Source organism: Pseudomonas sp. RIT-PI-r, from assembly GCF_001297015.1.
Lineage (GTDB): Bacteria > Pseudomonadota > Gammaproteobacteria > Pseudomonadales > Pseudomonadaceae > Aquipseudomonas.
Genome location: NZ_LIGE01000018.1, coordinates 284,395 through 342,065, shown reverse-complemented (window position 1 = coordinate 342,065; position 57,671 = coordinate 284,395). Strand labels below are relative to the sequence as shown.

Annotated in this window: 45 protein-coding genes and 1 tRNA gene (2 of these 46 only partly in view); 39 read left to right on the top strand and 7 right to left on the bottom strand. The window is 60.6% G+C overall.

Annotated elements, in window-relative coordinates:
* Positions 1 to 6,810: the 5' end (the start) of an immunoglobulin-like domain-containing protein gene (locus AK821_RS07360; protein WP_064389071.1), read on the bottom strand. The gene continues 10,629 nt to the left of window position 1, outside the view; only the first 6,810 of its 17,439 coding nucleotides appear in the window; it begins with the start codon at positions 6,808 to 6,810; its stop codon lies beyond the left edge, outside the window.
* A 358-nt stretch (positions 6,811 to 7,168) separates the two neighbouring features.
* Between AK821_RS07360 and AK821_RS07355 the strand changes: the two genes are divergently transcribed.
* From AK821_RS07355 to AK821_RS07305, 11 genes are all read left to right on the top strand, one after another.
* Complete coding sequence (locus AK821_RS07355; RefSeq protein WP_064389070.1) at positions 7,169 to 8,521, top strand: TolC family outer membrane protein; 1,353 nt, start codon at positions 7,169 to 7,171, stop codon at positions 8,519 to 8,521.
* A 34-nt stretch (positions 8,522 to 8,555) separates the two neighbouring features.
* The gene (locus tag AK821_RS07350; RefSeq protein ID WP_064389069.1) at positions 8,556 to 10,712 is read left to right on the top strand and encodes a type I secretion system permease/ATPase; all 2,157 of its coding nucleotides are present in this window, start codon (positions 8,556 to 8,558) and stop codon (positions 10,710 to 10,712) included.
* Positions 10,702 to 12,069, top strand: coding sequence for an HlyD family type I secretion periplasmic adaptor subunit (locus tag AK821_RS07345; protein WP_007918311.1), 1,368 nt, complete (start codon positions 10,702 to 10,704; stop codon positions 12,067 to 12,069). The genes AK821_RS07350 and AK821_RS07345 overlap by 11 nt, the downstream gene beginning before the upstream one ends.
* 361 nt (positions 12,070 to 12,430) lie before the next feature.
* On the top strand, positions 12,431 to 13,327 hold the full coding sequence (locus AK821_RS07340; RefSeq protein WP_064389068.1) for a TauD/TfdA dioxygenase family protein: 897 nt from the start codon (positions 12,431 to 12,433) through the stop codon (positions 13,325 to 13,327).
* Positions 13,328 to 13,349: 22 nt separating this feature from the next.
* Positions 13,350 to 14,210, top strand: a complete 861-nt coding sequence (locus AK821_RS07335) for an ABC transporter ATP-binding protein (protein WP_064389067.1) — start codon at positions 13,350 to 13,352, stop codon at positions 14,208 to 14,210.
* Between the two features lie 20 nt (positions 14,211 to 14,230).
* Positions 14,231 to 15,097: an ABC transporter permease gene (locus tag AK821_RS07330; protein WP_064389066.1), complete on the top strand. Its 867-nt coding sequence runs from the start codon at positions 14,231 to 14,233 to the stop codon at positions 15,095 to 15,097.
* A 201-nt stretch (positions 15,098 to 15,298) separates the two neighbouring features.
* Positions 15,299 to 16,216, top strand: coding sequence for a LysR family transcriptional regulator (locus AK821_RS07325; RefSeq protein WP_025113444.1), 918 nt, complete (start codon positions 15,299 to 15,301; stop codon positions 16,214 to 16,216).
* A 225-nt stretch (positions 16,217 to 16,441) separates the two neighbouring features.
* Positions 16,442 to 17,980 (top strand): MFS transporter, encoded by a 1,539-nt coding sequence (locus AK821_RS07320; RefSeq protein ID WP_064389065.1) that lies wholly within the window; start codon positions 16,442 to 16,444, stop codon positions 17,978 to 17,980.
* Between the two features lie 26 nt (positions 17,981 to 18,006).
* Positions 18,007 to 19,077: an HlyD family secretion protein gene (locus tag AK821_RS07315; protein WP_064389090.1), complete on the top strand. Its 1,071-nt coding sequence runs from the start codon at positions 18,007 to 18,009 to the stop codon at positions 19,075 to 19,077.
* On the top strand, positions 19,074 to 20,681 hold the full coding sequence (locus tag AK821_RS07310) for an efflux transporter outer membrane subunit (RefSeq protein ID WP_236708296.1): 1,608 nt from the start codon (positions 19,074 to 19,076) through the stop codon (positions 20,679 to 20,681). The genes AK821_RS07315 and AK821_RS07310 overlap by 4 nt, the downstream gene beginning before the upstream one ends.
* A gap of 55 nt (positions 20,682 to 20,736) precedes the next feature.
* A complete protein-coding gene (locus AK821_RS07305) occupies positions 20,737 to 22,317 on the top strand; it encodes a glycosyltransferase family 39 protein (protein WP_064389064.1) in 1,581 nt (526 codons plus the stop codon).
* A gap of 45 nt (positions 22,318 to 22,362) precedes the next feature.
* Here AK821_RS07305 and AK821_RS07300 read toward each other — a convergent pair whose 3' ends face one another.
* Both AK821_RS07300 and AK821_RS07295 read right to left on the bottom strand, forming a co-directional pair.
* A complete protein-coding gene (locus tag AK821_RS07300; protein ID WP_003220464.1) occupies positions 22,363 to 23,121 on the bottom strand; it encodes a slipin family protein in 759 nt (252 codons plus the stop codon).
* A 2-nt stretch (positions 23,122 to 23,123) separates the two neighbouring features.
* Positions 23,124 to 23,675, bottom strand: a complete 552-nt coding sequence (locus tag AK821_RS07295) for an NfeD family protein (protein ID WP_064389063.1) — start codon at positions 23,673 to 23,675, stop codon at positions 23,124 to 23,126.
* Positions 23,676 to 23,829: 154 nt separating this feature from the next.
* Between AK821_RS07295 and AK821_RS07290 the strand changes: the two genes are divergently transcribed.
* The 15 genes from AK821_RS07290 to pgaD all read left to right on the top strand — a co-directional run bounded on the left by AK821_RS07290 (position 23,830) and on the right by pgaD (position 39,613).
* Positions 23,830 to 24,291 carry an aminoacyl-tRNA deacylase gene (locus tag AK821_RS07290; RefSeq protein WP_064389062.1) on the top strand — a complete coding sequence of 154 codons (462 nt, stop codon included), beginning with the start codon at positions 23,830 to 23,832 and terminating at the stop codon, positions 24,289 to 24,291.
* Positions 24,292 to 24,419: 128 nt separating this feature from the next.
* Positions 24,420 to 24,665, top strand: a complete 246-nt coding sequence (locus AK821_RS07285) for a DUF2789 domain-containing protein (protein WP_064389061.1) — start codon at positions 24,420 to 24,422, stop codon at positions 24,663 to 24,665.
* Between the two features lie 94 nt (positions 24,666 to 24,759).
* Complete coding sequence (locus tag AK821_RS07280; RefSeq protein WP_064389060.1) at positions 24,760 to 25,005, top strand: type II toxin-antitoxin system Phd/YefM family antitoxin; 246 nt, start codon at positions 24,760 to 24,762, stop codon at positions 25,003 to 25,005.
* Entirely contained in the window at positions 24,995 to 25,276 is a 282-nt protein-coding gene (locus AK821_RS07275; protein WP_064389059.1) for a type II toxin-antitoxin system RelE family toxin, read from the top strand. Before AK821_RS07280 ends, AK821_RS07275 begins: the two co-directional genes overlap by 11 nt.
* A gap of 143 nt (positions 25,277 to 25,419) precedes the next feature.
* Complete coding sequence (locus tag AK821_RS07270) at positions 25,420 to 25,848, top strand: MarR family winged helix-turn-helix transcriptional regulator (RefSeq protein WP_177330940.1); 429 nt, start codon at positions 25,420 to 25,422, stop codon at positions 25,846 to 25,848.
* A complete protein-coding gene (locus AK821_RS07265; RefSeq protein ID WP_064389058.1) occupies positions 25,845 to 27,908 on the top strand; it encodes an FUSC family protein in 2,064 nt (687 codons plus the stop codon). The genes AK821_RS07270 and AK821_RS07265 overlap by 4 nt, the downstream gene beginning before the upstream one ends.
* Positions 27,905 to 28,114 (top strand): DUF1656 domain-containing protein, encoded by a 210-nt coding sequence (locus tag AK821_RS07260; RefSeq protein WP_047601052.1) that lies wholly within the window; start codon positions 27,905 to 27,907, stop codon positions 28,112 to 28,114. The genes AK821_RS07265 and AK821_RS07260 overlap by 4 nt, the downstream gene beginning before the upstream one ends.
* Positions 28,111 to 29,013, top strand: a complete 903-nt coding sequence (locus AK821_RS07255) for an efflux RND transporter periplasmic adaptor subunit (RefSeq protein ID WP_064389057.1) — start codon at positions 28,111 to 28,113, stop codon at positions 29,011 to 29,013. The genes AK821_RS07260 and AK821_RS07255 overlap by 4 nt, the downstream gene beginning before the upstream one ends.
* Positions 29,010 to 30,452 carry an efflux transporter outer membrane subunit gene (locus tag AK821_RS07250; protein WP_064389056.1) on the top strand — a complete coding sequence of 481 codons (1,443 nt, stop codon included), beginning with the start codon at positions 29,010 to 29,012 and terminating at the stop codon, positions 30,450 to 30,452. Before AK821_RS07255 ends, AK821_RS07250 begins: the two co-directional genes overlap by 4 nt.
* 93 nt (positions 30,453 to 30,545) lie before the next feature.
* On the top strand, positions 30,546 to 31,181 hold the full coding sequence (locus AK821_RS07245) for a hypothetical protein (protein WP_064389055.1): 636 nt from the start codon (positions 30,546 to 30,548) through the stop codon (positions 31,179 to 31,181).
* Positions 31,182 to 31,474: 293 nt separating this feature from the next.
* On the top strand, positions 31,475 to 32,980 hold the full coding sequence (locus AK821_RS07240; protein ID WP_064389054.1) for a YdgA family protein: 1,506 nt from the start codon (positions 31,475 to 31,477) through the stop codon (positions 32,978 to 32,980).
* Between the two features lie 258 nt (positions 32,981 to 33,238).
* The gene (gene pgaA / locus AK821_RS07235) at positions 33,239 to 35,719 is read left to right on the top strand and encodes a poly-beta-1,6 N-acetyl-D-glucosamine export porin PgaA (protein WP_064389053.1); all 2,481 of its coding nucleotides are present in this window, start codon (positions 33,239 to 33,241) and stop codon (positions 35,717 to 35,719) included.
* 12 nt (positions 35,720 to 35,731) lie between these two features.
* Positions 35,732 to 37,729, top strand: coding sequence for a poly-beta-1,6-N-acetyl-D-glucosamine N-deacetylase PgaB (gene pgaB, locus AK821_RS07230; protein WP_064389052.1), 1,998 nt, complete (start codon positions 35,732 to 35,734; stop codon positions 37,727 to 37,729).
* Position 37,730: 1 nt separating this feature from the next.
* A complete protein-coding gene (pgaC, locus tag AK821_RS07225; RefSeq protein ID WP_064389051.1) occupies positions 37,731 to 39,086 on the top strand; it encodes a poly-beta-1,6-N-acetyl-D-glucosamine synthase in 1,356 nt (451 codons plus the stop codon).
* Entirely contained in the window at positions 39,083 to 39,613 is a 531-nt protein-coding gene (gene pgaD / locus AK821_RS07220; protein WP_064389050.1) for a poly-beta-1,6-N-acetyl-D-glucosamine biosynthesis protein PgaD, read from the top strand. Before pgaC ends, pgaD begins: the two co-directional genes overlap by 4 nt.
* Before the next feature lie 110 nt (positions 39,614 to 39,723).
* Here pgaD and AK821_RS07215 read toward each other — a convergent pair whose 3' ends face one another.
* Entirely contained in the window at positions 39,724 to 41,247 is a 1,524-nt protein-coding gene (locus tag AK821_RS07215) for an apoptosis inducing factor family protein (RefSeq protein WP_064389049.1), read from the bottom strand.
* A gap of 139 nt (positions 41,248 to 41,386) precedes the next feature.
* On the opposite strand from AK821_RS07215, the gene AK821_RS07210 reads away from it, so the two are divergent.
* From AK821_RS07210 to AK821_RS07190, 5 genes are all read left to right on the top strand, one after another.
* Entirely contained in the window at positions 41,387 to 41,947 is a 561-nt protein-coding gene (locus AK821_RS07210; protein WP_064389048.1) for a YbhB/YbcL family Raf kinase inhibitor-like protein, read from the top strand.
* 87 nt (positions 41,948 to 42,034) lie between these two features.
* Positions 42,035 to 43,714, top strand: a complete 1,680-nt coding sequence (locus AK821_RS07205) for a vWA domain-containing protein (protein WP_064389047.1) — start codon at positions 42,035 to 42,037, stop codon at positions 43,712 to 43,714.
* Positions 43,715 to 43,744: 30 nt separating this feature from the next.
* On the top strand, positions 43,745 to 44,326 hold the full coding sequence (locus tag AK821_RS07200) for an RNA polymerase sigma factor (protein WP_236708298.1): 582 nt from the start codon (positions 43,745 to 43,747) through the stop codon (positions 44,324 to 44,326).
* Positions 44,323 to 44,913 carry a hypothetical protein gene (locus AK821_RS07195; protein WP_064389045.1) on the top strand — a complete coding sequence of 197 codons (591 nt, stop codon included), beginning with the start codon at positions 44,323 to 44,325 and terminating at the stop codon, positions 44,911 to 44,913. Before AK821_RS07200 ends, AK821_RS07195 begins: the two co-directional genes overlap by 4 nt.
* 20 nt (positions 44,914 to 44,933) lie before the next feature.
* Complete coding sequence (locus tag AK821_RS07190) at positions 44,934 to 45,203, top strand: hypothetical protein (protein WP_224790812.1); 270 nt, start codon at positions 44,934 to 44,936, stop codon at positions 45,201 to 45,203.
* A 77-nt stretch (positions 45,204 to 45,280) separates the two neighbouring features.
* Here the strand turns inward: AK821_RS07190 and AK821_RS07185 are convergent.
* Positions 45,281 to 45,357: transfer RNA gene (locus AK821_RS07185), tRNA-Arg, on the bottom strand.
* A 442-nt stretch (positions 45,358 to 45,799) separates the two neighbouring features.
* Here AK821_RS07185 and gabD point away from each other — a divergent pair.
* The 3 genes from gabD (at position 45,800) to AK821_RS07170 (ending at position 50,053) form a co-directional block, all read left to right on the top strand.
* Positions 45,800 to 47,242: an NADP-dependent succinate-semialdehyde dehydrogenase gene (gene gabD / locus AK821_RS07180; protein WP_064389043.1), complete on the top strand. Its 1,443-nt coding sequence runs from the start codon at positions 45,800 to 45,802 to the stop codon at positions 47,240 to 47,242.
* Positions 47,243 to 47,427: 185 nt separating this feature from the next.
* Complete coding sequence (gene gabT / locus AK821_RS07175) at positions 47,428 to 48,705, top strand: 4-aminobutyrate--2-oxoglutarate transaminase (protein ID WP_008080000.1); 1,278 nt, start codon at positions 47,428 to 47,430, stop codon at positions 48,703 to 48,705.
* Positions 48,706 to 48,841: 136 nt separating this feature from the next.
* The gene (locus tag AK821_RS07170) at positions 48,842 to 50,053 is read left to right on the top strand and encodes an HDOD domain-containing protein (RefSeq protein WP_064389042.1); all 1,212 of its coding nucleotides are present in this window, start codon (positions 48,842 to 48,844) and stop codon (positions 50,051 to 50,053) included.
* Between the two features lie 142 nt (positions 50,054 to 50,195).
* On the opposite strand, the gene AK821_RS07165 is transcribed toward AK821_RS07170, so the two are convergent.
* Entirely contained in the window at positions 50,196 to 51,185 is a 990-nt protein-coding gene (locus AK821_RS07165) for a GGDEF domain-containing protein (protein WP_064389041.1), read from the bottom strand.
* A 144-nt stretch (positions 51,186 to 51,329) separates the two neighbouring features.
* The gene (desA, locus tag AK821_RS07160; protein WP_064389040.1) at positions 51,330 to 52,514 is read right to left on the bottom strand and encodes a delta-9 fatty acid desaturase DesA; all 1,185 of its coding nucleotides are present in this window, start codon (positions 52,512 to 52,514) and stop codon (positions 51,330 to 51,332) included.
* Positions 52,515 to 52,660: 146 nt separating this feature from the next.
* Between desA and dibA the strand changes: the two genes are divergently transcribed.
* The 5 genes from dibA to cysW form a co-directional block, all read left to right on the top strand.
* Positions 52,661 to 54,580, top strand: a complete 1,920-nt coding sequence (dibA, locus tag AK821_RS07155) for a phosphodiesterase DibA (protein WP_064389039.1) — start codon at positions 52,661 to 52,663, stop codon at positions 54,578 to 54,580.
* A 236-nt stretch (positions 54,581 to 54,816) separates the two neighbouring features.
* A complete protein-coding gene (oscA, locus tag AK821_RS07150) occupies positions 54,817 to 54,999 on the top strand; it encodes a sulfur starvation response protein OscA (protein ID WP_007917682.1) in 183 nt (60 codons plus the stop codon).
* A 147-nt stretch (positions 55,000 to 55,146) separates the two neighbouring features.
* Positions 55,147 to 56,160 (top strand): sulfate ABC transporter substrate-binding protein, encoded by a 1,014-nt coding sequence (locus AK821_RS07145; protein ID WP_038367242.1) that lies wholly within the window; start codon positions 55,147 to 55,149, stop codon positions 56,158 to 56,160.
* A gap of 155 nt (positions 56,161 to 56,315) precedes the next feature.
* The gene (cysT, locus tag AK821_RS07140; protein ID WP_064389038.1) at positions 56,316 to 57,134 is read left to right on the top strand and encodes a sulfate ABC transporter permease subunit CysT; all 819 of its coding nucleotides are present in this window, start codon (positions 56,316 to 56,318) and stop codon (positions 57,132 to 57,134) included.
* Between the two features lie 13 nt (positions 57,135 to 57,147).
* Positions 57,148 to 57,671, top strand: partial view of a sulfate ABC transporter permease subunit CysW gene (gene cysW, locus AK821_RS07135; protein ID WP_038367233.1) — the 5' portion only. 349 nt of this gene lie beyond the right edge of the window; the window shows 524 of its 873 coding nt (coding positions 1-524); the start codon lies at positions 57,148 to 57,150; the stop codon falls past the right edge of the window.

The window sequence follows — 57,671 nt, the reverse complement described above, 5'->3', positions numbered from 1 at the left end:
GTCGGTCACGGTGGTGCTGACCGGAGTTTTATCGGCGACGAGGTTTTCGTAATTACCGCCGGAAACGCCAGTGATCGCATTGGTCAGCGGGGTGTGGCCGTTCAATGCGTCGTTCGGCGCAGTGGTGGTGACGGTACCGGTGGTTTTACCGACTTCGATGGTGATGTTCTGACCGTTGGCCAGGGTCACGACAACTGGCGAGCCGGTGACTGGTGCGCCGACGGTGGCGGTGTAAGTGACGGTGCCACCTTCAGCCGCAGATTCGGTGGCGGTCAGTTTGACCGTCGAGGTATCGATGGTATCGGTGACGTCGGTTACGGCCGGCACGGTGCTCGGCACCAGATTTTCGAAGTTGCCGCCCGTAGCGTCCTTGATGGTTACTTCGACTTTACCGGCGTCTTTGTAGACGTCATCGGCAGGCGCCGCGACGGTCACGGTGCCGGTGGTTTTGCCGGCCTCGATGGTGATTACCGAGCCGTTGCTCAGGGTCACGGTCACCGGCGTACCGGCCGGGTTGGTCAGGGTCGCCGTGTAGATGATCGAACCGCCCTCGGCGACCGAATTGGTGGCGCTGAGCGACAGGTCAGTGGTGTCGACGGTGTCGGTGACGGTGGTGGAAACCGGAGTTTTGTCGGCCACCAGGTTTTCGTAGTTGCCGCCGCTGACACCAGTGATCGAATTACCCAGCGAAGCCTGACCGGTCAGCGCATCGTTCGGCGCAGTGAATGTCACGGTGCCAGTGGTTTTGCCGACTTCGATGGTGATGCTCTGGCCGTTGGCCAAGGTCACGACGACTGGCGAACCGGTGACCGGCGCGCCAACCGTGGCGGTGTAAGTGACGGTGCCGCCTTCAGCCACAGTGGTGTCGGCCGTCAGTTTCACGGTCGAGGTGTCGATGGTGTCAGTGACGTCGGTCACGGCTGGCGTGGTGCTCGGAACGAGGTTCTCGAAGTTGCCGCCAGTGGCATCCTTGATGGTCACTTCGACTTTGCCGGCGTCCTTGTAGACGTCATCGGCAGGCGCTGCGACGGTCACGGTACCGGTAGTTTTACCAGCGTCGATGGTGATCACCGAGCCGTTGCTCAACGTCACGGTGACTGGCGTGCCAGCCGGATTGGTCAGCGTTGCGGTGTAAACAATCGAACCACCTTCCGCCACGGTGCCAGTCGCACTCAGCGACAGGTTGGTGGTGTCGACGGTGTCGGTCACCGAGGTCACGGCCGGGGTTTTATCGGCCACGAGATTTTCGTAGTTGCCGCCGCTGGTGCCGTCGATTTTCACGCTCAGCGTGTTGCCGCCGGCCAGTGCATCGTTCGGTGCGGTGAAGTTGACGCTGCCGCTGCTGGCGCCGACCGGGATGGTGATGGTCTGGCCGTTGGATAGGGTCACGACAACCGGCGCGCCGGTGACTGGAGCGGTCACGGCGGCGGTGTAAACCACCACGCCGCCTTCAGTGGTGCTGGCGGTGGCAGTAAGCGACACGGTGCTGTTGTCGATGGTATCGGTCACGTCGGTGACGGCCGGGGTCTTGTCGACCACCAGGTTCTCGAAGTTGCCGCCGGTGGTCTTGGTGATGCTCGCATCGACCTTGCCGGCGTCCTTGTAGACGTCATCGGCAGGCGCTGCGACGGTCGCGGTGCCGGTGGTCGCGCCTTTGGCGATGTTGATTACTGCACCGTTGCTCAGGGTCACGGTCATCGCCGTGCCTGCCGGGTTGGTCAGGCTCGCGGTGTAAATGATCGAGCCGCCCTCGGCGACCGAAGCGGTGGCGCTCAGGCTGATATTGGTGGTATCGACCGTATCGGTGACAGTTGTAACCACTGCCGAACGGTTGGCATCGACCTGTTCGAAGTTGCCGCCGCTATGGCTGGCAATCGCGGTTTGTACTTTGCCGCCATCGACGTACGGGGTATTGGCAGGTGCGGCGAAGTTCACCGAGCCGCTGGTGGCGCCGGCGGCGATGTTGATCACCGCGCCGTTGGCCAGGGTCACGGTCATGGCGGTGCCAGCCGGATTGCTCAGGGTCGCGGTGTAGGTGATCTGGCCACCTTCGCTGACGGTGTCGCTGGCGCTCAGGGTCAGCGTGGTTTTGTCGACGGTGTCGTTGACGGTGGTGCTGACCGGGGTCTTGCTGACGTCGAGTTTCTCGAAGTTGCCGCCAGTCGCATCGGTCATGGTCACGGTGAGCTTGCTGACATCTTTGTAGACGTCATCGCTCGGCGCGGCGATGGTCACCGAGCCGCTGGTTTTGCCAGCCTCGATGGTGATGGTCTGGCCGTTGCTCAGGTTGACGGTGACCGGCGTTTGCGCGGCGTTGGTCAGGGTCGCGGTGTACGTGATCGACGTGCCTTCGAGCACATAGCTTTCAGCGCTGAGAGTCAGGTGCGTAGTGTTGATGGTGTCGGCGACGTTGGTCACCGCTGGCGTCGGATTGGCCACCAGGTTTTCGAAATTGCCGCCGTCGGTGCCCTTGATGGTCACTTCGACTTTGCCGGCGTCTTTGTAGACGTCATCGGCAGGCGCAGGAACGGTCACGGTGCCGGTGGTCTTGCCGGCGTCGATGGTGATGGTCGAACCGTTACTCAGGGTCACGGTCACTGGCGTGCCGGCCGGGTTGGTCAGCGTCGCGGTGTAGACGATCGACCCACCTTCGTTGACGTTGCCGGTGGCGGTCAGCGAAACGGTGGTGGTGTCGACGGTGTCGGTCACGGTGGTGCTGACCGGGGTTTTGTCGGCGACCAGATTTTCGTAGTTGCCACCGGAAACGTTAGTGATCGAGTTGGTCAGCGGAGCGTGGCCGGCCAGTACGTCGTTTGGTGCAGTGGTGGTCACGGTGCCGGTGGTTTTACCGACTTCGATGGTGATGTTCTGGCCGTTGGCCAACGTCACGACGACAGGCGAACCGGTGACTGGCGCGCCGACGGTGGCGGTGTAAGTGACGGTGCCACCCTCAGCGGCGGTTTCGGTCGCGGGCAGCTTTACCGTCGAGGGGTCGAGGGGGTCAGTGACGGCGGTGACGGCTGGCGCGGGGCTCGGCACCAGGTTCTCGAAGGCGCCGCCGGTGGCGTTTTTGATGGTGACTTCGACTTTGCCGGCGTCCTTGTAGACGTCATCGGCAGGGGCAGCGACGGTCACGGTGCCGGTGGTTTTACCGGCTTCAATGGTGATGGCCGAACCGTTCGACAGGGTCACGGTTACCGGGGTGCCGGCCGGGTTGGTCAGGGTTGCGGTGTAAACGATCGAGCCGCCTTCAGCCACGGTGCCGGTGGCGCTGAGCGTCAGGGTGGTGGTGTCGGTAGTGTCAGTCACGGTGGTGCTGACCGGTGTTTTGTCGGCGACGAGATTCTCGTAATTGCCGCCGGTCACATTGGTGATCGAGTTGGTCAGCGGCGCGTGGCCGTTCAGCGCGTCGTTTGGCGCGTTAGTGGTCACGGTGCCGGTGGTTTTACCCACTTCGATGGTGATGTTCTGGCCGTTGGCCAAGGTCACGACCACTGGCGAACCGGTGACTGGCGCGCCGACGGTGGCGGTGTAAGTGACGGTGCCACCCTCAGCGGCGGTTTCGGTCGCGGTCAGTTTTACCGTCGAGGTGTCGAGGGTATCAGTGACGTCGGTGACGGCTGGCACGGTGCTCGGCACCAGATTCTCGAAGTTGCCGCCAGTGGCGTCCTTGATGGTGACTTCAACTTTGCCGGCGTCTTTGTAGACGTCATCGGCAGGCGCCGCAACGGTCACGGTCCCCGTGGTTTTGCCGGCTTCGATGGTGATGACCGAACCGTTCGACAGGGTCACGGTGACTGGCGAGCCAGCGGCGTTGGTCAGGGTCGCGGTGTAAGTAATCTGGCCGCCTTCAGCCACTGTGCCGGTCGCACTCAGTGTCAGGTCGGTGGTGTCAGTGGTGTCAGTAACAGTGGTACTGACCGGGGTTTTGTCGGCGACGAGATCTTCGTAATTGCCGCCGCTCACGCCCGTGATCGCGTTGGTGATCGGCGCGTGGCCGGTCAACGCATCATTCGGTGCTGTGGTGGTCACAGTGCCGGTGGTTTTACCCACTTCGATGGTGATGTTCTGACCATTGGCCAGGGTCACGACCACAGGCGAACCGGTCACCGGAGCGCCAACGGTGGCGGTGTAGGTGACGGTGCCACCTTCAGCCGCACTTTCGGTAGCCGTCAGTTTGACGGTGGTGGTGTCGACGGTATCGGTTACATCGGTGACGGCTGGAACGGTGCTCGGAACGAGGTTCTCGAAGTTACCGCCAGTGGCGTCCTTGATGGTCACTTCGACTTTGCCAGCGTCTTTGTAGACGTCATCGGCAGGCGCCGCAACGGTCACGGTGCCAGTGGTTTTGCCGGCTTCGATAGTGATCACCGAACCGTTCGACAGGGTTACGGTGACAGGCGAACCTGCGGCGTTGGTCAGGGTCGCGGTGTAAGTGATCTGGCCGCCTTCAGCCACAGAGCCGGTCGCGCTCAGCGACAGGTTGGTGGTGTCAGCAACATCGGTAACAGTGGTTGAAACCGGAGTCTTGTCGGCCACCAGATCTTCGTAATTACCACCCGTAACACCGGTGATCGAGTTGGTCAGCGGCGCATTGCCGGTCAACGCGTCATTCGGCGCGGTGGTGGTCACGGTGCCGGTGGTTTTACCGACTTCGATGGTGATGCTCTGGCCGTTGGCCAGGGTTACCACGACAGGCGAACCGGTGACCGGCGCACCGACGGTGGCGGTGTAAGTGACGGTGCCACCTTCAGCGACCGAGGTATCAGCCGTCAGTTTCACGGTCGAGGTGTCGAGGGTGTCGGTCACTTCGGTCACGGCCGGGACAGTGCTCGGCAGCAGATTCTCGAAGTTGCCGCCCGTCGCATCCTTGATCGTGACTTCAACTTTGCCGGCGTCTTTATAGACGTCATCGGCTGGCGCCGGAACGGTCACAGTGCCAGTGGTCCTGCCCGCCTCGATGGTGATCACCGAGCCATTGCTCAGGGTCACGGTCACCGGTGTACCGGCAGGATTGGTCAGGGTCGCGGTGTAAACGATCGAACCACCTTCAGCCACGGTGCCGGTTGCCGTCAGCGACAGGTTGGTATCGTCGATCGAATCGGTGATGGTGGTGGTCGCTGGCGTGGTGTTCGGCACCAGGTTTTCGAAGTTGCCGCCGGTAGCGCCGGTAATCGTGGTGCTGACCGTGCTGCCATTGTTGTAGACGTCGTTGGCCGCGGTCGGCACGTTGACGGAGCCAGTGGTTTTGCCGGCTTCAATGGTGATGGTCGAGCCGTTCGACAGGGTGATCGTCACCGGGGTCTGCGCGGCGTTGGTCAGGGTCGCGGTGTAGGTGATCTGGCCACCTTCGACGACAGTACCGGTAGCGGTCAGGCTCACACTGGTGGTGTCGATCGAATCGGTAACGGTGGTGGTCGCTGGCGTCGTGTTCGGTACCGGGTTCTCAAAGTTGCGGCCGCTGGCGCCGGTGATCGTGGTGCTGACGGTGCCGCCATTGTTGTAGACGTCGTTGGCAGCGGTCGGCACGTTGACGGTGCCGGTGGTCTGGCCCGCGCCGATGGTGATGGTCGAGCCGTTCGACAGGGTGACAGTCACCGGCGTTTGCGCCGGGTTGGTCAGGGTCGCGGTGTAAGCGATCGGGCCACCTTCGGCGACGGTGCCGGTGGCTGTCAGGGTCAGGTTGGTAGCGTCGATCGAATCGGTGATGGTGGTGGCCGCTGGCGTCGGGTTCGGCACCAGGTTTTCGAAGTTGCCGCCAGTCGCACCGGTAATCGTCGTGGTGACGGTGCTGCCATTGTTGTAGACGTCGTTGGCCGGGGTCGGCACGTTGACGGTGCCGGTGGTTTGGCCCGCGCCGATGGTGATGGTCGAGCCGTTCGACAGGGTGACGGTGACCGGGGTTTGCGCCGGGTTGGTCAGCGTTGCGGTGTAAGTGATCTGGCCGCCTTCGGTGACACTCGGCCCCGCCGTCAGGGTGACGGTGGTGGTGTCGATGGTGTCAGTGACCTGGGTCGTGGCCGGGGTGGTCGGCGGCGTCACGGTGATGCCGTTGCCGCCGGTGGTGCCGGTGACGGTCACGTCGATCTGGCTCGGGTCGTTATAAACCGTGTCGTTCGGTGCCAGCGGCACGTTGACGGTGCCGGTGGTGGAACCGGCAGGAATCACGATCACCGCGCCATTGGACAGAGTGATGGTCAGGTCGGTCAGCGGCGCCTGGGTCAGGGTCGCGGTGTAGACCAGCACGCCACCGGCTTCAGTGATGCTCGGCGTAGCGCTAAGGCTCAGGGTCGAATCACGCAGGGCGTTGGTGGTGGTGTCGGTGGTCTGGCCGCCGGTGATGTTTTGCGCGGCTTGACCGGCAGCATTGATGCCTGCAGTCGGGAAGCCAATGGTCGGGTCAACGCGGCCAGCGGTGGCGTCGAGCATCACGAAACTGTGACCGCCACCAGCGGCCCCGCCAGTGCCTGCGGCGCTCGGGCCGGCAGCGGTGGACTCAAGCGCGGTAGTCGGGTCGACACCGGCAGCGATGGCTTGCTGCAGTTCTGCTACAGAAGGGGCGGCCTGCGCGGTGGCCTCAGCCAAGTCAGTGCTGGAGTCGGGGGTGTTGGCGCTCCACTGAGTTTCACGGCCCAGATCGAGGGTGCGGCCATCTGCCAATTCAAGCGACACGGCGCCGGAGAGGCCGGTGTCGATCTGGTCGCCGACAAACAGGCGATCGCCTTCAACGAGTACGCGACGCACGCCCTCTGGGGACACCACGAATACCTGACCGACAATGCTTTTGACGATGGCAACAACACTGCTCATTGAAGACTCTCCGGGGTGTCACGTTCAGTTGACTTCCATGGACCTGAGGGCATGGGCGCCGATTCAGTCTGGACGTACTTTAAAAATTTGCGAAACAAGTTTGACGCATGCTTTCGTCAATATTTTGGCTAGATTCTTTCGCTATTAACTTTATGCCAAACTATTGACCTTCTGGGTGCCATCCTAAACAATCGCCCCACTAATGTCACATTGATATTTCCGCGGCGACCTGTCCTTCAGCGTGTGATCCAGTTCCTGTTTTGAACTTTCCGACATACGGTCAATCTGGTTGCCATCATCCGACGCAGCGCCACGTTTTGCTGTGATTCAAGACAAGAAGTTCTGGGAAATTCCTGTCATGCGTTCGCCCCTGTTTCTGGCTGTACCCTTCGCTCTCGCCGCCTCTTTTGTACAAGCACAATCCTTACCAGAAGCCATGCAGCAGGCATTGGATGTCCATCCGGAAATCCAGGCAGGGGTCAACAGTCGTTTGGCCGCGGATTATCAATTAAGAGCGGCGAAAGGTGGATACCTGCCCAAGGTCGATCTGCTCGGCGGTTATGGCCGTGAAGGCACCGACAGCGTCACCACCCGCGCCGCCGGTAACAGCAATCACTGGGAGACCCTGAACCGTAGCGAGTCAAGTTTACGTCTCTCGCAAATGGTCTTTGACGGTTTTGCGACGTCCAGCGAAGTCGGGCGTCAACAAGCCACCGTTAATTCCCGCGCTTATTCCTTGCTGGGTACGTCCGAGCGCACGGCGCTGACCGTCGCTCAGGTTTACCTGGACGTGCTGACCCGTCGCGAGTTCGTGCGTCTGGCCGAAGAAAATCTCAAGAGCCACCAGCGCATCTACGACCAGATCCAGCTGCGTACCCAACGCGGCGTCGGCAGCGGCGCCGACCTCGATCAGGCCGAAGCGCGGATGGCCCAGGCGCGCAACAACCTGATCACCGAGCAGACCAACCTCGCTGACTCGGAAACCAACTTTCTCAGCGCCGTCGGCCAGATGCCCGATCAACTCGAGCGTCCGGCGCCGTTCATGGCAATGATGCCGGCCAACCTCAACGAAGCGCGTCAGCAGATGCTGGAAAACAGCCCGATCCTGCGTTCGGCCGAGTCCGATATCGCCGCCGCCGAGAAACAGTACGAAACCGCCAAGTCGACCTTCTACCCACGTTTCGACGCCGAACTGGGCCGCACCGCTGACAACGATCTCGATGGCCAGAACGGTCACAATAACGAATGGCAGGCGATGCTGCGCATGCGCTTCAACCTCTATTCCGGTGGCAGCAACAAGGCCGATCTGGAATCCAAGTCGTACCTGTCGAACCAGGCGCTGGACATCCGTAACAACGCCCTGCGTCAGTTGAACGAAGAACTCGGTCTGGCCTGGAACGCTTTGAACAATGCCAACGCGCAGGTGCCGATTGCACAGCAATACGTCGACCACAGCACCTCGGTGCGCACCGCCTACCAGCGTCAGTTCAGCCTCGGCGAACGCACCCTGCTCGATTTGCTCGACAGCGAAAACGAGTTGTTCACCGCCTCGCGGCGTCTGGCGGAAATCAAAAACATTCAGTTATTTACTCAGTACCGAATCAAGGCGACCATGGGCGAGTTGCTCAGAAGCCAGGGAGTGGTCGCACCGTTGGCATCCGTTGTGCAGAACGACGTGAAGCCCAAGGTCCAGCTGCCTGGGATGAATTGAGTTATCCCTTTTCAACTGTCAAAGAGTGTCGAGCGTGGAATCAGAAGTCAGTCGAGTTCAACTCAGTCATGATCCACGCGCGTTGCACGACGATCCGTTACTGGATGGCCTGCTCGCCCTTTGCATGCTGCACCAGAAACCCGCCAGCGCGGCGATGCTGACCACCGGCCTGCCGCTGCCCAAACAACGCCTGAGTGTCGAGTTGCTGCCCCGCGCGGCGGCTCGTGCCGGCCTGCAAGGTCGGGTGCTGCAGCGCAAACTGGAAGAAATTCCGGCGATCGCCATGCCGGCGTTGCTACTGCTCAAGGATGGCCGCAGCGCTGTCCTGCTCGGCTGGCAGGGCGACAACGAAGCGCGGGTGCTGCTCAGCGAAAGCGATGGCGGCGAGTCGATTGTCAGCCGCGAACTGCTCGCCGACGATTACACCGGCAAAGTCTTCTTCGCTCAGCCGCAACACAAATTCGACGTTAACCACGGCACACTGATTCCGCGCGCACGCTCGTGGTTCCGCGACACCCTCAAGCGTTCGCGCTGGCTGTATGCCGATGCGATTGCCGCGAGTTTCCTGATCAACATCATCGCCATGGCCGCGCCACTGTTCGTGATGAACGTCTACGACCGCGTGGTGCCGAACCAGGCCGAGGCGACCCTGTGGGTGCTGGCCCTCGGTATTACCGGCGCTTACCTTTTCGACCTGATCCTCAAGAGCCTGCGCAGTTTGTGCCTGGATCTTGCCGGGAAGAAAACCGACCTGATCATCTCGGCGACGTTGTTCGAACGCATCGTCGGCATGTCGATGAAATACCGCCCGGCACGGGTCGGCAGTTTCGCGCAGAACATCCATGAGTTTCAGAGCCTGCGCGACTTCCTCGCCTCGCTGACCCTGACCAGCCTGATCGACCTGCCGTTCACTATCCTCATCTTTATAGTCATCGCCATTCTCGGCGGGCATCTGGTGTGGATTCCGGTGCTGGCGTTCCCGATTGCCCTGCTGATCGGTTACGCCTTGCAGAAGCCGCTGGTGGCCACCATGGAACGCACCATGGCCCTCGGTGCCGAGCGCCAGTCGAGCCTGATCGAAACCCTCGCCGGCCTCGACGCGGTGAAGGTCAATAACGCCGAAAGCGAACGCCAGTATCAGTGGGAACAGACCATCGGCACCCTCAGTCGCCTCGAACTGCGGGTGAAAATGCTCTCCGGCCTGGCGATGAACATCACCCTGCTGATCCAGCAACTGGCCGGGGTGATCATGATTGTCTTCGGCGTGTACCAGATCATCGCCGGCAACCTGAGCATGGGCGGTCTCATCGCTTGCTACATGCTCAGCGGCCGCGCACTCAGCCCGCTGGCGTCGCTGTCGGGTCTGCTGACGCGTTACCAGCAGGCACGGGTGACCATGACCTCGGTCGATCAGATGATGGAGCTGCCGCAAGAGCGCAATTTTGAAGAGCGCCCACTCAGCCGCAAGGTGTTGCAGGGTGCGATCGAATGCCGCCAGCTCAACTTCACCTACCCGGAACAACAGAACCCGGCGCTGAAGAACATCAATCTGGTGATCCGTCCCGGCGAGAAGATCGGCATCATCGGCCGCAGCGGCTCGGGCAAAAGCTCCCTCGCCAAACTGCTGGTCGGCCTGTATCAGCCGGACGACGGCGCGTTGCTGGTGGACGGTGTGGATATCCGCCAGATCGACGTCAGCGAGCTGCGCTACAACATCGGTTACGTGCCGCAAGACATTCAACTGCTGGCTGGCACCCTGCGTGACAACCTCGTCTCCGGCGCGCGCTATGTAGAAGACGAACTTGTTCTGCAAGCCGCCGAGCTCGCGGGTGTCCACGAATTCGCCCGACTGCACCCGCAAGGCTATGAGCTGCAAGTCGGCGAGCGCGGGCAGAACCTCTCCGGCGGTCAACGACAGAACGTCGCGCTGGCCCGGGCGCTGTTGCTCAATCCGCCGATTCTGCTGATGGACGAGCCGACCAGTGCGATGGACAACACCGGCGAAGAACGCCTCAAACAACGCCTCGCGGCGGTGATTGAAAACAAGACCGTGATACTGGTCACGCACCGGGCTTCACTGTTGTCGCTGGTGGATCGTTTGCTGGTGATCGACCGTGGTCAGATTCTCGCCGATGGCCCGAAAGCCGCCGTGATGGAAGCGTTGAAGAAGGGGCAGATCAGTGTTGCTTAAGTCGGGTTTCAAGGATTCGATCCGTCGCTACTTCAAAGGCTCGGCATCGCTGCAGGGCCAGCCGCTGCCGGAGGTCAACAAGGCGCTGATCGAAGACGCCCCGCGCGTCGTGCGCCTGACCATCTGGGCGATCATCGGCTTCTTTATCTTCCTGCTGCTGTGGGCCAACTTCGCCGTGATCGACGAAGTGACAAAGGGCGACGGCAAGGCGATTCCGTCGTCGAAGATCCAGAAAATCCAGAACCTTGAGGGCGGGATCATCTCTGAGCTGTTCGTCAAGGAAGGCCAGATCGTTGAGGCTGGCGCACCGCTGATTCGCCTCGACGACACGCGATTTGCTTCCAACGTTGGCGAAACCGAGGCCGATCGCCTGTCGATGCTGCTACGTGTCGAGCGATTGAGCGCTGAAGTCGACGACCGTCCGCTGAATTTCCCCGAAGACGTGCTCAAAGCCGTGCCCGGTCAGGCGAAAAGTGAAGAATCGCTGTACATCAGCCGCCGTCAGCAATTGCACGACGAGATTGGCGGGTTGCAGGAGCAGTTGATCCAGCGTCAGCAAGAGCTGCGCGAATTCGCCTCCAAGCAAGCGCAGTATCGTCAGCAGCTCGGCTTGCAGCGTCAGGAAATCAACATGTCCGAGCCGCTGGTGGCGCAGGGCGCGGTGTCCCCGGTGGAAGTCTTGCGGTTGAAGCGTGCCGAAGTGGAAACACGCGGTCAGCTCGACGCTACTACGCTGGCCATCCCGCGTGCCGAATCGGCGATCAAGGAAGTGCAGCGCAAGATCGACGAGACACGCGGCAAATTCCGCAGCGAAGCGCTGACTCAGCTTAACGAAGCACGCACCGACCTGAACAAGGCCAGTGCTACCGGCAAGGCGCTGGAAGACCGCGTCAGCCGCACGCTGGTGACATCGCCGGTGCGCGGTATCGTCAACAAGTTGCTGGTCAACACCATCGGCGGCGTAATCCAGCCAGGCAGCGACATGGTCGAAATCGTACCGTTGGATGACACCTTGCTGGTCGAAGCGAAGATCCGCCCGCAGGACATTGCCTTCCTGCATCCGGGACAGGAAGCGATCGTCAAATTCACCGCGTATGACTACACCATCTACGGCGGGCTGAAGGCCAAGCTTGAGCAGATCGGTGCCGACACCATCACCGACGAAGACAAGAAAACCACGTACTACATCATCAAGGTGCGTACTGAACGCAGCCACTTGGGTACCGATGAAAAACCGTTGCTGATCATTCCGGGGATGGTGGCGTCGGTGGACATCATTACCGGCAAGAAGTCGGTGTTGAGTTATCTGCTCAAGCCGATCATCCGCGCGCGGGCCGAGGCGTTGCACGAGCGCTAGATCTTCAGCGCTGCTAACGGCCTCTTCGCGAGCAGGCTCGCTCCTACAGTAACCGCATTTCTCCAGATGGAATGCGATCCCTGTAGGAGTGAGCCTGCTCGCGATGGCGGCAGCCCAAACACCACATCTCCGTCAGTAAGTGACAAAAACCGTCACTCACCACTCAGTCCATTCCTCACCATTCGCCATATCGTTATTCATTAACGGTATTTAATTTCCGATTCTTATAGCTATAAAGTCATCCCCCTGCGTACCTGCCGACCAATCGGCGCGCCGCACGAGCTGAACCAACACGCAATCCAGCGTGAGTGTCTGATCGACGAGCGCGCCCGTGAGCGTGCCGTGCGTGGGAGATGGAAAGATGTCCGCAGCTACTGCTTCCCCAAGCGCCGCGACTGCCGCGCCGCAATCCTTTGAAATCCGTCCTTTCAGTGGTGCCGTCGGCGCCGAGATCATTGGCCTCGACCTCACCCGGCTGATCAATGATCAAGACTTCGCGCGCATCCATCGCGCGCACCTGGATCACCACGTCGTGGTGTTCCGCGACCAGCAAATCACCCCCCAACAGCAGATCGACTTCAGCCGCCGCTTCGGCGTGTTGCAGATCCATGTGCTCAAGCAATTCCTGTTGGCCAACCACCCGGAAATCCTCATCGTTTCCAACATCGTCGAAAACGGCCAGAACATCGGCCTCGGCGATGCCGGCAAGTTCTGGCACTCCGACCTCTCTTATAAAGAGCTGCCAAGCCTTGGCTCGATGCTCCACGCGCAAGAACTGCCGTCCGAGGGCGGCGACACGCTGTTCGCCGATATGCACAAAGCCTGGGACAACTTGCCCGAAGCGTTGCGCAAAGCGGTCGAAGGCCGCAGTGCCGCGCACTCCTACACGGCGCGTTACAGCGAAACCAAATTCGAAGGCAACTGGCGCCCGACCCTGACCCCGGAGCAATTGGCTCAAGTCGCCGAAGTGGTGCATCCGGTGGTGCGTACGCACCCGGAGAACGGACGCAAGGCGCTGTTCGTCAGCGAAGGTTTCACCACGCGCATCGTCGGCCTGCCGGAAGACGAGAGCCAGCAACTGCTGAGCGAGCTCTATGCCCACAGCGTGCTGCCGCAAAACATCTACCGCCATCAGTGGCAGCCCCACGACCTGGTGTTCTGGGACAACCGCTCGCTGATCCATCTCGCCGCCGGCTGCCCCGCGCACCTGCGCCGCAAGCTGTATCGCACGACCATTCAGGGCGACGCGCCTTTCTGATTCGCCGGAGATTGATCAAAAAATGAACGCTCCCTTGCCAGGCCACGCGGCCAGCAACCCGATCGCCCGCAGCGACGCGTTGCTGGCGGTCGCTCACGTCAGCCTCGAATACCGCCCGCCGCAACGCGTGGTGCGTGCCACTCACCAAGTCAGTTTTGAAATCGACCCGGCCGATCGCTACGTGCTGCCCGGCCCGTCCGGCTGCGGCAAATCCACCTTGCTCAAAGCGGTGGCCGGGTTCATTCAACCGTGCGAAGGCGAGATCCGTCTGCAAGGCCTGCGCGTTGATGCGCCGGGGCCGGACCGCATCGTGGTGTTTCAGGAATTCGACCAACTGCCACCGTGGAAAACCGTCAAACAGAACGTGATGTTTCCGCTGCTGGCATCGCGCACGCTGAAGAAAAAAGAAGCCGAAGAGCGCGCGTTGCACTATCTGGAAAAAGTTGGCCTGGCGGCGTTCGCCGATGCCTATCCGCACACCTTGTCCGGCGGCATGAAGGCGCGCGTGGCGATTGCCCGAGCGTTGGCCATGCAGCCGAAAATCCTGCTGATGGACGAGCCATTCGCCGCCCTTGATGCACTGACCCGCCGCAAGATGCAGGAAGAATTGCTGCTGCTCTGGGAAGAGGTGCGTTTCACCCTGTTGTTCGTCACCCACTCGATTGAAGAGGCGCTGGTGGTCGGCAATCGCATCCTGCTGTTGTCGCCACATCCGGGGCGGGTGTGCGCCGAAGTGCACAGCCATCAATACGATTTGCACAGCCTCGGTGGCGTGGCGTTTCAGGAATCGGCGCGGCGCATTCATCGTCTGCTGTTCGACGAAGGCCAGTCGCCGGAAACCGAGCGTGACCACGACTTCAACGACATTCGCATCGCCTATTGAGCGGCCAGGAGGACTACCCGATGAGCTATTCATCATCTGGGCGTGAAGAGTTTGAAATTGTTCTGGAGCCGCTGACCGAAGTGCCGGTCGAGCGAGAGCTGTCGCTCGGCACGCGACTGTGGCAGCAGGGCTGGCTGCGTAAAAGTCTGATCCTGATTGTGCTTGCGGTCGTTTGGGAGGTGGTCGCGCGGATTCAGAACAACGACCTGATGCTGCCGAGTTTTCTGCAGACCAGCCATGCGCTGTTCGATGGCTTGCTCAGCGGTGAACTGCTGGCCAAGGTGTGGATATCGCTGGTGGTGCTGATCAAGGGTTACCTGATCGGCATCGTGTTGGCGTTTGCCCTGACCACGCTCGCGGTGTCGACGCAGTTGGGCCGCGATCTGCTGAGCACTTTGACCTCGATGTTCAATCCGTTGCCGGCGATTGCCCTGCTGCCCTTGGCGTTGCTGTGGTTTGGCCTGGGGCAGAACAGCCTGATTTTTGTGCTGGTGCATTCGGTGTTGTGGGCCTTGGCACTGAACACTTACGCGGGGTTTCTCGGGGTCTCGGAAACCTTGCGCATGGCCGGGCGCAATTACGGTTTGAAGGGTTTGCGGCTGGTGCTGTTCATCCTGATCCCGGCGGCGCTGCCGTCGATTCTGGCCGGGCTGAAGATTGGCTGGGCGTTTGCCTGGCGCACGTTGATTGCGGCGGAACTGGTGTTTGGCGCGACCAGTGGCAAGGGTGGGTTGGGCTGGTACATCTTTCAGAACCGTAATGAGCTGTACACCGACAAGGTGTTTGCCGGGTTGGCGGTGGTGATTCTGATTGGCTTGCTGGTGGAGAATCTGGTGTTCGATACGCTGGAGCGGGTGACCGTGAAGCGGTGGGGGATGCAGCGGTAATTTTTGGCGTGGCGGCTGGCCCCTTCGCGAGCAGGCTCACTCCTACAAGGGATCTGTGTAGGACACAAAATCTGTAGGCACTGAAGATCTAATGTAGGAGTGAGCCTGCTCGCGATAGCGTCAGTCATGCCACCGCAATACTTGAAGGATGTTTGCTAGCATTGCGCCCAGATCAATCCTGATCAGCCATGAGTGCTCACGATGCAACTCCCGGACATGAACCTTTTGGTCGCCCTCGACGCTTTGCTCGACGAGGGCAGTGTGGTCGGCGCTGCGCGGCGGATGAACCTCAGTCCGGCAGCCATGAGCCGCACCCTGACGCGAATCCGCGAAGCCATCGGCGACCCGATCCTCGTGCGTGCCGGCCGAGGTCTGGTGCCAACGCCCAAAGCGCTGGAACTGCGCGAACAGGTGCGCGATGTGGTCGAGCAGGCCGCGCTGTTGTTCCGCTCCGCCGACACTGTGGAGCTGGGCACGCTGCGTCGGCGCTTCAGCATCCGCGCCAACGACTTTTTCATCGGGGTGTACGGCGGTAAGCTGTTCGACACCCTCGATCAACTCGCGCCGCACTGCGAATTGCGCTTTGTCCCGGAAGGCGATGGCGATGATGAAGCCCTGCGAGAAGGGCGCATCGATCTGAGCGTCAGCAACACCCGGCCCGTCACCCCGGAAGTCAAAGTGCAGAACCTGTTTTCTACACACTTCGTTGGCTTGGTGCGTGAAGACCATCCCTTGCTTGACGGCGAAATCACTGCCGAGCGCTACGCCGGGTTTTCCCATATCAGCATGTCGCGTCGTGGCATCGCCCGTGGCCCGATTGATACGGCGCTGAATGCCTTGGGGCTGGAGCGCCGCGTCGCGGTGATTGCGCCGAGTTTTCATGCGGCGATGTTTGCGCTGCCGGATTCCGACCTGATCCTGCCAGTGCCCAAGGAAGCGTTGCTGAGCGTGCGTCGGCTCGGTTTGAAACTGCGTTCGTTCGACCTGCCGATTCCGTTGCCGACACTGATGCTGACCCAGGCCTGGCACCCGCGTTTCGACAAGGATCCGGCACATCGCTGGCTGCGCGAAACCCTCAAGGCCTGCTGCGACGAGACGTGGCTGGCGGCCCAGCCTTAATCCCCGAGAAAACACAAAACCCTGTGGGAGCGAGCCTGCCCGCGAAAGCGCTGGATCAGTCACTCATGATATTGACTGACCCGACGCCTTCGCGAGCAGGCTCGCTCCCACAAGGGATGTTCATTGTTGTGTCTGGCGCACTTATAACCTGCCAATAAGTCAATTTTCGTCATTGCCAAGCCCGACTAAGATGCTCCGGTATTTTTCCCTCCGGAGTGTGAATTCATGACATCCCTGACGGCAGCAGCGCCCATCGCTGCGGCCAGCCCGGCGAAGGCGGCCACGCCACCGGTGTTCGGGGCGCGGATCATCATTGGCCTGGTCGGCGTGCTGCTGGCGGTGCTGGTGTCGGGCCTCAACGAGATGGTCACCAAGGTGGCCCTGGCCGACATCCGTGGCGCGCTGAGCATCGGTTACGACGAAGGCACCTGGCTGGTCGCCAGTTACACCGCCACCTCGGTTGCGGCCATGGCCTTCGCGCCGTGGTGTTCGGTGACCTTCTCGCTGCGCCGCTTCACCCTCTGCGCGATCGGTCTGTTCACTCTGCTCGGCGTGCTGTGCCCGTTCGCCCCCAATTACGAAAGCCTGCTGCTGATGCGCATCCTGCAAGGCCTCGCCGGCGGTGCGTTGCCGCCGATGCTGATGACCGTCGCCCTGCGCTTTTTGCCGGCCAACATCAAACTCTATGGTCTGGCCGGTTATGCACTGACGGCAACGTTCGGCCCCGGTCTCGGCACGCCGCTGGCCGGTTTATGGACCGAATACGTCGGCTGGCAATGGACGTTCTGGCAGATCATCGTGCCGTGCCTGATCGCCATGGCGATGGTCGCGTGGGGCATTCCGCAGGACCCGCTGCGTTTGGAACGCCTCAAATCGTTCAACTGGAAAGGTCTGCTGCTGGGCTTTCCGGCGATCTGCATGTTGGTGATCGGTTTGCTGCAAGGCAATCGGCTGGACTGGTTCGAATCGAGCCTGATCTGTGGATTGCTCGGCGCCGGCTCGCTGCTGCTGGTGGCGTTTCTGATCAACGAATGGTCGCAGCCGATTCCGTTTTTCAAATTGCAGATGCTCGGTATCCGCAACCTTTCGTTCGCACTGATGACCCTGGCTGGCGTTTTGGTGGTGTTGTTGGCGGTGGTGCTGATTCCGTCGAGCTATCTGGCCCAGGTGCAAGGTTATCGCCCGGTGCAGACCGCGCCGATCATGCTCATCGCCGCATTGCCGCAACTGATTGCGCTGCCGTTGGTGGCCGCGCTGTGCAACCTGCGCTGGGTCGATTGCCGCTGGGTACTCGGCATCGGTTTGAGCATGTTGGCGCTGTCCTGCCTGGGCGGATCGCAGCTGACCTCGCAGTGGATTCGCGACGACTTCTATGTTCTGCAATGGCTGCAGATTTTTGGTCAGCCGATGGCGGTGCTGCCGCTGTTGATGCTCTCGACCGGCAGCATCACACCGCTGGACGGTCCCTTCGCATCGGCATGGTTCAACACCGTGAAAGGCCTGTCGGCCGTGGTCGCCACCGGGGTGATCGAGGCGCTTACCACGTCGCGCCTGCATTTCCACTCAAGCATGTTGGTCGACAGCCTCGGCAATTCGCCGCTGGCCGATCGTAGCGATCCGGGCCTCGCCCATCGCCTGCACGAACAGGCCGTGGTGCTGACTTCTTCCGATCTCTACGTGTGCATGGCTGGCGTCGCAGTGGCGTTGATCCTGCTGATTTTCTGGCTGCCGACGCGGATTTATCCGCCGCGCGCACCGACCTGATGGCTGTACTGAAACAGAAGGTTTTTATGACGACTCAAGCAAAGCAAAAACTCGCGGTGGCTGTAGCGGCCGCGCTGGCTGTCGGCGTGCTGGTGTACCTGGCGCTGCCCGGTATGTTTGGCAAACGTACCCAGCAAAATACCAACGACGCATTCGTCTCCGCCGACTACACCCTGGTGGTGCCGCGTGTGGCCGGTTTCATCAAGGAAGTGCTGGTGGAAGACAACCAGCAGGTCAAAGCCGGGCAGTTGCTGGCGTTGATCGATGATCGTGATCTGCGTGCTTCGGCAGAAGCCGCGGATGCACAAACTCTGGTGGCGCGGGCGCAACTGCAAAACGCCAAGGCAACGCTGGAGCGGCAGACCTCGGTGATCGCTCAGGCGCAAGCCTCGGTGGTGTCGGCCAAGGCGGAAATGGCCTTCGCCCAGCAAGAACTGAATCGCTACAACCATTTGGCCGGCGTCGGTGCCGGGACTGTGCAGAACGCGCAACAGGCGCGCACGCGCATCGATCAGGCCACGGCTCATCTCGACACGACCACGGCGAAACTGGCGGCGGAGCGCAAGCAAGTCGATATCCTCAGCGCCCAGCGTGACGCTGCCGAAGGCAGTTTGAAGCACGCACAAGCGGCGCTGGAAATCGCCAGTTTCGAGCTCTCCTACACCCGCATCACCGCGCCGCAGGACGGCATGATCGGCGAGCGGGCCGTGCGCGTCGGCGCCTATGTGACGCCGGGCAGCAAGCTGCTGGCGGTGGTGCCATTGAAGCAGGCCTATGTGGTGGCGAATTTCCAGGAGACCCAACTGACCGACGTGCAGCCAGGGCAAGAGGTGCAAGTACGCGTCGACAGCCTGGGTGGTGAAGCGCTGACCGGTCGTGTCGAGAGCATTGCGCCGGCCACGGGAGTGACCTTCGCAGCAGTCAAACCGGATAACGCCACCGGCAACTTCACCAAGGTGGTGCAGCGGATTCCGGTGAAGATCATGCTCGAACCGGGTCAGCCGTTGGCCGAGCGCTTGCGCGTGGGCATGTCGGTGGAGGCGAGTATTGATACCGCCAGTTCGGCGACGTCGGTGCGTGAGGTGACTCAGCGATGAGCCGTGTTGATCGAACCGACGCCTTCGCGAGCAGGCTCGCTCCCACAGGGAGAATGCATTCCAACAGGTGGGAGCGAGCCTGCTCGCGAAGAGGCCAGTGGCAGCAAATCACTCTGAGTGCCTTGCTCACAATGAGTCTCGCCGCCTGCACCGTCGGCCCGGACTTCCAGAAACCCGAAGCCACACAAATCACCGACTGGGCCAAACCCGCCAAGTCCGCCCCCAGCCAAGCGGTCAGCGAACCCCTCAACGAACGCTGGTGGGAGGTCTTCCACGACGCGCAACTCTCCGCGCTCACTCAGCGTGCGGTGCAGAGCAACCTCGACTTGCAACTGGCCAGCAGCCGTCTGCAACAAAGCCGCGCCGCCCGCCAGGTCATCACTGCTGAGCGCTATCCAAACACCGCGGCCACCGGCAGTTACTCGCGCGAACGCAACAGTGGCAAAGGCCTGAACGACCCATCCGGCCACAACGGTGATTCCGCCTTCAACCTGTGGGACGCCGGTTTCTCCGCCTCATGGGAACTGGATTTCTGGGGTCGCGTGCGCCGCGAAACCGAAGCTGCCGACGCCAACCTCGAAGTCGCTGAAAACGACCGTCGCGGTGTGTTGCTGGCGGTATTGGCAGACACCGCGCAGAACTACATCCAGTTGCGCGGCGTACAGAACACTCGCGCGGTCACCGAAGAAAACCTCGACGTCGCCCGGCACAGCCTGAAACTCTCGCAACTGCGCCTGGCCGATGGCGTTGCCACTGACCTGGACGTCGCCGAAGCCGCCGCGCAAGTCGCCGCCATCGAATCGCGTCTGCCGGCGCTGGAACAACGCCAGTCGCAACTGATCAACGCGATCAGCCTGCTGATGGGCGAACCGCCACAGGCCCTCGCCAAAGAGTTATCCACAGACGCCGCCGTGCCGCAGTCGCCGCTGCAAGTCGCCATCGGCCTGCCGTCGCAACTGGCCGAACGCCGCCCGGACATCCGCCAGGCCGAAGCGCGCCTGCACGCCGCTACTGCCAATATCGGCGTGGCCAAAGGCGATTTCTATCCGCGCATTACCCTGTCCGGCAACCTCGGTTCGCAAGCCATGCAACTCAGCGATTTCGGTTCGTGGGGGTCGCGTGCCTTCGGCATCGGCCCGCAGTTCAGTTTGCCGCTGTTCGACGGTGGACGCCTGCGCTGCGTGCTGCAACTGCGCGAAGCCCAGCAGCAGGAAGCGGCCATCGCCTACCAGCAGACCGTGTTGCGCGCCTGGCATGAAATCGACGATCAGTTGACCGCTTACAACGCCAGCCAGCGCCGCCGCGACAGCCTTGCAGAAGCCGTACGTCAGAACCAGATCGCCTTGCGCACCGCGCAACAGCAATACGTCGAAGGCGTGGTCGATTTCGTCAACGTTCTTACTGTGCAAGGCGCGTTGCTGGCGACGCAGGAACAGTGGGTCGAGAGTTCGACCGGGGTTTCGCTGGCGATGGTCGGTTTGTACAAGGCATTGGGCGGGGGGTGGGAGTCGGTGTATCCGCAAGAGAAAATCGTCGCCGGGTTGCCGGGTGTCGTGAAAGCGCCTGCCGACATCGACGGTTCTGCTGTGGCTGACCTAAAGTGATTGGCAGGTTGGCGCGTCATACTCTCGTGGCGCTGCGGTGCGGCAAGAGGAAGCGATGGCGGTCAATCGAGTCACGCCGATGGGCGACACGCAAGACCCGTTTGCCGCGCCCGGCTCCTGGTTCGGTAGTCTGCGCTGGGTGCGCTGGGTAAAAAATCACTGGCTGTGGCCGATTCTCGCGCTGGCCGCGTTCGTGCGTTTTTATGACCTGACGGCGGCGGCGATCTGGGGCGATGAAGGCTCCAGCCTGCTGCTGGCGCGCTATTCGCTGAGTGAAATCTGGCAGCACGCCGCATTCGATGTGCATCCGCCGCTGTACTTCATGCTGCTGCATGGCTGGGTCGAACTGTTCGGGGACGGCATTCTCGCGGTGCGCACACTCAGTGCGCTGGCCGGCATTGCGGCGGTCGGGCTGGGTGTGTGGCTGGTGGATTGCCTGGCCACTCGACGCGCCGCGTTTATCGCCGGATTGTTGCTCGCACTGCTACCGACGGCGGTGCGCTACAGCCAGGAAGTGCGCATGTACGCGCTGCTCGGAGCGCTTCTGATTGCCGCAAGCCTGGCGCTGGTCTACTGGATCCGGCGCCCGCAACGCCATCGCTTTCTGTTGTACTACGCGCTGTTGATGAGCGCGGCGTTCTACACCCACTACTTCGCCGTGCTCGCGGCGCTGTGTCACTGGCTCTATCTGATCGCGATCCGCATACAGCGCGGTTACCGCTTTCGGCATATCCAGCGCTGGAACTGGTGGCTGGCGAACGTGGCCATCGTCGTACTGTACCTGCCTTGGCTGCCCAATCTGCTCGACTTGATGCAGCACATGGAACAGCTCAAGGCCGGCGGCGATGTCGGTTGGGAACCTGCTGTTACATTGAGTTCGCTGCCGTCGATGATCTGGTCGTGGCTGATTCAGGACGATGGCGAGACGCTGCCGCTGCTGATTTTCGCCGCGTTGCCCTTGGCATTGCTGGCGCTGACGGTTGTCGCGGTGATGCGTGATCGCAGTGTGTCGCGCGGCAGTATTCTGTTGGCGTTGTACACCGGACTGCCGCTATTGCTGGTGTATCTGGTGTCTTTCATCACCCCGGTCTTCATCGAGCGCTACCTGACGGCGTACGCCCTCGGTTTGCCGATGCTGGCGGCGCTGGCCATTGATCGTTTGTACAGCCGCGCCCGACTGGTTGCACTGGCGCTGCTGGTGGCGCTGATCGGTGTGGAACTGGTGGGTGTGAACAACAATGCAACGGTCGACAGCAACGACCAAATGGACCGAGTGGTGAGTTACGTCAACCGGCATTTTCTGCCGGGTGATCGCATCGTCACCAGCGACATGCTCTGGTACTTGAGCTACGTCTACTACGACCGCAGCGGCGCGCAGGTGCGCCTTTACACGCCACCGACGGCGGATGGCCAACCGACGCAGCCGAATGAGTACGGCTTCGGCACACTGGTAACGCGCGATGTCTATCTGGACAGCCTCGCTGAGTTGCCGGGAAATGGCCGGGTGTGGCTGGTCGGCAGCTTCGACGGCCCGGAAGAATTCTCACCCTTGCCCGCGACCTGGCAGGTCAGCGCCGAAGTCCATGCGGGCGGACTCAAGGCGCGCTTGTTCACCCCCACCCCTCCCGCAGGCTAACGCCAACCCCTGTAGGAGTTGCCGCAGGCTGCGATCTTTTGACCTTCAGGATTTCCCCGACAAATCCGCCATGCCCTTGAGCAATTCAATCGGCAACGGAAAGACAATCGTCGAACTCTTGTCGCCGGCGATCGAACTCAAGGTCTGCATATAGCGCAACTGCATCGCCCCGGGCTGACGGCCGAGCATTTCCGCGGCTTGCATGAGTTTTTCCGACGCCTGCAACTCGCCCTCGGCGTGGATCACCTTGGCCCGCCGCTCGCGCTCGGCTTCAGCCTGTTTGGCGATGGCTCGCACCATCGACTCGTTGAGGTCGACATGCTTGATCTCGACGTTGGCGACTTTGATGCCCCAGGCGTCTGTCTGCGCGTCGAGCACTTGCTGAATGTCGATGTTCAACTGCTCACGTTCAGCCAGCAGTTCATCCAGTTCGTGTTTGCCGAGCACTGCACGCAAGGTGGTTTGGGCCAGTTGACTGGTGGCCGAGAGAAAATCCTCGACCTGAATAATCGCCTTCTGTGGATCAAGTACGCGGAAATACAGCACGGCGTTGACCTTGACCGAGACGTTGTCGCGGGTGATTACGTCCTGCGGCGGCACGTCGAGCACCACGGTGCGCAGGTCGACCCGAACCATTTGCTGCACCACTGGAATCAACAGGATCAGCCCGGGGCCTTTGACCTGCCAAAAGCGGCCGAGCTGGAACACCACGCCGCGCTCGTATTCACGCAGGATGCGAAACGTCGAGCCGGCGAGGGCAATGACCAGTAACAGCAGCGCAACAAAACCGATTTGCAGACCCATGATCACTCTCCGAGTGGCGCCGCGTCAGTCGCGGCCACTTGCAGCAACAATCCCTTGCGCGCCACCACGCGTACCGGTTGCCCGGTGCGCAGCGGCGTGGCACTGAGCACTTGCCAGCGTTCACCTTGCAGTTGCACCCAGCCGTTACGCGCATCGCCCGGTTGCACTGTGGTGATCGCGGTCACGCTGCCGAGCAGGCCGGCGTCGCCACTGACGGCGTGACGCGGCCGGGTTTTCAGGGCGCGAATTACCAGCGCGAGCAACAGCAGGGCGCTGATCAGACCGAGACCGATCATCATTGGCGCCGGCAACTCGGCGTTACTCAGAATCAGCGCGCCGATGACGAACATGATGATGCCGCCCAGACCGATAACGCCGTAGTTGGGCAGCGCCGCTTCGGCGATCAGAAAGACGATGCCCAAGGTAATCAGCCACAAACCGGCCGGACTCATCGGCGGCAACGGGGTGTCGGCGGCGAGGGCTGAGCCGCTGATCAGCAGGAGTAAGACAAACGCACAACATCGGCTGTTCACGTGACCCTCCGCGAGCGTCATGGGCTGGTTCTTTCAGTCTAGTTGAGGGTTGTCCTGTATGAATTTTGATCAATGTGCAGATATGTCCGGTGAGCGGATTTCCCTGCGCCAAACACCCGCCGAACTAGACTCAAAGACACGGCAATCACCGTTCAGCGCAACACCGAGGTGCATCATGCGTATGGCAAGAAAGGTGCAGAGCAGCCTGAACCGGGCGCACTGCGAATACGACATCGTCGCCCACCGACACTCGTCCAGCAGCCTGGAAACCGCACGGGTCGCCGGGGTGCCCGCCGAGCGGGTAGCCAAATCGATCATCCTCGACGACCACCACGGGCACTACCTGATGGCCGTGCTGCCGGCCAGCCGTCACCTTGACCTGAGCAAGGTGCGCCTCAGTGGCGAATGGCAACTGACCCGCGAAAGCAATCTGGCGCACATCTTCGACGACTGCGAGCGCGGCGCGGTGCCGCCGCTGGGCGATTCCTACGGGCTCGACATGGTCATCGACCCGCTGCTGACGCGGCAGAAGGATATTTACCTGGAGGCGGGCAACCACAATTATCTGCTGCACATGAGCATGCCCGAGTTTCTGAAGATGGTGCCGCATGCCGAGGTGCGGGAGTTGAGTGATTAGGTTTTGTGGCGCAGGCACTGACGCCTTCGCGAGCAGGCTCGCTCCCACAGGTTGATCGCATTCCCCTGTGGGAGCGAGCCTGCTCGCGAATAATCTTCCAAACACCCCATTCATCAAGGAATTGCTCAATGGAAAGCCCAACGCACAGCTTGCCATCCCTGTTCAAACAACTCGGCCTTCCGGATGATCCGGTCAACATCGACAAATTCCTCACCACCCATTCCCCGCTCAAGCCAGAGCTGCACCTGGCGGATGCGTTTTTCTGGACGAAGAGCCAGTCGCAGTTCTTGCGTGACGAGATTCTGGATGACGCCGATTGGGCGGAGGTGGTGGATCAGTTGGATGTGTTGTTGCGCAAGGGGCGTGAGAGCTGACTGAAAGCCAACCTCTTGTCATTCAATTGAGTGGAACGGTTGTTGAGGATCAAAAAATAGACCAAAATCACGACCTCAATTGAGGTCTTTTATTATGCAAAACGTTCTGGCCGATATGGCTGTCAGTGTCTCAGAATTAAAGAAAAACCCTTCCGCTGTGCTGAGCGGTGCGCATGGCGGTGCCGTGGCTGTTCTTAACCACAATCGCGTTATGGGCTATATGGTGCCAGCGGATGTGTACGAAGCAATGATGGAGCGACTTGATGATTTGGAGCTTGCTGAAATCGTTCGCGCCCGCAGCCATGAGACGCCAATTTCGGTGAGCCTGGATGACCTATAAGCTCGAATTTTTGCCATCCGCTCACAAAGAGTGGAACAAGTTGGGTCATACACTACGAGAACAATTCAAAAAGAAGCTGGGTGAGAGATTGAAGCTGCCCAGAGTCTCCGCTGACGCACTTCATGGAATGCCTGATTGCTACAAAATCAAATTGAAGGCTTCAGGCTATCGTCTGGTTTATCAGGTCATTGACGAGAGGGTCGTCGTTTCAGTCGTAGCGGTCGGTAAACGTGAGCGCAGTAGCGTTTATGAGAATGCAAAAAAGCGCTGATTTATCTCTCAGCGGCGGCTCTCTTCGCCCCAGTAGGCAATTTGTTTCAAAACTTGACTGAAATTCCCCTCCAATGCGATATTGATAGTTAGCAAACTAACAGTGTGCATTTCCTCGTGCCGAACGAACTCGACGCTCTCCAGATGAACATCAGCAGTGCCATGGTGGTGGCCGCCAGGCATTGGCGGAAGATCTGCCAGACCACGCTGGTCAACTATGGAATCTCCGAAGCCTGCGCCGTGCCGTTGTTGATGATCGGCCGCTTGGGTGAGGGCGTGCGCCAGGTGCAGGTGGCGCAGGCGGCCGGGATGGAGAGTCCGTCGCTGGTGCGTCTGCTCGATCAGTTGTGTCATTCCGGCTACGTCTGCCGCACCGAAGATGTCCAGGATCGCCGCGCCAAGTGCCTGAGCCTGACTGACACCGGTCGTGAACTGGTGCAAGCGGTCGAGATCGAACTGGTGCGTCTGCGTCATGAAGTGCTTGAGGGCATCGACCAGAGCGATCTGGAGGCTACGCTTCGGGTACTCAGAGCTTTTGAGGCGGCCCATCCGCCTGTGGTGATCAATTCTTGAACGGTTTTTTCTCCGGCATTCCGCCGGCCCGCGACTGGTTCTACGGGGTCCGTACGTTTGCAGCGTCGATGATCGCGCTGTACATCGCTTTGCTTATGCAAATGCCGCGTCCGTATTGGGCGATGGCCACGGTGTATATCGTCTCCAGCCCGTTTCTCGGGCCGACCAGTTCCAAGGCCCTATACCGCGCCATCGGGACTTTTCTCGGTGCCGCGGCGGCGGTTTTTTTCGTGCCGATGTTCGTGCAGAGCCCGTATGTGCTGGTGGTGGTCATCGCGCTGTGGACGGGGATTTTGCTGTTCCTGTCCCTGCAACTGCGCACGGCCAACAACTACGCATTGATGCTCGCCGGTTACACCTTGCCGCTGATTGCCTTGCCGGTGGTGGATAACCCGCTGGCGGTGTGGGACGTGGCGGAAGCGCGGACCGAAGAGATTTTCCTCGGCATCGCCGTGGCTGCGGTGGTCGGCGCGATGTTCTGGCCACGCCGTCTGGCGCCGGTGTTCAACGACGCGGTGAGCAAGTGGTTCGCCGACGCAACGACCTACAGCCTGAAATTCCTCAGCCGCGACGTGCAGCCCGAAGAGGTCACCGCGCTGCGCATGGCCATGGTTGCCAACTTCAACAGCCTCGAATTGATGATCGGCCAGTTGCCCCACGAAGGCGCGCGACCGCAAACCGTGCGCAACACCAAAGAATTGCGCGGGCGGATGATTCATCTATTACCGGTGATCGATGCGCTGGAAGATTCGCTCTACGCCCTAGAGCGGCGCACACCAGAGCTGGTGGAAAAATTCGCACCGCTGCTGGCCGCCACCCGCGAATGGCTCGCTCATCAGGACGCCGATCTCGACCGTTGGCAAGCGCTGAAAGATCAGCTCGAAGCCCTGCAACCGAGCGTCGAGGCGCTTGAGGATCGCAAACAACTGCTGTTCTCCAACTCGATTTATCGCCTCGGCGAATTCATCGATTTATGGCAGGACTGTCGCAGTCTGCAGGACGCGATTCTTTGCGAACGCCAGGACAGCTGGCGCGCGGTGTATCGCCACTGGCGCCTGGGTCGTCTGACGCCGTTCATTGATCGTGGGCTGATGCTCTACTCGGTGGCCTCGACCGTTCTGGCGATCATCACCGCCTCGGTGCTGTGGATTCTGCTCGGCTGGCCGGACGGCGGCAGTGCGGTGATTCTCGCCGCGGTGGCGTGCAGTTTCTTTGCCTCGATGGACGACCCGGCACCGCAGATTTACCGGTTCTTTTTCTGGACCGGCATGTCGGTGCTGTTCGCCAGCCTTTATCTGTTTCTGATTCTGCCCAACCTGCATGACTTCCCGATGCTGGTGCTGGCGTTCTCCATTCCGTTCATCTGCGTCGGCACGCTGACGGTACAGCCGCGGTTCTTCCTCGGCATGCTGCTGACGCTGGTAAACACCTCCTCGTTCATCAGTATCCAAGGGGCTTATGACGCGGACTTTTTTGCCTTCGTGAACTCCAACCTGGCGGGTCCGTTAGGGCTGTTGTTCGCGTTTATCTGGACGCTGGTTGCACGCCCGTTCGGCGCCGAACTGGCGGCCAAACGCCTGACCCGCTTCAGTTGGAAAGACATCGTCCACATGACCGAGCCGGCCAACCTTGCGGAACACCGCAAATTGGGCGTGCAGTTGCTCGATCGACTGATGCAGCACCTGCCGCGTCTGGCCCTCACCGGCCAAGACACCGGCATCGCCATGCGCGAAGTGCGGGTGGGCCTGAACCTGCTCGATTTGCTCGCCTACACCCCACGGGTGACCGGCGCGCCGAACGCGCTGTTGCAGCAAGTGGTCAGTGAGGTCGGCGAGTATTTCCGCGCCTGCCTTAAGGCTGGCGAACGCTTGCCGGCGCCAGCGCCGTTGCTGATGACCCTTGATCGCACCCGCCGTGCGCTCAATGGCCACGGCGACGATGAAACCCGTCTGAACCTGTTGCACGCCTTGAGCGGTTTGCGTCTGGCGTTGTTGCCCGGCGTCGAATTCGTCTCCAGTGCCGACGCCGAAGAACCGCTGCCCGATGGAGCGCCCCTATGATCGGTGATCTGGACATCAGCGGCATTTTCCTGCCGACCCTGCTGGTGTTGATGGGCATCACTTATGTGCTGTTTTTGTTGGTGCATGGCGTGCTCACGCGCGTGCACTTTTACCGTCTGGTCTGGCACCGGGCATTGTTCAACGTGGCCCTCTACGCGGTACTGCTGTACGGCGTGGACTCACTCAGTCGATACCTGATGACATGAAAAAACCGTTTTTGACCATCGGTCGCGTGGTACTGACCCTGCTGATCGTGACTTTTGCCGTTGTCCTCGTCTGGCGCATGGTGATGTATTACATGTTTGCGCCGTGGACCCGTGACGGCCACATTCGCGCCGACATCATCCAGATTGCTCCGGACGTGTCCGGACTGATCCAGCAGGTTGAAGTGAAAGACAACCAGTTGATCAAGCGCGGCCAGGTGCTGTTCAGCATCGACCAGGATCGCTTCAAACTGGCCCTGCGTCAGGCCAAAGCGGCTGTTGCCGACCGCGAAGAAACCCTCGCCCAGGCCCAGCGCGAAGCCAAGCGTAACCGGGGCCTCGGCAACCTGGTGCCGGCCGAACAGCTGGAAGAAAGCCAATCCAAGGTCGCGCGTGCGCAATCGGCACTGGCCGAAGCCATGGTCACCGTGGACAGCGCCCAGCTCAACCTCGACCGCTCGGTGATCCGTAGCCCGGTGGACGGTTACGTCAACGACCGTGCGCCGCGTCCGCAGGAGTTCGTCACCGCCGGGCGTCCGGTGTTGTCGGTGGTCGACAGCAATTCCTTCCACATCGACGGCTATTTCGAAGAGACCAAACTCGACGGCATTCATGTCGGTCAGTCGGTGGATATCCGTGTGATCGGCGACCGTGCGAAATTGCGCGGGCATGTCGAAAGCATCGTCGCCGGCATCGAAGACCGCGACCGCACCAGCGGCAGCAACCTGCTGCCGAACGTCAACCCGGCGTTCAGCTGGGTGCGGCTGGCGCAGCGGATCCCGGTGCGGATTGCCTTTGATGATGTGCCGGAAGATTTCCGCATGATCGCCGGGCGTACCGCTACGGTGTCGATCATTGAAGACTCAAAAGTCGACGATAAAAAGCAGGAGCCCGCGCAATGAGCAGGGCCCTGATGATCGCCGGGTTGGGCGTGATGTTGTCGGCGTGTCAGATGGTTGGCCCGGACTATTACGTGCCGGAAGACGCGGCAGTGCAACGCAAGGATTTTCAGGGCGAACTGGCCGTTGCCGGCAAACCTGTGGTGTCGGCGCCAGTACCGGCGGATTGGTGGCGGCTATATAAAGACCCGCGTCTGGATCAACTGGTGCAGCAAGCCATGGCTTCCAACACCGATCTGCGCGTCGCCGCTGCCAATTTGCAGCGCGCCCGTGCGCAGGTCGATGAGGCCGAAGCCGCCGGTGGCTGGAGCGGCGGGGTGAAAATGGGTGCCCAGCGATTGCAGGAATCCGGTCAGGCATTCTTGCTGCCGGAAAAAGTCCCGGTGGCCAACATCGGTGACATCGGCATCAGCGCTTCGTACCAATTCGATCTGTGGGGCACGTTGCAGCGCGGCATCGAAGGCGCGAAGGCCAACGCCGACGCGACCCAAGCCGCCGCCGATACCGCGCGCATCACCTTGGTCGCGGACGTGGTTCGCGCCTACACCCAAGTCTGCGCGGCCAACGAAGAACGCGAAATCGCCCAGCATTCCCTCGACCTGCAATCGCAAGGCACCACGTTGATCCAGCGTTTGCGTGACGCTGGTCGTGGCGATGAAACCCAGGTCACCCGTTCGCAAACCCAATTCAAATCCCTGCGCGCCGAGATGCCGCGTTATGAAGCGGCGCGTCAGGCCGGGTTGTTCCGTCTGTCGATGTTGCTGGCGAAACCGGTCGACCAATTGCCGGCCGGCACCGCGACTTGCGCTGAACTGCCGAAAATCGCTCAATTGGTGCCGGTCGGTGATGGCGCCGCTTTGCTCAAACGTCGCCCGGACATTCGTCAGGCGGAACGACGTCTGGCCGCCGCGACCGCCGGCATCGGCGTGGCCACCGGCGAGTTGTACCCGGACATCAGCATCGGCGCGACCATCGGCACTGTCGGCATTCTCGATGACCTCGGTGATCCGTCGACCAACCGCTGGGGCTTCGGCCCGTCGCTGAGCTGGAAGGTGCCGACCAACGGCGCCCGCGCGCGCATTCGTGAAGCTGAGGCGACCACCCAAGGCGCCTTGGCGCACTTCGACGGCGTGGTGCTCAACGCCATTCGCGAAACCCAGACCGGCCTCGCCCAGTACAGCGCGCTGCTGCAACGCCGCGACGCACTGGCCGATGCCGAGCAATCGGCGAAACTGGCCGCAGACCAGACCCACCGCTTCTTCCAGGCCGGCCGCGAGTCGTTCCTGGCTGACCTGCAAGCAACCCGCACCTACACCGATGTGACCGCGCAACTGGCCGCCGCCAACACCCAGGTTGCGATGAGCCAGATCGATTTGTTCCTCGCCTTGGGCGGCGGTTGGGAAAGCGGACGAACGAACGCTCCAAGCCCCGGCAAACCCTGAGGCCGTTGCTATGCTTTGAAGTGTTGAAGGGGCGCCCCGTGCAAAGCGCCCCTTCAGCGCACATTGCTAGCGCTGGTCTAGGGGAAACCAATAATGAAAAACCCTTACGCTCTCGGCTTCTGGTGCGCCCTGGTAGCACTGATGCTGCTCTCGGCCACCTATTTCTACGGCATCATGCTGGCCCATCAGATCGACAAGGCCATGGTCTTTCTCGACAGCGCTGTCGCGCTGATCGCGGTCATGGCCATCGTCGTCGTGGCGTGGGCATCGGTTCAGGTGCAGCGGGTCAAGAAACGCCAGCTCGAACAGGGCAAGACCCTGGTGTTGATCTGGGACACCAAAGTCGCCCTGCGCCGGGTCGAAACGGTCTTCGACCGGTATTTCTGGGGCAGTTACTGGCAACCGGGGCGCACCTTCGCCGAAGTCATGGGCGAACTCACCGGCACGCCGCTGGAAAAAAGCCTCGAAGCGCTGAAAAAACAGTGCCTGGAACTCGACAAGCAGATCGATAACGAGGGCTGGCATTGGTTGAACAACGCCCGCGAATTATCCGATGTCGCCACGGCCATGGCTCGTGAGCGTTATCAACTGGATTTCTGCGATCCGCGCGCTGACGGGCCGGGCGGGGCGGTGATCGATCGGGATTTTGAAGTGCTGGTCTACACCTGGACCGCGCGGCTCAAAAGCTTTGATCATCAGCTGGATGAAATCGAGGTTCAGTATTCCTGATTCTCTGCTGAATCGACCGGCCTCATCGCGAGCAGGCTCACTCCTACATTTGGAATGCGTTCCCCTGTAGGAGTGAGCCTGCTCGCGATAGCGCCCTAAAAAACACCGAAACTCTTCCCGCCTGTCGACTGTCCACAATTCCCATAGACACTCTTTCACCTTTAAACATTGGGCCACCTTGCGCGCCCGGTGCTAATCTCCATCGCTAATTTCAGCGCAGTCGAGCCGCGACCCGGTCACGGGTTCAGGGAAGACGACCACACTCACAGCCACGGAAATCGATCAGGTCATTCATGAATAAATCAGCAGGCGTGCTCCTCGGAATTGTTGTTGCCATCGGCGCGATCAGCGCAGGCGGGGCCTGGTACACCGGGACCAAGATCGAAGGCGTGTTGAACAACGCCGTCAGCAATGCCAACAAAGAGCTGCAAACCGCCATGGCCGGTTCCAACGGCAGCGCGTCGCTGGAACTGGTGTCGCTCGACCGCCATACCTTCACCAGCACCGCGCACTACCGCCTCAAGGGTGAAGGCGAGATGTTTGGCGACAAGCCGGTCGAACTGCTGTTCGTCGACCACATCGAGCACGGCCCGCTACCGTTCTCGCGCCTGGTTTCGCTGAAATGGCTGCCGGTCATGGCCACCAGCAACTACGAGCTGGAAAAGAACCCGGCCACCGAGAAGTGGTTCGCCGCCACTAAGGGCGCCGCTCCACTCAAAGGCGTGACCAGCATCGGCTACGACGAATCCACTACCAGCACCCTCGACCTGCTGCCTTTCGAAACCGCACTGGATGAGCAGTCGAGCCTGAAATTCTCCGGCCTGACCATGAATATCTCGGCCAACGCGCAGGCGCAGAAGGTCAAGGCTGACGGCTACATGGACAACCTGAAACTGGTCACGGTGGCTGAAGATCAGGCGCCGGTGCAGGTCGAACTCAACGGTCTGACCCTGGCCAGCAACCTCGCCAAAAGCAGCTACGGCTACTACACCGGCGAGAACACTCTGGAGCTGACCGACAGCAAAACCACCTTCGGGCCCAAGCAGTCGGTGCTGGGTGTGAAGAAGTTTGAAATGAAGAACCTCACCGAAGAAAACGGCAGCAATGCCTCCGGTCGCGCCGATTACAAGATTGGCGAAGTCAGCCTCAACGACAAGAAAATCGGTTCGGCCAACATGGCCATGAGCCTGAAAAACCTCGACATCCCGTCGACGATGTCGCTGATGCAGATTTACCAGACCAAACTGCAGCCTTACGAAAAAGCCGCCGCCGAGGCAGCAGCCCAAGGCCTGCCAGCGCCGGAGCTGAACCTGACCGAGGCTGAAAACGCCCAGGTCAAAGCTGACCTGCAGAAACTGCTGGCTGCCGGCCCACAGTTTGCGCTGGAAAACCTCTCGTTCAACACCGCCAACGGCGAGAGCAAGGCCAATCTGGTGATTGACCTGACCAAACCGCAATCGATGGATCTGCCGCCGGATCAACTGGGTAAACAACTGATTGCGCTGCTTGACCTGAATATCCAGGTGTCCAAGCCGATGCTGGTCGATCTGCTCAGCGTGCAGGCGCAACTCGACGGTCAGACTGACGCCAAAGCCATCGTCGACCAATCCAAGGAAGCGGCCGACATGTTCGCCGGCATGGCGGTCGGTTCGCAGTTGGCCGTCGTCGATGGCACCAACGTCGTGACCAAGCTGCATTACGCCGCCAATCAGGTCGAATTCAACGGCCAGAAGATGACCGTCGAGCAGTTCGTCGGCTTCCTGATGAGCAAGTTCGCAGGCGTCACGCAAGTGCAGTAATTCTGCGTTCTTAATAGCAACGCCCGGCCTCTGGATGCTACAGACGCCGGGCGTTTTGCTGTCTGGCGTTCGGGTTTTGGCTGTCCCGGCGTAACCGTCGGGACGATTCTGAACAATTATTGTGTTCTGGATTCTGGTCTACGCTTGCGTGCAAGACTGCCTGACTAAGCTTGGCCGTTGCATGTGCATGGGCGGCCACCGTTACGAAAGGGCAAGGAGGGCATTGCGACCCGGCTGGCCATGTAAGGATGCTGACGAATGCCGCGTATAGATGTTCCTGTATTGCATCGTGGTTTACGCCCTTTGTTTCGAGTCGCGCTGTGCAGCCAATTGCTCTGGCCGGCGCTGGCGTTTGCCGACACACCCTACGATCAGATGGTCCGTGATGCCCGTGCCGGGCAAACCACGCCGGCGCTGACGGTGTTGCGTCAGGTACCACCCGGCCAATCGACCACCGGGCAGATCAGCGATCACCTGCAAATCGCCAGTTGGGCGGGACTAGATGGCGAAGTGGTGCAGGTCTATGAAACCCAGGGCCGTGACCGTGTCCTGCCGGTGCAGGCACTGACCGCCACCGCCCGCGCGTATCGCAACCTCAAGCGTTGGGATCAGGCGACTCAGGTCTACAACAAGGCTTTGGCGCTGGAGCCGGATAACGCCGACCTGCAACTCGGGCTAGCCCTGACCCAGGCTGATGCCGGTAAACCCGATGAAGCGGTGACCCGCGCCAAAGCGCTGGTCGTAGCCAAACCTGATGATCCTTCCCGCCGTCTGGCGCTGGGCTATGCGCTGTCCCGCGCGGGCAAGCAATACGACGCGTTGTTCGAATACGATCAAGCCTTCAAGCGCGCCGGCAGCAAGCCGGAAGTCGCCCGTGAATACGTGGTCGCGTTGCAAAAGGCGCGTCTGCCAGAGCCGGCGCTGCGTCTGGCCAATCAACGTCCGGGTCTGATCGATCCGGTGACCCTACGCCGCCTCGAAGGCGATCTTGCTGCCGAGCGCGTACGCCTTGCCGAACTCGCCACTCGCAGTGAGAAAGAGCGCTACGTGATCGCCGACCGCGCGTTGGCCGACTACGACAAACTGCTCGCCACCTGGACGCCGGACACCAGCGCCAAGGACGACGTGACCCGTTGGCGTATCGACCGCATGGGCGCGCTCAAGGCACGGGCGCGCACCGCCGACGTCATCACTGAGTACCAGAAGTTGCAAGCCGAAGGCGTGAAGATTCCGACCTACGCCCAGCGTTGGGTGGCAGCGTCTTATCTGGATCAGCGTGAGCCGGAAATCGCGACTGACTTGTATCGCCAGGTACTGTCCGCGCCGGACGCCGATGTCGGCGACCGCCTCGAAGACACCACCGCGCTGTATTACGCGTTGCTGGAAAGTGACCGCGCCGATGAGGCACGTAAAGTGGCCGAAGACGCCGCCAAGTCGCAGCGCCCGCGCATCGAACTCAAGGGCTTGCCGATCGGCAACCCCAACGATGAATGGATGGACGCCCAGCAACTGGCGGCGCAGGCCGGCACCTATGGTTCTGATCTGCCCCATGGCGAAGAACGTTTGCAGACACTGGTCGATCAGGCACCGGGCAATACCGGTCTGCGTCTGGCTCAGGCCGATTTGTACCTGGCCCGCAACTGGCCGCGCCGCGCAGAAATGCAGCTCAAGGAAACCGAGAGCATGGTGCCGCGCGACATGGGCCTGGAAATTGGCCAGGCGCACACTGCGATGGAATTGCAGGAATGGCGGCAAATGGATGCGCTGACCGACGACGTCGTCGCGCGTTATCCGGATAACCGCCAAGTGCAGCGTCTGGCGCGCGAGCGTGAAGTCCACGACATGTCCGAACTGCGCGTCGAAGCCTATGGCGGCAAAGCCAACGGTGGCGGCGACAGCGATGCAGGCGCCGTCAGCGGCAGCCGCGATTTCGGCATTCAGACCACGCTGTACAGCCCGCCGATCGCTGAAGACTGGCGGGTGTTTGCCGGGGCCGGTTATGCCACCGGCGACTTCACCGAAGGCACCGGTCACCACCGCTTCCAGCGGGTTGGCCTGGAACGGCGCACTCGTGACATGACCCTCGAAGCAGAAGTGTCCAATCACGATTACGGTTTTGGCGACAAGCAGGGCGCGCGTCTGGCAATCGCCCGCGACATCAACGACCACTGGCAGTACGGCGGCAGCCTCGAATATCTGTCGGCCGAGACGCCGCTGCGCGCGCTCAACAGCGATATCAAGGCCAATGGCGGCAGCGGGTTCATCCGCTGGCGCGCCAACGAAAGCCGCGAGTGGCGTCTGTCGGTCAGCCCGTCGCATTTCAGCGACGGCAACAATCGCGTCGAAGCCTTGCTCACCGGTCGCGAGGGCGTTTACAGCGCGCCGAACGTGCAGGTCGATGCAGGGCTGGAAGTCGGCAGCAGTCACAACTCCAAGTCCGATGACGTGCCGTACTTCAACCCCAAATCCGACTTCAGCGTGATGCCGCTGGTCAACGTCAATCACGTGCTCTACCACCGCTACGAAACTTCCTGGAGTCAGCAATTCCAGGCCGGCGCGGGGACGTACAGCCAGCGTGATCACGGCACCGGCGGCATGGCCCTGCTCGGTTATGGGCAACGCTATGCCTGGAACGATGTGTTCGAGGTGGGCGGCTTGTTCAGTGTGATCAACCGGCCCTACGACGGTGATCGGGAGACCGATCTGCGTCTGCTCGTCGACCTCACTTTCCGCTTCTAGAAGAGTTTGAAGATGCCTTTGATTTCGCGTTTCATCCTTCTGCTGGGAGTGCTGCTGATCAGCGCCTGCGCCCAGCAAGCCCCGGCCTTTGCGCCGCCGTCCGAACGCCCGCTGGCGGCCAGTGAAAAACCCTGGCCGAAAAACCACGTGCTCGGTATTGCCTATCACGACGTTGAAGACCGCGATCCCGATCAGGCGGTGGTGGCGGTACGCACCGAACGCATGATCGAGCAGCTCGCGTGGCTGCGTGAAAATGGCTACAAACCGGTGACGGTTGACCAGATCATGGCCGCGCGCAAGGGTGGTCCGGAGTTACCGGCGAAAGCGATTCTGCTCAGTTTCGACGACGGTTATTCGAGCTTCTACACCCGCGTACTGCCGGTGCTGCGCGCCTATAACTGGCACGCGCTATTGGCGCCGGTCGGCAGCTGGATCGACACGCCGCTCAATCAGCCAGTGGATTTCGCCGGTGCCCCGCGCGCACGTTCAGACTTCCTGACCTGGGATCAGGTGCGCGAGATCTCGCAATCCGGTCTGGTGGAAATCGCTGCCCACACCGACGCCAACCACAAAGGTATTCTGGCCAACCCGCAAGGCAACCTGCAGCCTGCTGCCGCAACCCGGCGCTACGATCCGCTGACCAAGCGCTATGAATCCGAGGCCGAATTCCAGGCGCGGATCCGCACCGACGTGAACAACATCTCGGAAAAAATCCGTAAGGTTACCGGCAAGAAGCCGCGAGTCTGGGTCTGGCCGTACGGCACCGCCGACGGTACTTCGCTGACCGTGGTGGGCGAGCAGGGCTATGAAATGGCCCTGACCCTGGACGACGGTCTCGATGCCCTCGATAACCTGATGAGCAGCCCGCGCTTCCTTGTCGCCTCCGATCCTGACGGCGAGCATTTCGCCAACAGCGTCGTCGGCGTGCAGTCGGATTTTGCCATGCGCGTGGTGCATGTCGATCTGGACAACGTCTACGACCCGGATCCGGCGCAACAGGACATCAATCTCGGCAAACTGGTGCAGCGCATGGCTGACATGGGCGCCAACACGGTGTTCCTGCAAGCTTTCGCCGATCCGAAAGGCGACGGTCTGGTGCACTCGCTGTACTTCCCCAACCGCCATTTGCCGGCACGTGCCGACCTCTTCGACCGTGTCGCCTGGCAGCTGCGCACTCGTGCCCACGTGAAAGTTTTTGCCTGGATGCCTGTACTGAGTTTCGGCCTTGATTCGAAACTGCCACGCGTCACTCGCTGGGACCCGAAAACCGGCACCACTTCTGTCGATCCTGACCAGTACAAGCGCCTGTCGCCGTTTGATCCGGAAGTACGGCGGATCATCGGCGAAATCTACGAAGACGTCGCGCGACTGACCTCGGTCGACGGCATTCTTTACCACGACGACGCGGTGCTGTCGGATTTCGAAGATGCTGGTCCTGAGGCCTTGAAAGCCTACGCTGCCCACGGTTTGCCGGGTTCGATTGCCGCCCTGCGCGACGATCCTGCCGCGATGCAACGCTGGACGCGCTTCAAGAGCAAATACCTCATCGATTTCACTAACGAGCTGACTGCCAAAGTCCGCGCCATTCGTGGCCCGCAGGTGCAGACCGCGCGCAATATTTTCGCCGAGCCGATGATCAACCCGCAGAGCGAAGCGTGGTTCGCGCAGAACCTCGACGACTTCCTCGCGACCTACGACTGGACGGCGCCAATGGCCATGCCATTGATGGAAAAACAGACGCAGGCGCAGTCCGGCCCGTGGCTGGAAGCACTCGTCGAAATCGTCAAACAACGTCCCGGGGCACTGGATCGCACGGTGTTCGAATTGCAGGCGCGGGACTGGACCAAAAAGGATCAGGCCGACATTGACGCGGCAGTGATGGCGGACTGGATGGGTCGCCTCAAACGTCAGGGCGCGACCAGTTTCGGTTACTACCCGGACAACTTCCTCGACAACCTGCCGGACCTGAAAACCGTAAGGCCTGCGCTCTCCAACAAATGGAATCCATAACATGCTGGATAGACTGTTAGCCCTGCTTGTTCTGGCGCTCGTCCTCGGCGTGCCGCTGGGCCTGATCTTCCTGGTCACCGGGCAGTTCCTGATGGACTTCGTGTTCTTCTACCCGTTGTTCATGTCCGGGTTGTGGATTTCTGGCGGCCTGTATTTCTGGCTGCACTGGGAGCGCCATTGGCCATGGAAAGACGACACGCTGCCGCCACCGCTGGAAGGTGAGCCGCTGATCTCGATCCTGATCCCTTGCTACAACGAAGGTGACAACGCCGCCGACACCATCCACGCGGCGCTGGCCCAGCATTACCCGAACATCGAAGTCATCGCGATCAACGACGGCTCCAAGGACAACACCGCACAAGTGCTCGATGCGCTGGCCAAGGAAGATCCGCGCCTGCGCGTGCTGCACCTGGCGGAAAACCAGGGCAAGGCTGTTGCTCTGCGCATGGGCGCCATCGCGGCGCGCAGTGAGTATCTGGTGTGCATCGACGGTGACGCACTGCTGGCGCCCAATACCGCGGCGTATCTGGTTGCGCCGATGCTGGATAACGCACGGCTTGGCGCCGTGACCGGCAACCCGCGGATTCGTACGCGTTCAACGCTGGTCGGGCGGGTGCAGGTCGGTGAGTTCTCGTCGATCATCGGTTTGATCAAGCGCACGCAACGGGTGTTCGGACGGATCTTTACCGTCTCCGGAGTGATCGTCGCGTTCCGCCGTACCGCGCTGAACCGCGTCGGTTACTGGAGCCCGGACATGATCACCGAAGACATCGACATCAGCTGGAAGCTGCAACTCGATCACTGGAGCATCTTCTACGAGCCGCGCGCGCTGTGCTGGATTCTGATGCCGGAAACCCTCGGCGGCCTGTGGAAGCAGCGTTTGCGCTGGGCTCAGGGTGGCGCGGAAGTGCTGTTCAAGAATATTCGTGGCATCTGGCAGTACCGCCATCGTTACCTGTGGCCGTTGCTGTTCGAATACTGCCTGTCGACCGGTTGGGCGTTTACCTTCCTGTTGTCGGTGATTTTCTGGGGCGTGGGCAAATTTGTGGTCATGCCGGAGGCCATCGCGGTGGATCACCTGATGCCGCCGGCATTTACCGGGTTGCTGCTGGCATTTGTCTGCCTGGTGCAGTTCGCCGTCAGCATCGTCATCGACCGGCGCTATGAGCCGGGATTGGGTCGCACGATGTTCTGGGTGGTCTGGTATCCGTTGGTGTTCTGGCTTATCAGCCTGCTGACCACGTTGGTCAGCTTCCCCAAAGTGCTGTTCGGCCAACATCAGAAACGTGCGCGTTGGGTCAGTCCTGATCGGGGCATCAAACCGATCGGCGACGACGAAGAGGAGGTCATCAAATGAAAATCATCCGGACTCGCCAGCGGCCCTTTCTGGTAGTGATCGATGTGATCCTCACCGTGGTGGCCTGGGTTGGCCTGCTGTTTCTGCTGATCCGCGGCTTATGGCCGCTGATCGAAACTCACGCGGGCGGGCCGCTGATCGATAAATCGGCGTTCGACGCACTGGGTACCCTGCAGATTTATCTGTGGATTGCCTTGGTCAACGCGGTGATTCTGATCGGTTGGGCGCGTTATCAGCAGCGCAAGAGTCGCAGTTTTGCCCAACGCCGGCTGCCGTCGCCGGTGATCGACGATGAAGGCCTGAGCAGGAGTTTCAAACTCTGCGATGACCGCTTTCAAAAGCTGCGCACGCCCGGGGTGATGACCATTCACAACGATCAGGAAGGCGATATCAGCCATGTGGTGACGCATTTCTGGCCGGTACAGCAGGAGGAATTGCCGCCGCCACTGGCACCGTTGGAGCATCCGCGAGTGATCTTTCTGCATGCCGAGGATGATGGCAATCGCGAGCCCCTGACCCGGCTTTGATCGTTCCCACGCTCTGCGTGGGAATGCCTCTTGGGACGCTCCGCGTCCAGTGACGCGGAGCGTCACGGGCTGCATTCCCACGCAGGAGCGTGGGAACGATCAATCGGCCGCTAATCGCGGATCAGTTCCCAGGCATCTTCCATCGGCAGCGGTTGCTTCATGCGCTCGGTGAGTAACGCCATCGCTCTTTCTTTCTCGCAAGCCACGGCGGCAACTACCACACCGTTTCTACCGAACAGACCGATAAAGGGCGGATTTTCGGGTTCGCCAAGAAACTCCACTTCATCCCAATGTTCGGCATGCCCGAGGTAGTCGTAGTTCTTGCCAAAATGCCAGGTCCAGAAGAACGGCACATCGAGGTAATGCTCGTCGCCACCGAGCATGTTGGCGGCAGCGATTCGCGCGTGTTGCTGAGCCAGGCGCCAGTGTTCGATGCGTTGCGGCTGGCCGTTCAGCGGGAACGTGGCGATGTCGCCGATCGCCCACAGCCCTTCGATGACACGCATGCCGCCATCGACGCGCAACGATTGATCCTTTTCCTTGGGCAGTGACGCGAACGCTTCTGTCGCTGGATGAACGCCGATCCCTGCCAGCACCAGATCCGCAGAAAGCCGCAGGCCGTTGTCCAGCAGTACCGCCTCAACCTTGCCGTCGCCGATGATCTCTGTCGCCTCGTGCTCGGTGATGAACTTCACGCCGTTTTCCTCGTGCAGCGCGCGGATCGCTTTACCCACCGCTTCGCCGAATTGCGCGGCGAAGGGAATGGCGTGGCGCGCGAGTACCGTGACGTCGAGACCATGCTGGCGCAGCGCGGAGGCGCATTCGAGGGCGATAAAGCTGTCGCCGATGATGACCGCGTGTTGATCGGGGCTGGCTGTTTTCATGATCTGCTCGGCCTGGGCTTTTGAGCGCAGTAAAAACACCTGCGGCAGTTCGGCACCGGGTAATTCCAAGGGATTGGGTTCGCCACCAGTGGCGAGTACTGCAGCGTGGTAACTCAACGTTTGGCCGTCGCTGAGATGGAGGGCTTTGGTCTGGGCATCAATGGACGTGATTTGGTTTTGCAGGCGTTCGATGCGCTGTTCTTTATAGAAACTTTCATCACGCAGCGGCGGTGTATCTTCCGGTGGCATTTCCCCGGCGAGGACAAATTTGCTCAGCACCGTGCGGTCATAACCGGCATCGGCCTCGCGGTCGATCATCACGATGCGGCCACCAAAACCCTTTTCCCGCAACGCAGCGGCACACGCGGTGCCTGCTGCGCCCGCGCCGACAATCACGAACGTGCGCGCATCGTCTGCCGGCGGCGTATGCGGATCTTCCAGCGGCAGGTCATCGACCCAGACTTCCTCGCCACGCAGTTCCAGCGGATAACGCTTGAGGCTGTCGAGCGCGGGCGGCTCGCACAACGCGCCATCCTCCGCGCGAAATTCAGCCTTGTGCCACGGGCAGATCAGGCGTCCGTGACACAACGCACCGTCAGCCAAAGGCGCACCGGCATGCGGGCATTCGCCCTGAAAGGCCCGCAACTGCTCGCCTGCGCGCAGCAGCACAATCTTGCAGTCGCCGATTTCAACGGCCAGGCCACGGTCGTGGGGGACATCGGCGTAACGGGCGACGCGGTGCAGGGACATGTGCGGCTTCCTCGCGGGCATTTCTCTTGTGAGTTTGTGTATCGCTGCGAGGTTCAGCCATTTGCCACTGCCATGGCACGAACGGTACAGCTATAGTTTGCAGGCCTACGATGGCCCCACTGCACAAGGTGCTCCCGGAATGACCCGATTGACCTCTCTCAACCCCTGGCTGGCAGCACTCGCTGTCACCCTTTGCGTGCAGTTTCCGGCGCAGGCCCAGGAGCGTTTCACCCTGAGCATCCCGGGTGTTTCCGATAACCGCCTGTTCACTTCGGCGGCGGCCAGCGACGCGGCCGGTTGCGGCGGCAAGAACCAGTCGCCAGCACTGAGCTGGAACGCAGGTCCCGCCGGGACCCAGAGTTACGCAATCGTCATGCATGACCCGGACGGCCAGAAAGGTTTGGGCGTCGATCACTGGATTCACTACGGCATCAAATCCACCACGCACCAGATTGCGGCAGGCGTCGGCGCCAAATCCGCGTTCGAAGGTGTCGGCGGCACCAACAGCAAGGGCAACACCCATTACATGGGGCCGTGTCCGCCAGTGGGCGACAGTGCGCACCACTACATCATCCAGATCTACGCACTGGATCTGGCGCCGGATGCCTTGCCGGCCGGTCTGACTCGCGCCGAGCTGATGGAAAAAATCAAAGGTCATGTGCTGCGTAACAGCAGTGCGGTGCGGCGTTATCACCGCTGAAAAAATTTTTAGCGGCGTTTAACCCGAACTGAAAGGGCTGCCCGTCTCAGTGGATGAGTGATCAATTTCATCCCGAGGTCAGCCCCCATGTCTCTTCCTCTCTTACGCCCTGCTGCGGTTGCTGTGCTGCTGGCGCTCGCCGGTTGCGGTGTGTCTTCCAAACCCGAGTCCGCTGCTGTGCCAGCGCCGGCGCAGCCCGAAGTGCTGGTTCAACAGGAAGCGATGCCGGTCGCTGGCGCGATGGCCAAGCGCATGGCACACCCCGCCCCGCTAGCCAGTTTTACAGTGACGCCGTCTGCGGACAGTTATCCACAGGGCTATCGTGATGAGCAGCGCGAGCAATATCAGGCGCTGGCCGACAACCCGATCCACAGCGTCGCCGAAACCCCGGTTTCAACTTTCAGCGCTGACGTCGATACCGGCGCCTACGCCAATGTGCGCCGCTTGCTCAATCAGGGACGACTGCCGCCGGAAGGCGCGGTGCGGCTGGAGGAATTGGTCAATTATTTCCCCTACGACTACGCGTTACCCAGCGATGGCTCGCCCTTCGGTGTGACCACCGAACTGGCCGCCTCACCGTGGAATCCGCACACCCGCTTGCTGCGCATCGGCATCAAGGCTTCCGACCGCACGGTAGCGGAACTGGCCCCGGCCAATCTGGTGTTTCTGGTCGATGTGTCCGGCTCGATGGATCGCCGCGAAGGCCTGCCGATGGTCAAAAGCACGCTGAAATTGTTGGTCGATCAATTGCGCGATCAGGATCGTGTGTCGCTGGTCGTGTATGCCGGCGAATCGAGAGTGGTGCTGGAGCCGACTTCCGGACGTGAGAAGGCGAAAATTCGTACAGCCATCGAGCAATTGACTGCGGGTGGTTCGACCGCTGGCGCTTCAGGTATCGAACTGGCCTACCAAATGGCGCAGCAGGCCTTTATCCCCAAAGGCATCAACCGCATCCTCTTGGCCACCGATGGCGATTTCAATGTCGGCATCAGCGACTTCGACAGCCTCAAGCAAATGGCTGTGGATAAACGCAAAAGTGGCATCTCGCTGACCACATTGGGATTTGGTGTGGATAACTACAATGAACACTTGATGGAGCAACTGGCCGATGCGGGCGACGGCAACTATGCCTATATCGATAACCTGCGCGAGGCGCGCAAAGTACTGGTCGATCAACTGGGTTCGACCCTCGCTGTGGTGGCGAAAAACGTCAAACTGCAGGTGGAATTCAACCCGGCGCAGGTCAGCGAATATCGCCTGCTCGGCTACGAGAATCGTGCTTTGAAGCGTGAGGATTTCAGCAATGACAAAGTCGATGCCGGCGAAATCGGCGCAGGACACACGGTGACCGCGCTGTACGAAATTGTTCCGGCGGGCGAGAGGGGCTGGCTGGAGCCGCTGCGTTACGGCAAGTCGGAGCCGGTTGTTTCCGGGAAAAGCGGGGAATTGGCGATGCTGCGTGTGCGTTATCAACGTCCTGACGGTGGGAAAAGTCTGCTGATCGAGCGGCCGATAACCAATCAGGTCGCATCTGCCAGCGAAGACCTGCGTTTTGCTGCTGCGGTCGCCGCATTTTCCCAGCAACTCAAGGACGGCCGCTACACCGGCGATTTCAGTCTGAAAGATACGGAAACACTGGCCCGTGGCGCGCGCGGCGATGACCGCTTTGGCCTGCGCAACGAGTTCGTGCAACTGGTGCAACTGGCGCAGAGTCTGCGCACTTCTACCGCATCGAATGCGCAGGCCACTGAACGACGGATTGAATAAGTGAATCGTCTGAAGGGGTTTATCAGTCAGCTGTTTGCCTCCGCAGACAGCTCAGCCGCCAGCAGCGATGAATCGTTGCTGGCGCGTTATCGCGAGGGCGACGGCGCCGCGTTCGAGATCTTGTACGCCCGCCATCGCCAAGGTTTGTACCGGTTTCTACTCGGATTGAGCGGCAAGCCGGAACTGGCCGACGAAGTATTTCAGGAGACTTGGCTGAGCCTGATCCGCAGCGCCAGTCAGCCACAAGGCCGGGCGACTTTTCGTACATGGCTATTCCAGATCGCCCGCAATCGCCTGATCGATCACTGGCGCAAACACGGGGTTCACCAACCGTTGCACGACAGCTATGACGAACAAAGCCACGCCGTCAGCGATGAGACGAATGATCCCGAACAGCTGCTGAGCCTCAGCCGTGACAGCCAGCGCCTGGAAAACGCCCTGCAAACCTTGCCCGCCGACCAGCGCGAAGTGTTCCTGCTGCGTGCCCACGGCGATCTCGATCTGGCGCAAATCGCCAGCCTCACCGAAGCACCGCTGGAAACCGTCAAAAGCCGCTTGCGCTACGCCCAGCAAAAACTGCGTCGGCTGCTGGCCGAGGAGGTACTGACATGACTGACGCCCGCCAGACACCCGAAGATCTGCTGATCAAACATGTGCGTGAACAACACAACGCTGAACCACCAGCGCACCTCGATGCGTTTATCCTCAACGCTGCCCGCCGCGAGGTCCCGGCGCCCAAGCCAAGCCTGTTGCAACGCTGGCTCGATGCGTGCCGAAAACCACGCTGGCAAGTCGCATTCGCCAGTCTCATTGGCGTCGCCCTGATGTTGTCACTGGTGCAGCGTGCTCCCGAACCGCAAGGGCAATTCGACTTCGCCCCGGCAGCGAAACCCGCCGCACCGCTGGCGCGCAAGCAGGCGCCGCAAGCATTGTCGGCGCCCGCAGGTGCCATGCCCGCGCCGGCACCGATGGCAGAAATGGCCGCACCGATGCAAAGCGAAGCCATCAGCGCTGACCAAGCCAAACTCAGCAAACGCACCGCCACCCCGGTCAATGGCCTCGACGCGCAACTGCGCGAAGTCCTGCGCCTGCGCGAATCCGGCCAACTGCAGGCCGCCGACAGCCTGTTCAACAACCTGCACAAACGCTACCCGAACGCCGATCTCGACGCCCGACTCGAACAGTTGCAGAAAAAATGACCGCCTGATCCTCCAGCCATTTGGCATTACCCCGCAAAAACGCGCACTATCGGGGCATTGCCAATACGCTGGAGGACAACGTGGCATCGAAAATTGACCGCATTGCCCAACTGCTCAACTGCCCGGAAAAGGGCGAAGAGATGCGGCGAGCGATTACTGAAGCGCGTAAAGAGTTTCTGCTGAACCAGCCGGAAGAAGATGTCGTTGATGAAGACGAGGTTTTTGAGGAGGAGGTTGGGGAGGAAGAGGACGACGATGATTACGATGAGTTTGACTGGACGACGGAGTGACGTCGCTCCAGTCCTTTTGCACCGCCCACAAAAAAGCCCCGGACCATCACAGTCCGGGGCTTTCTCGTTTAAATCAATGGCGCACCAGGCGGGATTCGAACCCACGACCCCTGCCTTCGGAGGGCAGTACTCTATCCAGCTGAGCTACTGGTGCAGCGGGCGACATCATACCTAGGTCGGCTCGGGGCGTCCATGCTGGGTTTTGGCGCGGATTGTCAGTGCGCGTGTCGGCGCAAATCGCTGCATTCCATAAAGCTGTAACGTCCTGCAAAACCCTCGCTTGGCGCTTTGGCGTGGTTGATCTAAGGTTTTCCTGCGGCGGGGGCTTTTGGCTCGTTGATCTGAAAAATTCCACAAACACGCCGTTTTTGTTCTTTTTTTCGAACGACCTATTGTCCTTTAACCCCTTTGATCCTACGATCCGTTTGAGATTTCAAACGCTCGTTGACGGGGTGTTGAAGCGCCGGTGGTTCGAATCGTCCACGGTTGATGCGCCACACCCGGTCACTGATTTCCCTGACGGCAGCCTTGCGAGGCGCCTTTCTACAATCATAATTTGCTCCGCGCAGGCCGCGGTGCTGTTAAGGAAAGCCGACATGCAGCTTAAAGACACCCTGTTGTTCCGCCAGCAAGCCTTCATTGATGGCGCTTGGGTCGATGCGGACAGCGGTCAGACGATCAAGGTCAACAACCCGGCCACCGGCGAAATTCTCGGTACCGTGCCGAAGATGGGCGCTGCCGAAACCCGTCGTGCCATCGAGGCCGCTGACAAAGCGCTGCCGGCGTGGCGTGCCCTGACCGCCAAAGAGCGTGCCGGCAAGCTGCGTCGCTGGTTCGAACTGATGATCGAGAACCAGGACGACCTTGCGCGCCTGATGACCCTCGAGCAGGGCAAGCCGCTGGCCGAAGCCAAGGGCGAAATCGTTTACGCCGCTTCGTTCATCGAGTGGTTCGCCGAAGAAGCCAAGCGCATCTACGGTGATGTGATTCCGGGTCATCAGCCAGACAAGCGCCTGATCGTGATCAAGCAGCCAATCGGCGTGACCGCTGCAATCACCCCATGGAACTTCCCGGCGGCGATGATCACCCGCAAGGCCGGCCCGGCCCTGGCCGCCGGTTGCACCATGGTGCTCAAGCCTGCTTCGCAAACTCCATTCTCCGCTTTCGCCCTGGCCGAACTGGCTCAGCGCGCGGGCATTCCTGCGGGCGTGTTCAGCGTCGTGTCCGGCAGCGCCGGCGACATTGGCAGCGAGCTGACCAGCAACCCGATCGTGCGCAAACTGTCGTTCACCGGTTCGACCGAAATCGGTCGTCAACTGATGTCGGAATGCGCCAAGGACATCAAGAAAGTCTCACTGGAACTGGGCGGCAACGCACCGTTCATCGTGTTCGACGACGCGGACCTGGATAAGGCCGTCGAGGGCGCGATCATTTCCAAGTACCGCAACAACGGCCAGACCTGTGTCTGCGCCAACCGTCTGTACATTCAGGATTCGGTCTACGACGCGTTCGCCGAGAAGCTCAAAGTGGCTGTGGCCAAACTGAAGATCGGCAACGGTCTGGAAGACGGCACCACCACTGGCCCGCTGATTGACGAAAAAGCCGTGGCCAAGGTGCAAGAGCACATTGCTGACGCCGTATCCAAAGGCGCCACCGTGCTGGCCGGTGGCAAGGCGATGGAAGGCAACTTCTTCGAGCCGACCATCCTGACCAACGTGCCGAAAAACGCTGCGGTGGCCAAGGAAGAAACCTTCGGTCCACTGGCGCCGCTGTTCCGTTTCAAAGACGAAGCCGAAGTGATCGCGATGTCCAACGACACCGAGTTCGGTCTGGCTTCGTACTTCTATGCTCGCGACCTGGGTCGTGTGTTCCGTGTCGCGGAAGCGCTGGAATACGGCATGGTCGGCGTCAACACCGGGCTGATCTCCAACGAAGTCGCGCCGTTCGGCGGCATCAAGGCCTCGGGCCTGGGCCGTGAAGGCTCCAAGTACGGCATCGAAGATTACCTGGAAATCAAATACCTCTGCCTGGGCATCTAAGCCCGGACAAGGATTGCTGCAAACGCAAAGGGCACGAGAGCGCTGTCCCTTTGCGTCGTTTCAAACCGGAATTTTCTCTGCGGCCAGGAACGCCGTGGCAGTCGATCATCGCATGCTGCCACCGTCGATTTCTCCCGCTTAATCCTTGAACCACGCCGCCCGATGAGCGGCGAATGAGGACTGTAATGAGCAAGACTAACGCTGAACTGATGGCCCGTCGTACCGCAGCTGTTCCACGTGGTGTTGGCCAGATTCACCCGATCTTCGCTGAGTCGGCAAAGAACGCTACCGTAACTGACGTTGAAGGTCGTGAGTTCATCGACTTCGCCGGCGGTATCGCTGTACTGAACACCGGCCACGTGCACCCGAAAATCATCGCTGCCGTGACCGAACAGCTGAACAAGCTGACCCACACTTGCTTCCAGGTTCTGGCTTACGAGCCGTACGTAGAAGTGTGCGAGAAAATCAACGCCAAGATCCCGGGTGATTTCGCCAAGAAAACCCTGCTGGTCACCACCGGTTCCGAAGCCGTCGAAAACGCCGTGAAAATCGCCCGTGCCGCCACTGGCCGTGCCGGCGTGATCGCGTTCACCGGCGCCTACCACGGTCGCACCATGATGACTTTGGGCCTGACCGGTAAAGTCGTGCCTTACTCGGCCGGCATGGGCCTGATGCCAGGCGGCATCTTCCGCGCGCTGTATCCGAACGAACTGCACGGCGTGAGCATCGACGATTCGATCGCTTCCATCGAACGCATCTTCAAGAACGACGCCGAGCCGAAAGACATCGCCGCGATCATCATCGAACCTGTTCAGGGTGAAGGTGGTTTCTACGTTGCGCCGAAAGAGTTCATGAAGCGTCTGCGTGCTCTGTGCGACCAGCACGGCATCCTGCTGATCGCTGACGAAGTACAGACCGGCGCTGGCCGTACCGGCACGTTCTTCGCCATGGAACAGATGGGCGTTGCTGCCGACCTGACCACCTTCGCCAAATCCATCGCTGGCGGCTTCCCGCTGGCTGGCGTGTGCGGCAAGGCTGAATACATGGACGCCATCGCTCCAGGTGGCCTGGGCGGTACTTACGCCGGTAGCCCGATCGCTTGCGCCGCTGCCCTGGCGGTGATGGAAGTGTTCGAAGAAGAAAACCTGCTGGATCGCTGCAAGGCAGTCGGCGAGCGTCTGGTCACTGGCCTCAAGGCTATCCAGGCCAAGTACCCGGTGATCGGCGAAGTCCGTGCCCTGGGCGCAATGATCGCGGTCGAACTGTTCGAAAACGGCGACAGCCACAAGCCAAACGCTGCGGCAGTAGCGTCCGTTGTGGCCAAGGCGCGCGACAAGGGTCTGATCCTGCTGTCCTGCGGCACCTACGGCAACGTTCTGCGCGTACTGGTACCGCTGACCTCGCCGGACGAGCAACTGGACAAAGGTCTGGCGATCATCGAAGAGTGCTTTTCCGAGCTCTGATCACCCAGTGTGACCTGATCGACAAAAAACCCGCTTCGGCGGGTTTTTTTACGCCCCTTGAAACACATCGACGCATTAGCACTGTATCGAATGGCCAGCATTGGCTAAGGTTCAGGCATTGCAAGGGAGAGCGCGCATGACTGCCGTTGATTTCCCCGCCGTACCGCGAGTGCTGATTGCCGAGGCTGATCCGTGGTCTCGCGATCTGCTCAAACAAGTGTTGCTGAACGTGCGTTGCGATGCGCGATTGGATCTGTGTGCCGATGGCCAGCAAGCCATGTCGATGCTCAGCGAAATTCCGTATGACCTCGCCATCGTCGATTGGGAACTGCCCGGCGTCGATGGTTTGAATGTGCTGCGCAGTGTGCGTCAGCGCAAACGCAATCCGCCGCTGCCGTTCATTCTGATGAGCAGCCGCAACGACAGCGCCAGTGTGCGCGAAGCGATTCCGCTGGCACCGACGGCGTATCTGACCAAACCGCTGAACATGGAAAACCTGACCGAGCGTTTGCAGGGTTTGCTGCTCAATGCCGGGGAAGAAGTATTCTGTGAAGTGCCGGCGCTGGCGCCGGGCATGACCTTGTCGGTGTTTCTTGAGCGTCGCCGCGAACAGGCTGACGGCGCGCCGTTGATGACCGATGTGCAGGTAGCCGTCAAACGCAGCCTCAATCCCGGTGGCCTCGATTTGAAGCTGCTGGAAGATGAGATCAAAACCGATCCGCAGATCACTGCCGTGTTGATCGCTGCGGCCAACAGCGCGGCGCAGCACCATGGCGCGCCGGTGCAGACACTGGCTCAAGCCCTGCAGCGTCTGGGCACCGGGCAGAGCATGAATCTGATCCTGGGGTTGGCGCTCAAACGCAGTGCCAGGCTCAGTGATCCGTGTCTGGCCGACTATGCCGAGCGCTATTGGGGGCTGTCGCTGCACACTGCTGAATACGCGCGCACATTGGCGCGCTTGCTCGATCTGGATCAGGAGCGCTGCTACTGCGCGGGCATGCTCCATCGGTTGGGTGATCTGGCGTTGCTGCGGTGTTTACAGGAGTGGCAGCAGGCCGGCGGTGAGCTGGATGAGCTGGAGGAAGTCGGCGAGGCGCTGGCGGGATTTGGCGCGGCTTACGGCGCGGCGCTACGCACCCGCTGGCGGTTGCCGGTGGAGGTGCGTGAGCTGATTGCATCGGGCTACCAGCTCGGGGGCGGGGGCTATTCCCGTGAGGCGCTGGTGATGAACATGGCGGCGCAAATGGCGCGCCTGACCGAACATGAAGGCATTGAAGAACTGGCGAAGAGCCGTACGGCGCGGTTGCTCAAGATCGGCTTGCCGGAGTTGATGCGGATGCGCAAATGACCCGGATTCACTCACATTCCAAATGTGGGAGCGAGCCTGCTCGCGAAGAAGGAGTGTCATTCAGCACATCATTGTCTGATACGACGCTTTCGCGAGCAGGCTCGCTCCCACAGTGGCTCTGTGTTGAGGCGGGAGGACGGTTTCAGGCAGAGATAATGCGGTTCTTGCCCTGCCGTTTGGCCTCATACATCGCCGCATCCGCACGGGCGAACAGGCTGTCGAGGTTCTCGTCATCTTCGGTGAGGCTGGTCAGGCCTTGGCTCACGGTGATAGCGAAGCTTTGGCCGTCGTGGTTGAAACTCAACCGCTGAATCTCCTGCCGCAACCGTTCAGCCACCTGCATGGCCATGTCCGGCGCACAACCTGGAAACACCGCGGCAAATTCTTCCCCGCCAATGCGTCCGAACAGGTCGCCGCGGCGCAACGATCCACGACCGCACTCGGCAATCCGTTGCAGCACGTTGTCGCCTTCAGGGTGGCCGTAGGTGTCGTTGATCACTTTGAAATCATCGATATCCAGCAGCAGAAATGCCAAGGGCGAGCCTTGCAGGCGGGCCTCGTCGAACTCGCGGTGGGCACACTCGAAGAAGTGCCGGCGATTGCTGCTTTGGGTCAGCACGTCGGTGGTCGCCAAACGATGCAGCTCGGTTTCCATCTGCTTCTTGTCGGTGATGTCCTCGGCGATGCCGACGATGATCACCGGTTGTCCGGGTTCGTCCTGACGATTGATGAAGCACTTGTCGCTGAGCCAGCGCACCTGACCATCGGCGGCGATGATCCGGTACTCGCGATCTTCTACCGCGCCCTTGTGCAGCACTTCGGCGAGGCTGCGTTCGGCGTACTCAAGGTCGTCGGGATAGATGCTATCGCGCCACTGGTTGTAGTCGGCCAGCAGCAGCGCTGCGGAGTGACCGAAAATCCGTTCATAGGCGGGGCTGACGTACAGCACCTGCCGGGTTTCCCAGTTGAAGGCCCAGAGCACGGCGTTGACGCTGACCAGCAGCGAGCTGAACAGCTGCTCGCGCTCGCTCAGGCGGGCGACTTCGCCTTGAGCGTGCATCAAGGCCATAAGGGTTTGCGCGGCTTCTGGCCACTGCGGCAAGGATGAGTCTTTTTGGTTGTTATTGACCATCGGCACCAATCTCATAAGGCGTGCCGAAAGTCGACAACGGCCACGGTACAACCCGCCGGAGGTGGCGAAGTGTCATTGAGATAGGGGATTGGAAGGGAAGTTCCAAAGGGTGCGCCCGGGTTGCGGGCGCACCGATCAATGGCTTCAGACCGCTGCTGGACGCAGCGAGTAGGTTTTCAACTGGTCGGCGAATTCACGCAGGGACTGGATGCCGCTGGCTTCCGCTTCGTGAATCCATTCCTTGATGGCGGCAAGCATGTCGTGGCCATTCGAGCTGGTCTTGACCCAGATCTGCTGCAGGGCCAGGCGTTTTTCGTAAATTACCTTCAGGGCCTGGCTGTGCTCGAGCATGTTCTGGATCCGCAAGTGGTGACGGTCTTCCAGCAGGCTGGTTTCCCGCGACAGCAGACGTTTGGCGCGGTGAAACTGGTGGCGCACCGAATGATCGACCTTGGCCAGTTCTTGCTTGACCAGTGGACCGATCACCAACTTGCGGTACTGGGCCATGATCTGAAAGCGGTTGTTGAGGATCGCCATGGCGGTGTCCATGTCCAGACTGCCCTTGCCTTCGACACGGTGGGCGATCGGCGCGACACGCTGAACCTTGGCCAGGCGCAGGAAACTGAAGACTTTGATCCACGCCCAACCGAGGTCGAACTCCCACTTCTTCACCGACAGCTTGGCCGAGTTAGGGTAGGTGTGATGGTTGTTGTGCAGTTCTTCGCCGCCGATCAGGATGCCCCATGGCACCAGATTGGTTGCCGCATCGCGGCATTCGAAGTTGCGGTAGCCGACGGCATGACCGAGACCGTTGATGACGCCGGCGGCCCACACCGGGATCCACATCATCTGGATCGCCCAGATGGTGATGCCGATGGTGCCGAACAGCAGCAGGTCAATGACGCCCATGATCGCTACACCCAGCAGCGGGTAGCGGCTGTAGACGTTGCGTTCGATCCAGTCTTCGGGGCAGTTCTTGCCGTAGATGCGCAAGGTTTCCGGGTTCTGCGCTTCGGCGCGGTAGAGTTCGGCGCCGGTACGCAGCACCGTCGACAAACCCTTGATGACCGGGCTGTGCGGGTCATCTTCGGTTTCGCATTTGGCGTGGTGTTTACGGTGGATGGCGGTCCACTCGCGGGTGTTCTGCGCCGTGGTCAGCCACAGCCAGAAACGGAAAAAGTGCTTCAGGCCGGCATTCAGCTCAAGCGAGCGATGGGCTGAGTAGCGGTGCAGATAGACCGTGACGGCGACAATCGTCACGTGGGTCATCAGCAGGGTGACTGCGACCAGAGACCAGGCCGACAAGCCAAGAAAACCTTCGTACCACATAGGCTATAGGGCCCTCGATAAAGATAAAAACAGCCGTTGCATTATCACTAAGCACACAGATAAAACCAGTCGCCCTTTCAGATAAGAGTCGCTGGATGTTTCTTGACCTATAATTCCAACCTTTTTGTAGGGACATGGACAGCCGAATGTCTGCCACATATCGCGATGCCTTGCGTGCAGCGCTGCTCTATCTCGTGCTTGCCGTCGTCTGGCTGCAAGGTGCTGATCATTTATTAAACAATTTCTTCGATAGCTCCGTCGATCTGGCGCGATGGCAACTGATCAACGGTTACCTGTTTGCGGCGGTCAGCGCCGGTCTGATCTTTCTCGCTCGGGCACGCCTCTGCGAATTTCTCGGAATCGGAGCGCACCTGCGTGAACGGCATGCCGATCGCGAGCGCCTGCGCCAGGCTGCTGCGGTGTTCGATTGCACTCGCGAGGGGGTATTGGTCACCAACCATCAGGGGCTGATCGTCCACGTCAATCGCGCCTTTATGGAGATCACCGGTTATCAACGCGAAGAAGTGCTCGGGCAGCAGCCGAGCCTGTTCAAGTCGGGTCATCATCCGCCGGGGTTCTATCAGGCGATGTTTGCCACTCTGGAGGCGCAGGGCGAGTGGAGCGGGGAAATCTGGAACCGGCGCAAAAGCGGTGAAATTTATCCACAATGGCAAACCATCCGCATCATTCACGATGATCAAGGCCGACTCAGTCATTACGTCGCAGTGTTCTCCGACATCAGCGCGATCAAGGACTCCGAGCACGAGCTCAAGCATCTCGCCCATCACGATCCGCTGACCGACCTGCCCAATCGCCTGTTGTTCAGCGACCGCGCCGAGCAGGCGCTGGCGTCTGCGCAGATCCACAAGCGTGGCTGTGCCTTGCTGATGCTCGATCTCGATCACTTCAAAATGATCAATGACAGTCTCGGCCATAACGTCGGTGATCGCTTGCTCAAGGCTGTGGCGATTCGTTTGCAGGCGTTGTTCGGCCCCGGCATTACCCTGGCGCGCCTCGGTGGCGACGAGTTCGCGGTGCTGGCGGAAAGTTGTCCACAACCGGGCCAGGCAGCGGCGCTGGCGCAACGCATTCTCGATGCGCTCAAGGAACCGTTCTGCTTCGATGCTCACCCATTATTCATTAACGCCAGCATCGGCATCAGCCTGTTTCCCAGCGACGCACTGAGCGCCGAGCAATTGTTGCGCAATGCCGATGCGGCGCTGTTCAAGGCCAAGAGCAGCGGTCGTAACGGTTACGCCTTGTACACCGAAGAACTCACCGTCCACGCCCAGCAACGGGTTGAAACAGCTTTTGAACTGCGCCGCGCGCTGGAGCAGCAGGAACTGCGGGTCTATTACCAACCGGTGCATGACTTGAAAAGCAGTCGCCTGATCGGGGTGGAGGCACTGGTGCGCTGGCAGCATCCGCAGCGCGGCCTGGTGTCGCCGGCGGAATTCATCCCGATTGCCGAGCGCACCGGGCTGATCGCCGAGATCGATGCCTGGGTGATGCAGCAGGCATGTCGGCAGATGTGCCAGTGGCAACAGGCCGGAATCGTGTTGTCGTTTGTTGCGGTGAATGTGTCGTCGCGCTTGTTCGCCCGACGTGAGCTGTATCAGCAGGTCGCTCAAGTGCTGCATGAAACCGGGTTGAACCCGGCTTGTCTGGAGCTGGAAGTCACCGAAAGTGCGGTGATGGATGACCCTGAAGTGGCGCTGGAACAGATGCATCGTCTACGCGAGCTGGGCATTCGTCTGGCCATCGATGATTTTGGCACCGGCTATTCGTCGCTGCTGCGGCTCAAGCGCTTGCCGGTGCAGAAGCTGAAGATCGATCAGGGTTTCGTCGCCGGGCTGCCGTGGGACGAGGATGACGCAGCGATTGTCCGGGTGATCATCGCGCTGGCGCGGAGCATGGGCATGCAGGTGCATGCGGAAGGGATCGAGCAGGCGGAACAGGCGGTGTTTTTGCTGGAGCAGGCATGTGAGTTGGGGCAGGGGTATTGGTTTGGGCGGCCGGTTCCGGCGTTGGAGATTGATTGGGATCGCGCGCCATTGATTGGTTAAAAATCAAAAGATCGCAGCCTTCGGCAGCTCCTACGGTAATTGTGTAGGAGCTGCCGAAGGCTGCGATCTTTTGCTTCAACAGGCTGCAAACCCTTGCCCCGCCACATAATGTTTTCTAGTTATATAAACATTCTTAAATAGTCTTTTTAAGAATATCCGCGCCTCTCTTATATTGCTCCCACGCCGAACGCAGTGCCGCCCACTGCCAGGCAAATCCCATTCAAAGGAGCAGCACCATGAGCGCATCCCTTCGCAGCGTTGACGGTCAGGACGAAAGCACCATCTTGCGTGAAATCCAGAGCGCCCTGCGCGATCTGCGTTTCGGCGCGGTGGAGATCACTGTGCACAACGCGCAAGTCGTGCAGATCGAACGCAAAGAGAAATTCCGTTTGCAGCAACCCGGTAAACAACCGGGCTGAGTTGAAGATCAAAAGATCGCAGCCTGCGGCAGCTCCTACAGGGGGCTGTGTGTAGGAGCTGCCGCAGGCGGCGATCTTTGAACCGGCAACACGATTTCCGAAATACATAAGAAAAAGCCACCACCAAGAATTCCAGGAGCTTTCACCATGTCGTCGATTCGCCGTTACGCTTTGGCCGCCCTGGCCAGCGCTGTGTTTGCCGGTTCCGCGGTTGCCAAGGATTACGAACTGCTCAACGTGTCGTATGACCCGACGCGCGAGCTGTATCAGGACTACAACGCTGAATTCATCAAGTTCTGGCAGAAAGACCACGCCGGCGACACCGTGAAAATCCAGCAATCCCACGGCGGTTCGGGCAAGCAGGGCCGTGCGGTGATCGACGGTCTGCGCGCTGACGTGGTGACTCTGGCCCTGGCCGGTGATATCGACGAAATCGCCAAACTCGGCAAGACCCTGCCCGCCGATTGGCAGAAGCGTCTGCCGGAAGCGAGCACGCCGTACACCTCGACCATCGTCTTCCTGGTGCGCAAGGGCAACCCGAAAGGCATCAAGGACTGGGGCGATCTGGTCAAGAACGATGTCTCGGTGATCACCCCGAACCCGAAAACCTCCGGCGGTGCGCGCTGGAACTTCCTCGCCGCGTGGGCCTACGGCCTGAAAGCCAACGGCGGTGACGAAGCCAAAGCCAAAGAATACGTCCAGACCCTGTTCAAGCACGTGCCGATTCTTGACACCGGTGCTCGCGGTTCGACCATCACCTTCGTCAACAACGGTCAGGGTGACGTGTTGCTGGCCTGGGAAAACGAAGCGTTCCTGGCGCTGAAAGAAGATGGCGGCGCCGACAAGTTCGACATCGTCGTGCCTTCGCTGTCGATCCTCGCCGAACCGCCAGTGGCCGTGGTCGACAAGAACGCCGAGAAGAAGGGCAACGAGCAAATTGCCGAAGCCTATCTGAAACACCTGTACAGCCCGGCCGGTCAGGAAATCGCCGCGAAAAACTTCTACCGTCCGCGTGACAAGGACGTGGCGGCCAAGTACGCCCAGCAGTTCCCGAAACTGGACCTGGTGACCATCGACAAGGACTTCGGCGGCTGGAAAACCGCGCAGCCGAAATTCTTCAACGACGGTGGCGTGTTCGACCAGATTTATCAGGCGCAGTAATCTGACCCACAACGAGCCTACTGTTTAGGCACACCACATGTGGGAGCGAGCCTGCTCGCGAAGGCGGTATTTCAGGCGACAGGGATGTTGACTGATACTCCCTCTTCGCGAGCAGGCTCGCTCCCACATTGATGCGTTTTTAACCAAGGACTTTTATGTCGCGTCGTATCTCCCCCGTCATACCCGGCTTCGGGCTGACGCTGGGCTACACCTTGGTGTACCTCAGCCTGATTGTGCTTATCCCGCTGGCGGCGATGTTCGTCCACGCCGCGCAACTCACCTGGGATCAGTTCTGGACGATCATTTCCGCGCCGCGGGTGCTGGCTGCGTTGAAGCTGAGCTTCGGCACCGCGCTGTGTGCCGCGACCATCAACGGCATCATCGGCACGCTGCTGGCATGGGTGCTGGTGCGCTACACCTTCCCGGGGCGCAAGGTGATCGACGCGATGATCGATCTGCCATTCGCCCTGCCGACAGCTGTCGCCGGTATCGCGCTGACCGCGCTGTACGCGCCGGCCGGTCTGGTCGGGCAATTCGCTGCTGACCTCGGTTTCAAAATCGCCTACACCCCACTCGGTATCACCTTGGCGCTGACTTTTGTCACACTGCCGTTCGTGGTGCGCACGGTGCAGCCGGTGCTGGCCGACATTCCCCGCGAAGTCGAAGAAGCTGCCGCGTGCCTCGGCGCGAAACCGTTGCAGGTGTTCCGCCACATCCTCGTCCCCGCACTGCTGCCCGCCTGGCTCACCGGTTTTGCCCTGGCGTTCGCGCGTGGCGTCGGCGAGTACGGTTCGGTGATTTTCATTGCCGGCAACATGCCGATGAAAACCGAGATCCTGCCGCTGCTGATCATGGTCAAACTCGATCAATACGATTACACCGGCGCTACCGCCATCGGCGTGCTGATGCTGGTGGTTTCCTTCGTCCTGTTGCTGCTGATCAACTTGCTGCAGCGGCGCATCGAAACCCCATAAGGAGGCGCGAACAATGTCCCAATCGTCTATTGCGGCCGCCTCTTCGGCCAACGCTGCACGCCGTGGCAGTGCCACTTCGCGCAGAATCCTGATCGGCCTTGGCTGGCTGGTTTTTTTCCTGTTTCTGCTGCTGCCGTTGTTCATCGTCGTATCGCAGGGTTTGAAGAATGGCCTCGGTGCATTCTTCACCGCGATCTTTGAACCGGATGCGCTGTCGGCGCTGAAACTCACCGTGTTCGCCGTGCTGATTTCGGTGCCGTTGAACCTGGTGTTCGGCGTCAGTGCCGCGTGGTGCGTAAGCAAATACTCGTTCCGTGGCAAGAGCATGCTGGTGACACTGATTGACCTGCCGTTCTCGGTGTCGCCGGTGATTGCCGGTCTGGTCTACGTGCTGATGTTTGGTGCGCAGGGCCTGTTCGGACCGTGGCTGCAGGATCACGACATCCAGATCGTCTTCGCTCTGCCGGGCATCGTGCTGGCGACGATTTTCGTCACCGTGCCGTTCGTGGCCCGTGAGCTGATCCCGCTGATGCAGGA

Coding starts and splice junctions, on each gene's coding strand:
- AK821_RS07355 (WP_064389070.1), top strand. CDS start 7,169: ATGCGTTCGCCCCTGTTTCTGGCTGTACCCTTCGCTCTCGCCGCCTCT.
- AK821_RS07340 (WP_064389068.1), top strand. CDS start 12,431: ATGTCCGCAGCTACTGCTTCCCCAAGCGCCGCGACTGCCGCGCCGCAA.
- AK821_RS07335 (WP_064389067.1), top strand. CDS start 13,350: ATGAACGCTCCCTTGCCAGGCCACGCGGCCAGCAACCCGATCGCCCGC.
- AK821_RS07330 (WP_064389066.1), top strand. CDS start 14,231: ATGAGCTATTCATCATCTGGGCGTGAAGAGTTTGAAATTGTTCTGGAG.
- AK821_RS07325 (WP_025113444.1), top strand. CDS start 15,299: ATGCAACTCCCGGACATGAACCTTTTGGTCGCCCTCGACGCTTTGCTC.
- AK821_RS07320 (WP_064389065.1), top strand. CDS start 16,442: ATGACATCCCTGACGGCAGCAGCGCCCATCGCTGCGGCCAGCCCGGCG.
- AK821_RS07315 (WP_064389090.1), top strand. CDS start 18,007: ATGACGACTCAAGCAAAGCAAAAACTCGCGGTGGCTGTAGCGGCCGCG.
- AK821_RS07310 (WP_236708296.1), top strand. CDS start 19,074: ATGAGCCGTGTTGATCGAACCGACGCCTTCGCGAGCAGGCTCGCTCCC.
- AK821_RS07305 (WP_064389064.1), top strand. CDS start 20,737: ATGGCGGTCAATCGAGTCACGCCGATGGGCGACACGCAAGACCCGTTT.
- AK821_RS07300 (WP_003220464.1), bottom strand. CDS start 23,121: ATGGGTCTGCAAATCGGTTTTGTTGCGCTGCTGTTACTGGTCATTGCC.
- AK821_RS07295 (WP_064389063.1), bottom strand. CDS start 23,675: ATGACGCTCGCGGAGGGTCACGTGAACAGCCGATGTTGTGCGTTTGTC.
- AK821_RS07290 (WP_064389062.1), top strand. CDS start 23,830: ATGCGTATGGCAAGAAAGGTGCAGAGCAGCCTGAACCGGGCGCACTGC.
- AK821_RS07285 (WP_064389061.1), top strand. CDS start 24,420: ATGGAAAGCCCAACGCACAGCTTGCCATCCCTGTTCAAACAACTCGGC.
- AK821_RS07280 (WP_064389060.1), top strand. CDS start 24,760: ATGCAAAACGTTCTGGCCGATATGGCTGTCAGTGTCTCAGAATTAAAG.
- AK821_RS07275 (WP_064389059.1), top strand. CDS start 24,995: ATGACCTATAAGCTCGAATTTTTGCCATCCGCTCACAAAGAGTGGAAC.
- AK821_RS07270 (WP_177330940.1), top strand. CDS start 25,420: ATGAACATCAGCAGTGCCATGGTGGTGGCCGCCAGGCATTGGCGGAAG.
- AK821_RS07260 (WP_047601052.1), top strand. CDS start 27,905: ATGATCGGTGATCTGGACATCAGCGGCATTTTCCTGCCGACCCTGCTG.
- AK821_RS07255 (WP_064389057.1), top strand. CDS start 28,111: ATGAAAAAACCGTTTTTGACCATCGGTCGCGTGGTACTGACCCTGCTG.
- AK821_RS07250 (WP_064389056.1), top strand. CDS start 29,010: ATGAGCAGGGCCCTGATGATCGCCGGGTTGGGCGTGATGTTGTCGGCG.
- AK821_RS07245 (WP_064389055.1), top strand. CDS start 30,546: ATGAAAAACCCTTACGCTCTCGGCTTCTGGTGCGCCCTGGTAGCACTG.
- AK821_RS07240 (WP_064389054.1), top strand. CDS start 31,475: ATGAATAAATCAGCAGGCGTGCTCCTCGGAATTGTTGTTGCCATCGGC.
- pgaA (WP_064389053.1), top strand. CDS start 33,239: ATGCCGCGTATAGATGTTCCTGTATTGCATCGTGGTTTACGCCCTTTG.
- pgaB (WP_064389052.1), top strand. CDS start 35,732: ATGCCTTTGATTTCGCGTTTCATCCTTCTGCTGGGAGTGCTGCTGATC.
- pgaC (WP_064389051.1), top strand. CDS start 37,731: ATGCTGGATAGACTGTTAGCCCTGCTTGTTCTGGCGCTCGTCCTCGGC.
- pgaD (WP_064389050.1), top strand. CDS start 39,083: ATGAAAATCATCCGGACTCGCCAGCGGCCCTTTCTGGTAGTGATCGAT.
- AK821_RS07215 (WP_064389049.1), bottom strand. CDS start 41,247: ATGTCCCTGCACCGCGTCGCCCGTTACGCCGATGTCCCCCACGACCGT.
- AK821_RS07210 (WP_064389048.1), top strand. CDS start 41,387: ATGACCCGATTGACCTCTCTCAACCCCTGGCTGGCAGCACTCGCTGTC.
- AK821_RS07205 (WP_064389047.1), top strand. CDS start 42,035: ATGTCTCTTCCTCTCTTACGCCCTGCTGCGGTTGCTGTGCTGCTGGCG.
- AK821_RS07195 (WP_064389045.1), top strand. CDS start 44,323: ATGACTGACGCCCGCCAGACACCCGAAGATCTGCTGATCAAACATGTG.
- gabD (WP_064389043.1), top strand. CDS start 45,800: ATGCAGCTTAAAGACACCCTGTTGTTCCGCCAGCAAGCCTTCATTGAT.
- gabT (WP_008080000.1), top strand. CDS start 47,428: ATGAGCAAGACTAACGCTGAACTGATGGCCCGTCGTACCGCAGCTGTT.
- AK821_RS07170 (WP_064389042.1), top strand. CDS start 48,842: ATGACTGCCGTTGATTTCCCCGCCGTACCGCGAGTGCTGATTGCCGAG.
- AK821_RS07165 (WP_064389041.1), bottom strand. CDS start 51,185: ATGGTCAATAACAACCAAAAAGACTCATCCTTGCCGCAGTGGCCAGAA.
- desA (WP_064389040.1), bottom strand. CDS start 52,514: ATGTGGTACGAAGGTTTTCTTGGCTTGTCGGCCTGGTCTCTGGTCGCA.
- dibA (WP_064389039.1), top strand. CDS start 52,661: ATGTCTGCCACATATCGCGATGCCTTGCGTGCAGCGCTGCTCTATCTC.
- oscA (WP_007917682.1), top strand. CDS start 54,817: ATGAGCGCATCCCTTCGCAGCGTTGACGGTCAGGACGAAAGCACCATC.
- AK821_RS07145 (WP_038367242.1), top strand. CDS start 55,147: ATGTCGTCGATTCGCCGTTACGCTTTGGCCGCCCTGGCCAGCGCTGTG.
- cysT (WP_064389038.1), top strand. CDS start 56,316: ATGTCGCGTCGTATCTCCCCCGTCATACCCGGCTTCGGGCTGACGCTG.